Source organism: Acidobacterium sp. S8 (assembly GCF_009765985.1).
GTDB lineage: Bacteria > Acidobacteriota > Terriglobia > Terriglobales > Acidobacteriaceae > Alloacidobacterium.
In genome coordinates, this window is sequence record NZ_LMUM01000005.1 from 1 (window position 1) to 48,007 (window position 48,007).

Annotated in this window: 36 protein-coding genes and 1 tRNA gene; 16 read left to right on the plus strand and 21 right to left on the minus strand. The window is 57.1% G+C overall.

The annotated features are described in order from the left end of the window. The 4 genes from GSQ86_RS01605 to GSQ86_RS01620 form a co-directional block, all read left to right on the plus strand. Window positions 1-1,400 (plus strand): cellulose synthase family protein (locus GSQ86_RS01605; RefSeq protein WP_158748218.1); only part of this gene is annotated, 1,400 nt, incomplete at its 5' end. Window positions 1,401-1,506: 106 nt separating this feature from the next. Further along, window positions 1,507-3,231: a DUF885 domain-containing protein gene (locus GSQ86_RS01610; RefSeq protein ID WP_158748219.1), complete on the plus strand. Its 1,725-nt coding sequence runs from the start codon at window positions 1,507-1,509 to the stop codon at window positions 3,229-3,231. Window positions 3,232-3,270: 39 nt separating this feature from the next. Then, window positions 3,271-4,617 (plus strand): aminopeptidase P N-terminal domain-containing protein, encoded by a 1,347-nt coding sequence (locus GSQ86_RS01615; protein WP_174239930.1) that lies wholly within the window; start codon window positions 3,271-3,273, stop codon window positions 4,615-4,617. A 2-nt stretch (window positions 4,618-4,619) separates the two neighbouring features. After that, window positions 4,620-5,009, plus strand: a complete 390-nt coding sequence (locus GSQ86_RS01620; RefSeq protein WP_158748220.1) for a hypothetical protein — start codon at window positions 4,620-4,622, stop codon at window positions 5,007-5,009. A gap of 53 nt (window positions 5,010-5,062) precedes the next feature. Here the strand turns inward: GSQ86_RS01620 and GSQ86_RS01625 are convergent, their stop codons facing one another. The 8 genes from GSQ86_RS01625 to GSQ86_RS01660 form a co-directional block, all read right to left on the minus strand. Further along, window positions 5,063-5,923, minus strand: a complete 861-nt coding sequence (locus GSQ86_RS01625; RefSeq protein WP_158748221.1) for an outer membrane beta-barrel protein — start codon at window positions 5,921-5,923, stop codon at window positions 5,063-5,065. Window positions 5,924-6,079: 156 nt separating this feature from the next. Then, window positions 6,080-9,112, minus strand: coding sequence for an Rne/Rng family ribonuclease (locus GSQ86_RS01630; RefSeq protein ID WP_158748222.1), 3,033 nt, complete (start codon window positions 9,110-9,112; stop codon window positions 6,080-6,082). A gap of 367 nt (window positions 9,113-9,479) precedes the next feature. Next, a complete protein-coding gene (gene rodA, locus GSQ86_RS01635) occupies window positions 9,480-10,580 on the minus strand; it encodes a rod shape-determining protein RodA (protein WP_158748223.1) in 1,101 nt (366 codons plus the stop codon). A gap of 6 nt (window positions 10,581-10,586) precedes the next feature. Continuing rightward, window positions 10,587-12,599: a penicillin-binding protein 2 gene (gene mrdA / locus GSQ86_RS01640; protein WP_158748224.1), complete on the minus strand. Its 2,013-nt coding sequence runs from the start codon at window positions 12,597-12,599 to the stop codon at window positions 10,587-10,589. A gap of 175 nt (window positions 12,600-12,774) precedes the next feature. Continuing rightward, complete coding sequence (locus GSQ86_RS01645; protein WP_216840966.1) at window positions 12,775-14,055, minus strand: DUF2264 domain-containing protein; 1,281 nt, start codon at window positions 14,053-14,055, stop codon at window positions 12,775-12,777. Window positions 14,056-14,088: 33 nt separating this feature from the next. Next, entirely contained in the window at window positions 14,089-14,613 is a 525-nt protein-coding gene (mreD, locus tag GSQ86_RS01650; protein ID WP_158748225.1) for a rod shape-determining protein MreD, read from the minus strand. After that, window positions 14,613-16,427 (minus strand): rod shape-determining protein MreC, encoded by a 1,815-nt coding sequence (mreC, locus tag GSQ86_RS01655; protein WP_158748226.1) that lies wholly within the window; start codon window positions 16,425-16,427, stop codon window positions 14,613-14,615. Before mreC ends, mreD begins: the two co-directional genes overlap by 1 nt. 132 nt (window positions 16,428-16,559) lie before the next feature. Further along, window positions 16,560-17,624, minus strand: coding sequence for a rod shape-determining protein (locus GSQ86_RS01660; protein WP_158748227.1), 1,065 nt, complete (start codon window positions 17,622-17,624; stop codon window positions 16,560-16,562). A gap of 241 nt (window positions 17,625-17,865) precedes the next feature. On the opposite strand from GSQ86_RS01660, the gene GSQ86_RS01665 reads away from it, so the two are divergent. After that, window positions 17,866-19,350 (plus strand): aldehyde dehydrogenase family protein, encoded by a 1,485-nt coding sequence (locus GSQ86_RS01665; RefSeq protein ID WP_158748228.1) that lies wholly within the window; start codon window positions 17,866-17,868, stop codon window positions 19,348-19,350. An 89-nt stretch (window positions 19,351-19,439) separates the two neighbouring features. Here GSQ86_RS01665 and GSQ86_RS01670 read toward each other — a convergent pair whose 3' ends face one another. From GSQ86_RS01670 to GSQ86_RS01685, 4 genes are all read right to left on the minus strand, one after another. Continuing rightward, window positions 19,440-20,516, minus strand: coding sequence for an alpha/beta hydrolase-fold protein (locus tag GSQ86_RS01670; protein WP_158748229.1), 1,077 nt, complete (start codon window positions 20,514-20,516; stop codon window positions 19,440-19,442). A 176-nt stretch (window positions 20,517-20,692) separates the two neighbouring features. Further along, on the minus strand, window positions 20,693-21,637 hold the full coding sequence (locus tag GSQ86_RS01675) for a nuclease (protein ID WP_158748230.1): 945 nt from the start codon (window positions 21,635-21,637) through the stop codon (window positions 20,693-20,695). A gap of 6 nt (window positions 21,638-21,643) precedes the next feature. Continuing rightward, on the minus strand, window positions 21,644-22,207 hold the full coding sequence (locus tag GSQ86_RS01680) for an aminodeoxychorismate/anthranilate synthase component II (RefSeq protein ID WP_158748231.1): 564 nt from the start codon (window positions 22,205-22,207) through the stop codon (window positions 21,644-21,646). Next, entirely contained in the window at window positions 22,188-22,703 is a 516-nt protein-coding gene (locus GSQ86_RS01685; protein ID WP_158748232.1) for a GNAT family N-acetyltransferase, read from the minus strand. The genes GSQ86_RS01680 and GSQ86_RS01685 overlap by 20 nt, the downstream gene beginning before the upstream one ends. Before the next feature lie 96 nt (window positions 22,704-22,799). Here GSQ86_RS01685 and GSQ86_RS01690 point away from each other — a divergent pair, with 96 nt between their 5' ends. The 3 genes from GSQ86_RS01690 (at window position 22,800) to GSQ86_RS01700 (ending at window position 25,742) form a co-directional block, all read left to right on the plus strand. After that, a complete protein-coding gene (locus GSQ86_RS01690; RefSeq protein ID WP_158748233.1) occupies window positions 22,800-23,294 on the plus strand; it encodes a hypothetical protein in 495 nt (164 codons plus the stop codon). A gap of 131 nt (window positions 23,295-23,425) precedes the next feature. After that, window positions 23,426-24,199 (plus strand): hypothetical protein, encoded by a 774-nt coding sequence (locus GSQ86_RS01695; RefSeq protein WP_158748234.1) that lies wholly within the window; start codon window positions 23,426-23,428, stop codon window positions 24,197-24,199. Window positions 24,200-24,296: 97 nt separating this feature from the next. Beyond that, window positions 24,297-25,742, plus strand: coding sequence for an MFS transporter (locus GSQ86_RS01700; protein WP_158748235.1), 1,446 nt, complete (start codon window positions 24,297-24,299; stop codon window positions 25,740-25,742). A gap of 10 nt (window positions 25,743-25,752) precedes the next feature. Here GSQ86_RS01700 and GSQ86_RS01705 read toward each other — a convergent pair whose 3' ends face one another. Beyond that, window positions 25,753-26,526 carry a VCBS repeat-containing protein gene (locus GSQ86_RS01705; RefSeq protein ID WP_158748236.1) on the minus strand — a complete coding sequence of 258 codons (774 nt, stop codon included), beginning with the start codon at window positions 26,524-26,526 and terminating at the stop codon, window positions 25,753-25,755. A 275-nt stretch (window positions 26,527-26,801) separates the two neighbouring features. On the opposite strand from GSQ86_RS01705, the gene GSQ86_RS01710 reads away from it, so the two are divergent. Continuing rightward, window positions 26,802-28,208: an outer membrane beta-barrel protein gene (locus tag GSQ86_RS01710; RefSeq protein ID WP_371719962.1), complete on the plus strand. Its 1,407-nt coding sequence runs from the start codon at window positions 26,802-26,804 to the stop codon at window positions 28,206-28,208. 16 nt (window positions 28,209-28,224) lie between these two features. Here the strand turns inward: GSQ86_RS01710 and GSQ86_RS01715 are convergent, their stop codons facing one another. After that, window positions 28,225-29,862 carry an L-lactate permease gene (locus GSQ86_RS01715; RefSeq protein WP_158748238.1) on the minus strand — a complete coding sequence of 546 codons (1,638 nt, stop codon included), beginning with the start codon at window positions 29,860-29,862 and terminating at the stop codon, window positions 28,225-28,227. A 205-nt stretch (window positions 29,863-30,067) separates the two neighbouring features. On the opposite strand from GSQ86_RS01715, the gene GSQ86_RS01720 reads away from it, so the two are divergent. Continuing rightward, window positions 30,068-31,771: a CotH kinase family protein gene (locus tag GSQ86_RS01720; protein ID WP_158748239.1), complete on the plus strand. Its 1,704-nt coding sequence runs from the start codon at window positions 30,068-30,070 to the stop codon at window positions 31,769-31,771. Between the two features lie 45 nt (window positions 31,772-31,816). On the opposite strand, the gene GSQ86_RS01725 is transcribed toward GSQ86_RS01720, so the two are convergent. Then, window positions 31,817-32,125, minus strand: a complete 309-nt coding sequence (locus GSQ86_RS01725) for a hypothetical protein (RefSeq protein WP_158748240.1) — start codon at window positions 32,123-32,125, stop codon at window positions 31,817-31,819. A 277-nt stretch (window positions 32,126-32,402) separates the two neighbouring features. Next, the gene (locus GSQ86_RS01730) at window positions 32,403-32,576 is read right to left on the minus strand and encodes a hypothetical protein (protein ID WP_158748241.1); all 174 of its coding nucleotides are present in this window, start codon (window positions 32,574-32,576) and stop codon (window positions 32,403-32,405) included. Between the two features lie 142 nt (window positions 32,577-32,718). Here GSQ86_RS01730 and GSQ86_RS01735 point away from each other — a divergent pair, with 142 nt between their 5' ends. Both GSQ86_RS01735 and GSQ86_RS01740 read left to right on the plus strand, forming a co-directional pair. Further along, on the plus strand, window positions 32,719-33,180 hold the full coding sequence (locus GSQ86_RS01735; RefSeq protein WP_158748242.1) for a nucleoside deaminase: 462 nt from the start codon (window positions 32,719-32,721) through the stop codon (window positions 33,178-33,180). A 105-nt stretch (window positions 33,181-33,285) separates the two neighbouring features. Beyond that, window positions 33,286-34,269 (plus strand): TIR domain-containing protein, encoded by a 984-nt coding sequence (locus GSQ86_RS01740; RefSeq protein WP_158748243.1) that lies wholly within the window; start codon window positions 33,286-33,288, stop codon window positions 34,267-34,269. Window positions 34,270-34,488: 219 nt separating this feature from the next. On the opposite strand, the gene GSQ86_RS01745 is transcribed toward GSQ86_RS01740, so the two are convergent. Next, window positions 34,489-34,565, minus strand: a tRNA-Arg gene (locus GSQ86_RS01745). Window positions 34,566-34,644: 79 nt separating this feature from the next. Beyond that, window positions 34,645-36,321: a hypothetical protein gene (locus GSQ86_RS01750; protein ID WP_158748244.1), complete on the minus strand. Its 1,677-nt coding sequence runs from the start codon at window positions 36,319-36,321 to the stop codon at window positions 34,645-34,647. A 363-nt stretch (window positions 36,322-36,684) separates the two neighbouring features. Between GSQ86_RS01750 and GSQ86_RS01755 the strand changes: the two genes are divergently transcribed. Then, on the plus strand, window positions 36,685-38,724 hold the full coding sequence (locus GSQ86_RS01755; protein ID WP_158748245.1) for a M13 family metallopeptidase: 2,040 nt from the start codon (window positions 36,685-36,687) through the stop codon (window positions 38,722-38,724). 310 nt (window positions 38,725-39,034) lie between these two features. Here the strand turns inward: GSQ86_RS01755 and GSQ86_RS01760 are convergent, their stop codons facing one another. After that, window positions 39,035-40,324: a GRP family sugar transporter gene (locus tag GSQ86_RS01760; protein ID WP_254062072.1), complete on the minus strand. Its 1,290-nt coding sequence runs from the start codon at window positions 40,322-40,324 to the stop codon at window positions 39,035-39,037. A gap of 382 nt (window positions 40,325-40,706) precedes the next feature. Here GSQ86_RS01760 and GSQ86_RS01765 point away from each other — a divergent pair, with 382 nt between their 5' ends. Next, window positions 40,707-41,561, plus strand: a complete 855-nt coding sequence (locus GSQ86_RS01765) for an inositol oxygenase family protein (protein WP_158748246.1) — start codon at window positions 40,707-40,709, stop codon at window positions 41,559-41,561. 233 nt (window positions 41,562-41,794) lie between these two features. Next, window positions 41,795-42,358, plus strand: a complete 564-nt coding sequence (locus GSQ86_RS01770) for a pyridoxamine 5'-phosphate oxidase family protein (RefSeq protein ID WP_158748247.1) — start codon at window positions 41,795-41,797, stop codon at window positions 42,356-42,358. 264 nt (window positions 42,359-42,622) lie between these two features. Here GSQ86_RS01770 and GSQ86_RS01775 read toward each other — a convergent pair whose 3' ends face one another. Then, entirely contained in the window at window positions 42,623-45,442 is a 2,820-nt protein-coding gene (locus GSQ86_RS01775) for a PIG-L family deacetylase (protein WP_158748248.1), read from the minus strand. A gap of 80 nt (window positions 45,443-45,522) precedes the next feature. Here GSQ86_RS01775 and GSQ86_RS01780 point away from each other — a divergent pair, with 80 nt between their 5' ends. Continuing rightward, on the plus strand, window positions 45,523-46,893 hold the full coding sequence (locus GSQ86_RS01780; RefSeq protein WP_254062073.1) for an APC family permease: 1,371 nt from the start codon (window positions 45,523-45,525) through the stop codon (window positions 46,891-46,893). On the opposite strand, the gene GSQ86_RS01785 is transcribed toward GSQ86_RS01780, so the two are convergent. After that, complete coding sequence (locus GSQ86_RS01785) at window positions 46,881-47,687, minus strand: 2-keto-4-pentenoate hydratase (protein ID WP_254062074.1); 807 nt, start codon at window positions 47,685-47,687, stop codon at window positions 46,881-46,883. The two genes, GSQ86_RS01780 and GSQ86_RS01785, sit on opposite strands and share 13 nt — an antisense overlap. Window positions 47,688-48,007: the final 320 nt, after the last annotated feature.

Below are 48,007 nucleotides of genomic sequence, written 5' to 3' on the forward strand. Positions count from 1 at the left end.
AACCGCCACAGCACTTCGAGAACTTGCCTCGCGTCACCGTGCAGCTACCTATTTTCAATGAACAGTTCGTCATCGATCGCCTCATCGAAGCCTGCTGCAATCTCGATTACCCGCGCGAGCTGCTCGAAATTCAGGTCCTCGATGACTCCACCGACGAGACGAAAGAAGTGGCTCGCGGCATCGTCGAACAGTATCGAGAAGCCGGTCACCCCATCGTCTACATTTACCGCACTGATCGCTACGGCTTCAAAGCCGGAGCGCTCGACCACGGTCTGAAGACCGCAACCGGTGAATTCGTCGCCATCTTCGACGCCGACTTTGTGCCACCTCGCGAGTGGATCATGCAGGTCATCCATCACTTTGCCGAACCCGGCATAGGCATGGTTCAGACACGCTGGACGCACCTCAACCGTGACTACAGCTTCCTCACGCAGGTCGAAGCTATCCTGCTCGATGGTCACTTTGTGCTCGAACATGGCGGACGCTCACGCGCCGGGGTTTTCTTCAACTTCAACGGTACTGCGGGAATGTGGCGCAAAGTTGTCATCGGCGAAGCCGGCGGCTGGCAGCACGACACGCTGACCGAAGATACTGACCTCAGCTATCGCGCGCAATTAAAGGGCTGGCGCTTCAAATATCTTCAGGATGTCGAATGCCCCGCTGAAGTGCCCATCGAAATGACGGCCTTCAAAACGCAGCAGGCGCGCTGGGCCAAGGGCCTCATTCAGACCTCGAAAAAAATCCTGCCCCAGGTCTTCAAGAGCGATGCTCCGTTTCACACCAAGCTCGAAGCCTGGTATCACCTCACAGCGAATATCAGCTATCCGCTCATGGTCGTGCTCTCGACGCTGCTCATGCCCGCCATGGTCATCCGCTTCTATCAGGGATGGTTCCAGATGCTGCTCATCGACTTCCCCCTCTTCATGGCGTCAACCTTTTCGATCTCATCTTTCTATCTCGTCTCACAGAAAGAGCTGTATCCAAAGAAGTGGTATCGGACATTCCTATACCTGCCGTTCCTCATGTCGCTCGGCATCGGCCTCACCGTCACTAATACGAAAGCGGTTCTCGAAGCACTCCTCGGCATCCAGAGCTCATTCAAGCGCACTCCAAAATACCGCGTCGAAAAGCGGGGCGAAAAATCGCAGGCCGCGAAATACCGCAAACGTCTCGGCATCATTCCCTGGATTGAATTGCTCATCGGCTGCTACTTCGCGGTCACCATCTGGTACGCCATCACCAACGAGAATTACTTTACCGTGCCCTTCCTGCTTTTGTTCGTCGTTGGTTACTGGTACACGGGATTACTCTCGCTGCTCCAGGGTCGCTTCGAGCGCTGGCGCACCGGCGGCGCGAACCTCGAAGAATCCTCACCCAAGCCATTCCCCGTCGGCGTCTAGCGTACCTGTTTTCATTTTTCGTTTGCAGAATGCTGGAGCGTTGCTACGATGGGCATATTCCCGGCTCGCAGCAATGCTTTCTCCATCTCAATCTGGATAACGAACGATGAATACTCGCGGTGTATCTCTCGCCAAATGTTTTCTTGCGCTTGCTCCCATCTTCCTCAGCCTGATCAGCCTGACGGCAAAAGCGGACAGCCTCTCTGAATTAAGCCAGAGCTTCTGGCAATGGCGCGCCGTCGAGCAGCCCTTCACCAACGACGACATCCCGCGCATCGATCGCCCCGCGGATTTCAGAATCGATTGGACTACCGCAACCATCTCCGCGAGACGCAAAGATCTCACAGCATTCGAAACTCGCTGGAAAACCCTCGCGCCTTCCCCAAGTGCGCCCATCCCGCAACAAGTCGACTATCGCCTTCTCGGCTCCGCCATCGCTCGCGTTGAATGGGAGCTGAACATCAACCGCGAATGGCAACGCAACCCAGTGTTCTATGTCGATCAGACACTCGGCAGCCTCTTCGTGCTTCTCATGCCGCCGCCACCCTTCGACGCGCAGCGCCAGGCGCAGCTCATCTCGCGCCTTCAATCTTTTCCCGCCACACTCGACGCAGCACGCGAAAATCGCACCGATATGCGCAAGCCATTCGCGCAGCTGGCAATTGAAGCACTCGATGACTTGCCCAACCGCTTCAACACCATGTTGACTGCTCTCACGCCGCAGCTTGATCCCGCAACTGCAAAAGCAATAAAGGACAGCGCACCAGCAGCCATCAGCGCGCTTGAATCCTACCGCGACTGGCTCAAGCAGAAGCTGCCCACCATGCGCGAAGAGACCGCCATTGGTTGCGACAACTACATCTACTTCCTGCGCAACGTTGCCCTCATGCCGTATACCCCGGAACAGCTCCTCTCCATAAGCCGCCAGGAATGGGACCGCACCGTCGCCTTCGAATCCTACGAGCAGGCACGCAACACCGGCCTGCCGCCCATGCCCATCTTCCCTAATCAGCAGGCGCAGATCGAACGCGAGGAAAAGAACGAAGCAGAAATCCGTGCCTTCCTTGGAGCGCGCCACATCCTCACCGTGCCTTCGTGGATGAAGCATTATCGCAATCTCCCGCTGCCTGCCTACGTTGCGCCATTCTCCGATCTTGGTGTCACCGACGATCTCACTGGTCCCTCGCGCCTCGATCAAAACGGCACCAGCTACATTCGCGTGCCTAGTCCATCGCTCGGCTACTTCAATCTCTCCACAGCGCGCGACCCGCGCCCCATCATCGTGCATGAAGGCGTACCCGGCCACTACTTCCAGCTCTGTTTAAGCTGGGCGAACTCTGACCCAATCCGCCGCCGCTACTACGATTCCGGCGCGAACGAGGGCATCGGCTTTTACGCAGAAGAAATGATGCTCCAGGCCGGACTCTTCGACGATTCGCCGCGCACCCGCGAAATCATCTACAGCTTCATGCGCCTGCGCGCCCTGCGCGTCGAAGTCGACGTAAAACTGGCCACCGGTGAATTCACGTTAGAGCAAGCTGCCGATTACCTCTCGAAGACAGTTCCCATGGATCACGGCACTGCCATTGAAGAAGCCGCCATGTTTTCGAGCACGCCCGGTCAAGCCATCTCTTACCAGATCGGAAAAATTCAGATCATGCGCCTGCTTGCCGACACGCGGCAACAGAAAGGCGAAAAATTCTCGCTGCAATCCTTCCATGATTTCGTCTGGACGAACGGCAATGTCCCGCTCTCGCTGCAGCGCTGGGAGCTTCTCAACGACCCCGGTGATCTGCCGCCCGCACCGGACTTCGCAGCCTCTCACGATTGACGCCGGTTCGCTTCCAACGCGAATAGTACACTCGTTGGTATGAAATCCTTTTGTCGCGTAATGTTCGCCGTTACGCTTATCTTCGCCTCTGCCGCACTGCCCGCGCTCGACCGCCAGCCAAACGCCGATTACCACGCACGCCGCGTCGCCCTCGCGAATAAGCTGAATGGCGGCGTTGCCATCCTCTTCGCAGCAGAGGAGCCTTTGCTCGACTTCATGCCGTACCGGCAGGACGCAGACTTTTACTACCTCACCGGATGGAATGAACCCGGCGCGGCGCTCCTCATCGAAGCGCCGCAAGCTGCACAAGGCACACACCCCGCACGCCCCTACCGCGAGATTATGTTCCTGCCCACGCGCAACCTGCGCATGGAACTCTATACCGGCAGGAAACTTGACGCAGCCTCGCCTGACGCAACGCAGCTCACAGGCGTCGATGAAGTGAAGATGATGAGCGATCTCGCCGTCACCCTCAACCAGATGGCCGCAGAGAATCGCGCAGCCGCCTATCGCATCTGGTCAGAGCCGGACACCGAGCAGGCAAAAGCCCTCGTCCAATGGACAGCAACCACTCTCGGCATGGAAAGTGCGCCGCCCTTTTCTGATGTGCGTACGCCAGTGCAGCTGCTCCGCGCCACCAAAGACGCCGGCGAGCTCGCGCTGCTGCACAAAGCATCCGATGCCTCCGTGCAGGCGCAGTTCGCCATGATGAAGTCGGTTCACCCCGGACAGAAAGAGCGCACCACAACCGGCATCATCTACGAGAAGCTGCTCGAGAATGGTTGTGAGCGCCCGTCATACGCGCCCATCGTTGGCTCCGGAGAAAAATCCACCGAGCTGCACTATTCCGACAATAGCCAGACCATGCGGGATGGCGACGTCGTCGTCGTTGATGCGGCAGGGGAATACTCTATGTACGCTTCCGACATCACACGCACCATGCCGGTCAATGGACACTTCACCGCACGCCAGCGCGAAGTTTACGGCATCGTTCTCGGCGCGCAAAAAGCCGCCATCGAAGGCCTCGTCGCCGGAAAATCACACATCAACGACCCGCAACACAAATATCCTGACTCGCTCGACACCATCGCCTTTAACTACATGAACGCGCACGGCAAAGATCTGCACGGTGAGCCTCTGGGCAAATATTTCATCCACGGCATCGGCCATTCCGTCGGCATCGACGTACACGATCCGTATGACTACTCGCAGCCCATCCAGAAAGGCATGGTCTTCACCATCGAGCCGGGCATCTACATTCCGGAAGAAAAAATCGGCGTCCGCATCGAAGATGTCTTTTACGTGGATCAGGACGGCAAGCTCGTCGATCTGACTGAAGCGCTGCCTAAAGATGCTGAAGCCGTAGAAAAGGCCATGCGCAAGTAACCATGCAAATCGCACATTCATTCCTGGAGATTCTCGCAGGCTTCATCATCATCGTCGGCCTTATGGGAATCGCCACTGCGCTTCTGAAGCGTTTTGCTCCTGACCTCACACGCGAAGACGCGCCACCCGATCTCTTCATCATGGCTATCAATATAGGCGTTGGTCTCGCTTGTGGCTTGCTCGGCGGATATATAACAGCACGCTATGCAAGAGGCAATCCGCTGGTGCATGCACTTGTGCTGGCCATCGTCGTACTGTTGCTCAGCGCGCTTTCGTCGTTACAGATGAAAGGCAAACAGCCGATCCACTATCTGCTCATTCTCACGACAATTCCCTCGCTCGCCGTCCTCGCAGGAGGCGTAATCCGCCTGCATCAGCTTGGTGTCTATTGATAGACAAAAAAGGGCGGCCGAAGCCACCCTTTTTTTGTTTTCATCTGCACTGTTCAGAAGCGAATACCGAACGTGACTGGGATCAGGCTTGAAGTGCCGGAACCATATGGATCCGAGGAGCTCGCGATCGGCGAATCCACCCACGTATAGCGGGCTTCCGTAAAGAGCTTCGCCTTACTGTCCGGCCCAAAAGCCTTCCAGTAAAAGCCCGCTCCAATATTGAGACCCCCCTGGTTGCTGGATGAGTGCGCGACGGTAGTCGGATAGTACCCCTCATAGCAGTAGTAGTAGCAGCTTATTCCCAACACCGGCGCGGTAAAATTCGTCACCTTGCGATAGAAACCGCCGCCTCCGGTTATATACGCTCCCGTCGTGGGTGTAACAGGCAGGTAGAAGATCGGGTCAAGCGTGATCGACCACGTATTTACGTTGCCTCCAAGAGGCACGTTCGATCCGCTGTCGATCGCGAGCTGCGTGAGCGTGCTTCCTGGAATTTTGTCACGGTTAAACTGATACTCCAACAAGGCGCCAATGTGTTTCGTAAAATTCCACCCCCCACCCAACTTGAGGTTATAGCCATAGGTTTCCCAGCCATGCGAGGTGTTGCCCACCGGCGCTGTAAATCCTCCACCCGCTTCAAATGCTAGCTTGCTCCAACGACTCTCGTAAGATTGATATCCGCCGTTCGTCTGTCCATACTGCGGTTTCGGGGAGGGATTCGGATCTCCGGTCAATGAAGCGCCGTCGATATCCTCGCCGCTGAGATACGACTTGTTGTCATCCGATGAGCTGAAGTGACCAGGGGTATCACTCTGGGCACGAGCCATGATTGGAAACGACGCCAAAGCGATAGCAGTTACGGCAATGGCGAAAGGCCGCGATAATTTACGCGAAAGACTGCAACTTACCACCATAGATTCCTCATTCGCTGCAATTTTCGGGCTTCGTGGGCATGCCCTTTTTTCTCTACAACCCCATTCGGATGCATTTGATTCGGTGGATGATGCATTTACCAGAAAATAACTCCCTGCCTCGCTGGAGACAGGGAGTCAAAAATGCTTAAATGCCGCTTAGTGGATGTCGAACTGCTCGGGATGCAGAGCAGGATCGCTCTTCACAATAATCGTCTTACTCGTCATCTCCTCAATTTCATTCAGCCAGCGTGCGTTGTTCGCCTTCAGCGTTTTTACCACTTCAGGGTGTACGCGCAGCAGCACATCATTGCGTTCCAGATGCTTCTGCATCTTTCGCATCTCGGTATAGATTTCGTTGCAGACCGTCATCGGGCTCTTCACCATGCCGGTACCCTGGCAGATGTTGCAGGGTACGCTCAGCGTTCGTTCCAGCGACTGCTTGACCCGCTTGCGCGTAATCGCAACCAGACCGAAATCATTAAACTGCAGAACCTTCGAAGGCGCGCGATCCGCCTTCAACGCTTCTTCCAGAACCTGCATCACCTTGTGCCGGTTCTTGCGCTCATCCATGTCGATGAAGTCGATCACGATAATGCCACCCAGGTCCCGCAGGCGAATCTGCCGAACTATTTCCGGAATGGCATCAAGGTTCGTCTTAAGGATCGTGTCTTCCAGGCGAGCCGTCTTGCCGACATACTTTCCAGTATTGATATCGATGGCAACCAGAGCTTCTGTCTGGTTGATGACAATCGAACCGCCGGATTTGAGCCACACCTTCGAGCGCAGTGCCTTAGTGATCTCATCCTGAATGCCGAACTGTTCAAAGAGCGGCGTCTCTTTCGTGTAGAGCTTTACGCGCCGCACCAGCGAAGGCTGGAAGCGGTTCAGGAAGCGCACCACGCGCTCGTATTCGGTCTCGCTGTCAACCCAGATTGTCGAGAAATTATCGCTCACCTGGTCACGCAGCACGCGCTCGACAAGGTTGAGATCGTGATAGATCAGTGACGGAGCTTTGCCATCATCCGAACGTTGCTTAATGTCGTTCCACAGGCTGATCAGGAACCGGAGATCTGCGCGAAGCTCATCTTCGCTCGCTCCATCCGCAGCCGTGCGGACGATGAATCCGCCCGAAGCCGTTCCCTTCTCGCTGATCAGAATCCGCTTCAGCCGCTGACGCTCTTCGTCCGATGAAATCTTGCGCGAAACGCCAACATGATTGACCGTCGGCATAAACACCAGGAATCGGCCCGGCAGCGCGATGTGGCTGGTGATGCGCGCGCCCTTCTTGGCGATCGGTTCCTTGGCAATCTGAACCAGGATCTCCTGCCCCGGCTTCAGCAGCTCGGTGATAACAGGCAGATCGGTAACCTGGGCGGATGCGCGACGCGGTCCACCACCTCCGTTACCGCCTTGACGACGGCGTCCATGGCGCCCGCGTCCTCCGCGACGGCGATCACGCTGATCCTGCTTGCGGGGTTCCGTCTCGGCATGGGCATCGGCGGAAACTTCTTCTTCCGCGGTCTCTTCTTCTATCTCTTCCTCATCCTCGTCTTCGTCCACTTCTTCGTAGGGCAGCTCTTCCTGCTCCTGCTCGGCAAGTGCGCCTTCAGGACCGAAGTTCAACCGCTGGTTGATGTGCAGGTCGCGCACCATCGCTCCCAGATCGGCTCCATTCATCTGGTGATCGAGTGTCTCTTCCTCAAGGTCTTCCAGATCGTGCTCATCGGCATGCGCGTGGATCGGCTCAAAGTCATACTCCTCTTCGTCGATGACTTCTTCTTCCAGAAGCCCGGCGCCGGGAGCAAACAGCTTCTCGTCCTCAATCTCCACAGGGGCAGCTTCTATTGCCACCGGCTCGATCGTCTCTTCCTCTTCCTGAAATTCAACCGTGATCTCAGGTTCGGCAACTGCGTTTTCTGTAACTTTTTCAGTTACATAAGGCACGAATGCCGGTGCAGCCTCTGGCGCTTCGATATGTTCTTCAATTTCCTCAACATCGCTGGAGATACGAAATTCACTCGGCGCTGCTACATCCACGTGGTGCGAAGCCGACGCATGCTCCGGATCGTACTCATGCTCTTCCTCGACCGTTTCCACAGCTTCAGAATGTTCTTCTTCGTGAACTAGAGCTACCGGCTCGACGATCGCCTCCGGCTCAGAGCTATGTGCTACTTCTTCGGCATTCTCAGCAGCAGAAGTAGCCTCCCGCATGGGCTCTTCGACAGCGACAGCAGCAGGCTCTTCCGCCACCGGCACGTCAGGAGTTTCCTCCACGACCGTCTCTGCAGCAAACTCCGGAACAACTGCCTCGGGAAATGCCTCGTGCGCTTCAGCCTCATCTACAGCTGGCACCACCGGAACCACAGCCGCGACTTCCCCGGCAGGCACCACTGGCGCTTCGCTCGCGCGGCTGCGACGTGCACGCGACTCACCTGGAAGCAGCGAGTTGCCGTCCCACTGAATCGGCCCTTCAATCAACGTTGATGGCTTCGAAGTATAATTCGTTTTTGCAGGAGCCGGAGCGGCAGCAGCCTTGGCTTCGCTTGCGGCAGGCTGGCCGCCGTACTTCGAAAGCGACTCCCCTGGAAGCAGCGCCGGCGTGTGCGACACGACAGGCGTATCAAAATGCGCGGCTGGAATTCCACCCGGAGCACCATGCTCCGGTAAAGCTACCGGCTCGGCAGAAATGCTTTCTGCGATCGCTTCCGGCGACTCGATATGTCCGTTGTCCTCGCGCTGTTGCTGACGTCCATCCCGGCCCTTGCGGCCACGGCGGCCACGCCAGCGGCGTGTGCCCTGCTGAAAGCGCTCACTGGGTCCCTGTTCACCATCGTTCTGTTCTGCGGGTTGCTCGCCGCTGCTCTCCGTCTCTTCCCGGACAGGCTGTGCTTCCCGGCGCGCCTCTTTTTGCTGCTGCGGTTGCGATCCGCCAATGCGCTCAAAGTCCGCCGAATCTTCCTGCTCTTCGAGAAAATCGGTGACATAAAGAAACGCGTCGCGCTCCAGCCCAAGATCGACAAACGCTGACTGCATTCCGGGCAGAACGCGCGTTACACGGCCTTTGTAAATGGAACCCGCGAGGGTATATTCGTTTTCGCGCTCGTAGTAAATCTCTGCGAGCTGATCATCTTCCAAGATTGCAAGCCGCGTTTCATGCGGCGTGCTTGAAATGCATATTTCCTTTGACATGCTGCCTCTCTTGCCCGGCAGCTCTCAACGAGCCTGGGGCAGCGGACGAGGCAGATCAAACCGGAAAACCGGACGAGACCAGAGATGACAAAGAGATGGCCGGTATCCGCACAAATCCACGGTCGCGCCCGCTCCCGGGCGGAGGTCCATGAAAAGGTTGGGATATTTTCGGGAGGCTATCTGGGCGCAGAGAGTTTGTGACCGCTTCAACCCATTCATTCGGCGGGGTCGTTACCCGTCTCAGCGCGCTCATTCTGATCCTGACCGGCCCGGTGACCCACCACGGCCGGCTAATAATTAACTTTCTTAAACTTCCTAAAATCAGCCTTGCGCCTTGCAAGGCCCCTGCAAAAAAACGGTCCGCCCTTCAGTTCACGAATCGGTTCATCCGGACATTCATCACCATGCCCAGGGCAAGAAACGTGAACAGCACCGAAGATCCACCGTAACTCATTAACGGTAAAGGAATTCCGGTTACCGGCATCAGCCCTATCACCATACCGATGTTGACCGCGATCTGAAAGATCAAAACGGCCACCACGCCCATCACGATGAGCGTTCCGGGTAGGTCAGCAGCTGTTTGAGCGTTCTGAATCAAACGCATCAATATCAAAAAGTATAGCAGCAAGACGATTGAGGCGCCGATAAACCCGTGTTCCTCGCAAAATGCGGCAAAAATGAAGTCGGTATAGGGAATCGGCAGGAAATCTCCCTGCGTCTGCGTTCCCTTGGTTGCGCCACGGCCGAAGACCCCGCCATCGCCCACCGCAATCAGCGACTGTCGGATCTGGTAACCCGACCCTTTCGGGTCATCATCGGGATTCATAAAGCTGGTCAGCCGCGCCTTCTGGTATGGCTTCAGCACCTTACCGCTCTTCCAGATCACCCCAACCGCCAGCAATCCCACCAGAATAATAATTCCGGCCTTCTTCCAGTCGATGCCGCCAAGAAACAGCCCCACCAGCAGAACCGGCGAATACGTCAGCGCTGTCCCCAGATCCGGCTGCTTCAGCACCAGAAGCATCGGAACGCCGACCAGAGCCATGGCCTTGAAGATGTCTTTCCAGGTCAATTCCCTGCCAGAAAGTCCCCAAAAGTAGCGCGCAATGGCCACAATCAGCACCAATTTCACCCATTCTGATGGCTGAAAATGGATACCGCCCGGCAATTTAATCCACCGCCGTGCACCCAGTACCTTGGTCCCCACCGCCAGCACAGCGATCAAAGAAACAATGCAGAACCCATAAATCCAGTGAATAAACTCAAGCAGCCGGTGGTAATCGATGACAGAAAAAACAAACATCGCTCCCAGACCGCCCAGCAGCCAGAGCATCTGCATTTTGTGGAAGCCAACAAATTTGGTATGCATCGTGGCGCTGTAGATCTCAAGAATGCTGATGATCGAAAGAATCAGCACGAATCCCAGCAGGGTCCAGTCAAAATCACGGAACGAGAGAAAACGTCGCATCTACGATTAATTTCCCCCAACCATCGCCGTGGCCAGCGTACTGGTTTTTACCGGAGGCATGGTCAGATAAAAGTGGCCGCCCCACATCTCCGCCTGATCGCCCTGCGGCTTCACCACCTGCTTGCCGCCAAAAATCTTCGGCTGGCTGGGATTATCCCAGATTGCCCCCACATCCACTTTGTTAGGAGTCTTCGCGATCAGATTATTCTCGAGCCGGCGCTGCTTATTCACGTACGCCGCAATCACGCGGGCAGCAAGACGGCCCGCCAGTTTTCCGTGCTCGCCTGCCTCGAAAAGAATGCAAACCACGATGTCCGGATTGCGCCGCGGCGCGAAGCCTACGAACCACGCATTATCTTTTACCGAATGCGCATGGCCCAGTCTTGCAGCCAGCGCATTACTCATCGTCTGCGCGCTGCCCGTCTTGCCTGCAAAATCAATGCCTTCAAGATGAGCGCTGGGATCGGTTCCATAACCGGGCTGCATCACCTGAGCCATCGCGTCGGTGATGGTCTCCCAGCTTGCCGGATCAATCGGCACAACCTTATCGCCGGAGCCGGGAAAAGTGTCATACATCGCCTTGCGGTAATCGGCAGGCAATTCATCGGGGAAGATGACATGCGGACGCTTCAACGCCCCACCGGAAGCAATCCCAGACAGAGCACGCGCCATCTGCACAGGCGTTGCCGTGACAGCGCCCTGTCCAATGCCCACCGACGTCACCTCACCCGGATACCACTTCTGGTGGAAAAGCCTCATCTTCCACTCTGCTGAAGGCATCGTCCCGGAAACTTCATTCGGTAGATCAATACCGGTCTTCGATCCAATGCCAAATGCGTGGGCCCATTTCGCAATCCTTTCAATTCCCAGCTTCGCCGCCAGAGTGTAAAAGAACACATCGCAGGATTGATAAATGCCCTTATCGATATTCACTTCGCCGTGGCCGCCGTGCACCCAGCACTTCTGGTAAGTCCCGAACAGGCTCACTCCACCCGAGCAATGCACCTTCAAATCCTGCGCAACCCCTTCTTCGAGGCCAGCCGCAGCCATGATGATTTTGAACGTGGACCCCGGAGCCAACTGCGCCTGAATCGCCTTATTCAACAGCGGATGCTCCGGATCGGTGACCAGCTTATTCCACTCGTCTCGTCCGATACGCACCGCAAAAGCATTCGGGTCGAAGACTGGCCGGCTCACCATCGCCAGCACTTCGCCCGAATGTGGGTCCATGGCAATGATGGCGCCATTGCGATCGCCCAGCGCATTCTCAGCCGCGCGCTGAATATCGATATCGATCGTCAGCTTCAGGCTCTTGCCCGGCACCGCATGCTCGGTTCCCAGCTTGCCCACTTCCCTGCCGTGGCTGTCGACGATCACGTCCTGCGAGCCGTCTTGCCCTCGCAGCATGGCATCGTAAGACTGCTCCACTCCCGACCTGCCGACCACGTCGCCCGGCTCATAATAGGCGTATTTCGGGTCGTTCAGCATATCTTCGCTGACCTCGCCCACATAGCCGATCAGGTGCGCTGCAAATCCATCTTTCGGATAAAGCCGCCTCTGCTCCTCGACCGTTTCCAGCTCCGGAAACTCGTCGCGATGCGCCTCGATAAATTCATGCTCATCCGGAGTGATGTCCTGCTTCAGCGGCAGAGGCTGATACTTCGGAGCCAACTGATATTTCTTGAGGATCGCCACGATCTGGTCGACCGTCATGTTCAACCCGCGCGCAATCATCGGCAGGTCGGCCATGTAGTCATGCCCCTGCTCGCGCACCAGGTAACAGGAAATAGAGGGGTAATTATCGACCAGCAGCCGTCCCTCGCGGTCAAACAGCTTGCCCCGCGGAGCCAGAATCGGAACCTTGCGAATGCGGTTGGCTTCGGCCAGCGCGTGATAATTCTCCGCGCCCACCACCTGCAGCCGCCACAGGCCAAAGACCAGAATCAGCAGTATTGCGACGATCACATACTGAATGACCGTTAGCTTGAATCCTGGCAATTTTTCTTCCCGGTTGAGCATGCTGGTTACTTCTCTTCGCTCCCGTCGAAGCTATCACTAGAATACCTGTAAATGATGACTAATACGCCTTTCCACCCGTAGCTATCTGGTGTCCCCATATCAATTCGGAATCCCCGGGTGCCCCATCCTTTCGCGTCTTTGGCGAAAGGGTGGGATAGCCACTAGCCCGAACCCGCTAATTCGGAATCGCATGATCCGCCGGAATATCCTCGCCAGCCCAGATGCGCTTCTGTGTCCACGGACGCGCCGGAGCCGTCCAGAACGGATCGCCCGGCGGTAATCCAAGCTGCAAAAGCCCCACCGAGCAGAGATACAGGCTTCCCGTCGAGATATAGCCTTCGCCAATTGACGGCTGATGCCCCACCGCCCCAATCTCGAGCCAGCCATGAGCATCGAACGTGCCCGGCGCTTCCATCGTCTTCCGCACCACCGCCGTCAAAGCCGCACGCACCGCACCCGAGTCGAGCGACGACGGAAGCCGATGCATCCAGGCCATCTCCGACAACACCTGAAACGCACCAAACCGATAGGCGCTCGACCGGCCTATGACAGGAAACGTCCCATCCGGCGCAATCAGCCGTTCCTCAATCGCCGCATATCGCTGCGCCCGCACCAGCTCGCCATCGTACAGCTTGCCCAGCGGATGCTGCTTCTCCGCACAAACCCGCAGAACCTCAAGCAGCAGAGGATGGATCACAAAACTGTTGTAGTAATCCCAGTGAAACCGCTCCCCATCGCCGTAAACCCCGTCGCCCTTGTACCACTCCATATGGCGGTTCACGGCAGTTTCAATCGGCTGCATCTCGCACTCGCCGGTAAACTCCCACAACGCCGCTTCAATCACCGCGCTGAAAAGCAGCCAGTTGCTTTCAAAAGGATGAATTACCCGAGTCGACTTGAGCGCTGCCGCCACATTCGTCCGCTGCTCTGCCGTCAGATTGCCCCAGAGCTGCTTCGGCGCCCTTAACAGCGCCAATGAAAGAAACGCTGCATCCACCAGCGGTTGCGAACCGCGGTTGAAATTCATGAAATCCGGCGACTTCGGATCGGTAGCGTGCGCAATTCCCGTCACCGCCATCCGGATATAGTGCTCTCGCAACTGCCCTTCGTCGCTCTGATCAGGACCCAGCTCCAGCCACGGCGCCATACCCGCCAACAGTCTTCCCAGCGCCTCTAAATGCGTATAGGCCGCCCGATCGGTGGAACCTTCGACAGGCATCGTCTGCTTAAGTTTATTTTGATCGAGCGCAGTCAATACCGGATCAGCCAGCTTCTGCATCACCTGAATGGAATACTCCCGGTCCTGAGCCCCGGTACTCGTCTGTCCGTATGCCGCCAGCGGAAGCAAGCCGCAAATCATCAGAGAGACAAAAGCATACTGCCGCTTAGATTTGTCATCGCGACCGAAGCGGAGAGCCCGCAGCGGAGGGGCCTGCAGTTTTCTTAGCGGCTGCATAGATACAGCTGCCCACCCGTCAACTCGCAAACGCTAGTACTCCTTCTGTTTCGCCAGATCCAGCAGCGCAAACAGGATCACGCCCACAATCGTATTCACCACTGCCCGCACCAGTTCGTGAATCCAACCCCAGGCATACGGCTGCGCCAGAAGCCGCCGTACCAGCAGCCAGTACATACCGCTGTGCAGAAAGAAAAATCCGAAGGTCAGCAGCGCGCGCGTGCCATGATTTTCCGTATCGATCCGCACGCCAAGCGATGCCGCCAGGTAGCCGATGATCGATTTGCAGATGCCGAAGATACCCAGAGGCTGGCGCGTCAACGCGTCCTGCGCAATGCCGATCACCGCTCCTACCACCGTCCCCACAACCGGATTGCGCCGCGAGATAGCGAAATAAATCGTCACCAGCAGCGGCAGGTCCAGCATGTCGAAGCGAGAAAAATGCAGCGAGACAAAGGACTGCAATCCCAGCGCAAGAATCGGCACCAGGATAAACAGAATCAGTGGATAGGACTGTACCTCGATATCGCGCCGGGCCGCGGCGCTCAGCCGGCTCATTATAAGCGGCCTCCCTGAGGCTGTTGAGCGGGTGTGCTCTGCTGCGGTTGCGGCTTTGGTTTTTGCAGCATGGTCGGCGGCGGACGGCTGCCGTCATCGGGGACCAACTCCGGTCCTTTGTGTTGCGCAGGCGCTGTACTCGGCGGCTTCTGCGGCTGAGTAGCCGGAGTATGTTGCGCGGGTGTTCCTGAAGATGGCTGCGTAGTCGAAGGTCGGGGCACCGCGGTCGTAGCGGACGGAGAGGGTGTAGGTTTCTTCGCGGACGAGGGCAGCGGCCCATCGACGACCACTATCGTCTTGGGCGGCGCCGGATTCACGCCGGCATTTGCGGCATTGTTTGTCTTTGGCACTGCCGGACGGGTCACAGGAGTCGTCACGCCAGTAGTGCTGCTTCTCGTCTCGCTGCTTCTTGTCTCACCGTTCCCGCTGCTCACAGTGGATGCGCTCGCTGCCGGTTTCGGAGTGGAGGCCGGCGCATGATTCGCATTCTCACCAGTGCTGTTCGCAACCGCAGGCCGTGTGACTGTCCCTGTGGGAGGCCGGCTGCCGTCATCCGGCACCATTTGCGGTACTTTCTTCTTCGGCGCTACCTCTGCACTATCGGTTCCACCGCTCGCAACTCCGCTACTGCTGCTCGATGGCGTCGCAGGACGCGGCTTCGACACCGTCAGCACTCCCTCCGACTGCGGAGCCAGCCGTGCTCCCGGCGTCAAAGTAGTGGCAGCGGGAGTCGAATTCGGCGTGAACCTGTCAGCATGCACCGCTGCCGGAGGACGCATCGGGCGGCCGATATCTTCTCCTTGCGCATCTGGTGAAGCGTCGTTATCTTCGCTATCCGGCGGAGCATCCGGATCGATTCGGCTCGGCAGCCGTTCTGCCAGAACCTCCGAAGCTCTAAGCTGTTCCGTACTCGCAACCGCTTCGCTCTGGATCATGTCCAGCTTCTGCCGGGGCGTGACCTCCGCCCCCATATTAGTGACAACTAGAACTTCTTCCAGCTGCGAAAGATTCGCTGCTGGCCGGATCACCACATCCACCAGCGGATCACGCTCCGGATCGACAATCACGCGGTCGACATATCCCACTGCCAGCCCACGCGGAAAAATCTGATCGCCGCCACTCGTCACCACCGGCTCGCCCGCTTTGATACGTTCATCCGGCATCACGCTCATCACCTGCGGCTGTCCCAACGCGTTGCCGCGCAAAATGCCACGGATGCGAGTCGTTGCAAGAATCACGCCCGCGCCACTGGTGGGATCGGTAATCTCGAGCACCTGGCTGGTATGGGGGAAGACTTCGCGGATACGTCCTACGACCCCGTCCGTCGTAATCACCGGCATATCGACGGCCACCCCGTCTTTCGCGCCTTTGTCGATGGAAAGAATGCGCGACTGCTCTACGCCCGAAGTGCCGATAATCTGCGCGGGGAGCGTGTGGTAGACATATTTTTCTTTGAAGGCTAGCAGCTGCTGCAACCGTTGTCCCTGGCGGGCGTCTTCGGCAATGCCGCCCTCCTGGATACGCAGCCGTCGCAACTCTAACTCAAGGTCTTTATTTTGTTGTCGAACGTGAATCAGATCGAGATAGTTGTCCCACACGCCAAGAATGCTTGTGCCCAGCCAGTGCACCACCCGTTCCGGCGGCGTTACCAGGCTGATCGCCCAGTAGCGAATCAGGCGCACCCCGCCCGCATCCGGCTGCGCGTGTTCTTTCGGCAGCGGACGGCGGACCTGGATGGCCACTCCGATGACCTGCGCCAGGAGCACCACAATCAGGACCAGGGCGTTCTTGTAACGGCTTAAGAAGGATTCCATGGCCTATTGCCTGATGCTCAGTGCGAGGCAGGCGAGGACTTCGGTCCTCGCAACCATGCCAATACAGTCGATGGGCTTCAGCCCCTGAGGTTTACGGTTCCTCATCCATCCAACAAAAAGCAATGCAGAAACCTAGTCAATCTTGATCTTACGCAGCAAACGGAAGTCGCTGAGCATTTTTCCTGTGCCCAGAACCACGCTGGCCAACGGATCGTCGGCGATCGAAACCGGCAGCCCGGTCTCCTCGCGAATACGCTTGTCTAAATTCTTAATCAGCGCGCCACCGCCAGTCAGCACAATGCCACGGTCGCTGATGTCCGCCGAAAGCTCCGGAGGCGTCCGCTCAAGTGCTACGCGAATCGCATTCATGATGGTCGAGATGCACTCGCCCAGCGACTCGCGGATCTCGCTGTCATCAATGGTGATCGTCTTGGGCACACCCTCGATCAGGTTGCGGCCCTTAATCTCCATCGTCAGCGGCTTATCCAGCGGATACGCCGAGCCAATCTCCTGCTTGATCTGCTCCGCCGTCCGCTCGCCGATCAAAAGATTGTATTTCCGCTTGAGGTAGTTCATCACCGCCTCGTCCATCTGGTTGCCGGCCATGCGCACCGAACGCGAATAGACGATACCGGCCAGCGAAATCACGGCGATATCTGTCGTCCCGCCGCCAATATCGACGACCATGTTACCGCTCGGCTCGGTAATCGGCAGACCTGCGCCGATCGCCGCCACCATCGCCTGCTCCACCAGAAACACTTCGCTCGCCTTGGCGCGATACGCTGAGTCCTCAACCGCCCGCTTTTCTACCTGGGTAATCTCAGACGGCACGCCGATCACAATACGCGGATGCACCAGCATCTTGCGGTTGTGCGCCTTCTGGATGAAGTAGTTCAGCATCTTTTCCGTGACTTTGAAATCGGCGATGACGCCGTCCTTCATCGGCTTGATGGCGACGATGTTGCCCGGCGTGCGGCCCAGCATCTCCTTCGCCTCTTTGCCCACGGCCTCAACTTCGCCGGTATTTTTGTTAATGGCGACAATGGAAGGCTCATTCACGACGATGCCCTTGCCCCGGGCATAGACGAGCGTATTGGCAGTACCTAGATCAATGGCCAGATCGCTGGAAAACATACTGAACAGCGAGCGCAGACCGTGCGACCGCGAAGAGCGCGAAGAGAAACCGTTCGATGACATGAAGAAATGCTTTTCCGTGGACTCAACTTCATTGTAAGGCCAGCAAGCATTTGCTGCACCGCAGCAGCGCGTGGATTTCTTGGCTTTTTCTAGGAAATTACAACGGTACAGAGCCTTTCAGTAATACTCGTCTTAGTCCATAACAATCAACATGCACGCATCCGCGACAAATAATGCGCCAGTCTTCGTCATGCGATATCCTCTTTAGTTTGGCTATCCCGCATTCACGAAAGCAGATTCCATGTCCCACAAGCTCTACAAAAACCTCATCGGCGGCGAATGGGTCGCCGCAAAGACCGGCAAGACTTTCCTCAACATCAATCCCGCAGACAAGAACGATATCGTCGGCGAATTCCAATCCTCCGGCGCCGACGATGTAGACGCAGCCGTCAAAGCCGCAGAAGCGGCCTTCAAGACATGGCGCATCTTCCCCGCGCCCAAGCGCGCTGAAATTCTCTACCGCACCGGACAGCTTCTTGAGCAGCGCAAAGAGCAGTACGCGCAGGAGATGACCCGCGAAATGGGCAAAGTCATCGCCGAAACACGCGGCGACGTGCAGGAAGCCATCGACACCGCCTACTACATGGCAGGTGAAGGCCGCCGACTCTTCGGCCAGACCACGCCTTCCGAGCTGCAGAATAAGTTCGCCATGTCCGTGCGCATGCCTGTCGGCGTCTGCGGCATGATCGCCCCCTGGAACTTCCCCATGGCCATCCCCTCGTGGAAGCTCTTCCCTGCACTGGTCTGCGGCAACACCTGCGTCATTAAGCCTGCTGAAGACACACCGCTCTCGACCTTCAATCTCGTGCAGACGCTCATCGACGCAGGCCTGCCCAAAGGCGTCGTCAACATCGTCACCGGATACGGCCCCGACGCCGGAGCGCCCATCGTCTCGCATCCCGGCGTGCGCGCCGTCTCTTTCACCGGATCTTCCGAAGTTGGCCGCATCGTCGGCCAGACCGCAGCCGCAAACTTCAAGCCCTGCTCACTCGAAATGGGCGGCAAGAACGCCATGATCGTCCTCGACGACGCCAACCTCGACCTCGCGCTCGACGGAGCCGTCTGGGGATCCTTCGGCACCGCGGGCCAGCGCTGCACGGCCACCAGTCGCATCATCCTCCACAAGAAAATTGCCGCTGAGTTCACCGAAAAGCTCGTAACCCGCGCCAAGGCCCTCAAGGTAGGCAACGGCCTCGACGAGTCCATCGAAATGGGCCCGCAAATCAACGAGCAGCAGATCGAGACCTCGACCAAATACAGCAAAATCGCGCAGGAAGAAGGCGCAAAGATTCTCTGTGGCGGCACGCGTCTCGCAGAAGGCCCGCACGCCAACGGAACCTTCTTCGCTCCCACCGTCGTCGCCGGGGTAAAGCCAAAGATGCGCATCGCGCAGGAAGAAGTCTTCGGCCCGGTCGTCAGCCTGATTGAATGCGATAGCTTTGACGACGCCCTCGACATTGCCAACAGCATCCAATACGGCCTCTCGACCGCCCTCTACTCGCGCGATGTCAACCATGCCTTCCGCGCCATGCGCGACCTCGAAGCCGGCATCACTTACATCAACGCGCCCACCATCGGAGCAGAAGTTCACCTGCCCTTCGGCGGCGTCAAACAGACCGGCAATGGCCACCGTGAAGGCGGCACCGGCGCACTCGATTTCTACACAACCTGGAAATCCGTTTACGTCGACTACTCCGACAAACTACAGCGAGCACAGATCGACTAAACAAGACGCAAACCGCCATGCGGCGCTGCGCGGCCCTTCACCGAAATGGAAGTACTCCTTCGGAAGGCAGCGCACAAATAGGGTTGGCTCTATTGCGCCGCAAGCTGTTTCTCACTGAAAACCAGGCACCGCTGAAAAAATGGCAGAGCCTCAGTCGCAACGCGTCCATCGTCGCCCCAGTTTTTCTCTCCCCACGACCCGTTATATTCTTCCGCCTCATTGGGAACGCCGAATTCATTCAGCTTGTGCGCAAACGCCTGGTTCGCGTAAACGTGATCCTGATTCCCATCGCTTCGCCCCCAGTCAAACTTGAAGCCTCGAAGCGATTTCAAATTCTCCGCGTACCGCGGAATCATCGTCTCCAGCAGAAAACCGTTCCGCAGCTTGTCTGTGAGCGCCGAATCAGTCACCAGCTTGTCGCCATCCTTGCGCGCCGGCAGGTCGGCGAAGAGCGGCGGCTTCTCCGGCTCAGGCAGAAACGCCTGATACATGGTCAGAAAAAGTATCGAAAGCCCATCTTTCTTCACGTCATCGATCGATTTCGCGCTCCATAAAATCTCCCAATTAGGCCGCACATGCATAGTCTGTATGCCCGATCCCGTCCCGACCGGATGCAGCGCATACAGCGATCCAAAGACCTCCGGGTGCCGCATCCCTAACCGGATCGCTCCATATCCTCCCATGCGATCTCCCATCAGTCCGCGCGAGTCACGGCTGGCCAGCGTTCGAAAATTGGAGTCCATGTAAGCAACCAGATCCTTCGCAACGAAGTCTTCCCAGTTCCCTGTCGCCGGTGAATTCGCAAACCACGAAGGCCCCAGCGGCGTATTCATATCCACCGAAACAACGATGAATTTCCTAATGACGCCCCGCGCAATGGCCCGATCGAAAACCTCCTGCGCGCCCTGACTATCGAATAACGCACCGTATCCATCAAACGAAAAAGGAAAGTAATAGATCACCGGATACCGCTGCGACGACCCCTCATAACCAGCAGGCAGATAGATCGCCATTTTTCGCACGGGATCAGTCCCGATCCTGCTCTGCGCCAGGCTCGCCGATCTCAGTTCGCGGCGAAGAATCTGACTACCATCCGCAGCAGATACCGGAACAATGCTGACAAGGATGAAAAGAAAAACAGCCGACAGATTTCGCACTACCCTCATCGTGTTGCCCTCTCTTCGTTCGAGATACACGGCCGCCCATCGCGAGCATCAATGCGTTAGGGAAATTTCCTTGTTAGACGTCTGCACAGCGAATTGGAAAGACAAGCCAGGGGAACCCAATCGCTCTGGGTGCCCCATCCCTTCGCGCTCTCTGCGAAAGGGTGGGATAGATCAACTTACCCCTGCCCGAAGAGCTTAGCGAAGAAGTGTCCGATGTGATGGAATAATCCGCCGGATTTCTCTGGCTGTGGCGGCGGCGGAGCTTCGACAGGCGGCGCAGCTGAAGCCACCGGAGCAGGCGGAGTTACAGGAGGCGCGGTCGCAGGCTGATTCGGCGCAGCGCCATTATAGGTAAGCGGAACCTCAACCTGCGCATGCGGCGTTCCTACCGGAACCACCGGCTCTGATGGAGGCGGAGGAGGCTGCTTCAATCCCTCGCTCACTGCCAGCGGAAACGCCGTATCTGCCGGCGTTGAAGAAGGCCCGCCCACAGGCTTCTCGTTATTGCTTGCGACCGCAACCGCCGTATCCGGAGGACAACCGCAGGGCTCAGCCTCGTTATCCACCACCTGCTGCAGGCTTCCATGCTCGAACAGCACGCGCTGGTTCGGCTTCACCCGGTAGATGCCGCCCTCAAACTGACTGGTCACCGTAATGTACGGAGCGTTGTCGCCGTGGTTGTCAATGCAGGTATCGCCCTTCTGGTTCATCCGCATCTTCAAATCCGCCATGCCTGGGCCGGAGACAAGAATCCGGAGGTCAGGCGTCAGCAGCACATCCGAATATGATCCGGTCTTGTAGTTCGCCTCGATCGCTCCGCGATCGAGCGCCAGCATCAGTGCCGTCGAGTTTTCCCCTTGAGCCTGAGCGACTGATTTATCCCGCGTCAGGTGAACGGTCGTCGAAGCGCACAGCCGTAAATTACCTCCGCGCGCCAGCGTCACATTGGCAGTCTTGTCGCCCGCCGTAACGCTGCCGTTGTTGCCGATCGTCGCCTTCCCGTTCACCACTTCGAGCGATCCGGAAACCGTCACACCCTCGGTCGGAACATAGGCAATCGGCTGCTCCTGCGCGTAAGCAGTCAGCGCAAGCCCCAGCAGCGGAAGATACTTCAGCAGCATGAAATGCTACAGCTCCAGAAAATTCTTGATGAGTCGCTTGCCGTCCTGCGTCAGCACGCTTTCAGGGTGGAACTGCACGCCTTCAACCGGAAACTTGCGATGCCGCAGACCCATGATCGTCCCATCGGCAGTCCGCGCCGTGATCTCGAGCTCATCCGGCAATCCCTTTTCCGCAACAATTAGCGAGTGGTAGCGCGTGCAGGTCATCGGATTGGCCAGCCCGCTGAAAATCGTCTTTCCGTCATGTTTCACTTCGCTCGTCTTGCCATGCATCAGTTTCGGCGCGCGCACCACTTCGCCGCCAAACGCGGCTCCAATCGCCTGGTGCCCAAGGCACACTCCTAGAATTGGCACCTTACCGGCAAAGCGCTTGATCACATCAATCGAGATGCCCGCCTCGTGCGGCGTGCACGGTCCCGGCGATAGCAGAATCCGCTCCGGACCGAGCGCCTCTACCTCATCCACCGTAAGCTCGTCATTGCGGCGCACCGTCATCTCTGCGCCCAGCTCGCCCATATACTGCACCAGGTTGTAGGTAAATGAATCGTAGTTATCGAGGACGAAGACCATATGCTGTCTTCAGTGTAACTCCCTGCGGTTCGGCGAGTTGCTTGCACATAAAGACCGTCGCCTGCGGATTGTCGTTGTAGCGCTCGCACGGCAGGTATCCATGCCGACGGTAAAAGCGGATCGCAGGCATCAGGTCTTTCTTCGAATCCAGGTAAAGCCTGGCATAGCCGTGCTCCATCGCATACGCCTCCAACGCCTTGAGCAGCGTCTCCGCGATCCCCTGTCCCCGATGCCCAATGCGCACATATAACCGCTTGATCTCGCCGCTCTTCCGCGGGCGCTGCAAGCGCCGCAATGCAATGCATCCGATCGTCTCGCCTTCAGCCGTCGCCAGCCACACTCCGGCTCCATCGGCGAAGTACTCCCGCTCAAATTCTGCCCGGTCATCCCGCGCCACTACTCCTATCTCCTCGTAGTACGCGCAAACGATTTTGTAGGCAGCTTCCGCTTCTATTGCCGATGCCCGATGAATCTTCACCACAGCAGAGTAAGACATTCGAAGCAACATGGCACTATAATTTGCAGCAGGCAATCCGATCCCCGAGACGAACGAGTATCTGGTTGCTGCCAAATGCTTCTGGAGGTCCTCCAAATGAAGCTCACTTTCCTCGCTCTCGTCACCTTATCTGCCACCGCCCTGGCCCAAAACGCAACTCCCGGCTCTCCCGCCGACTTCCGCCAGAATCCTCCCATTTCGCAGGTTGGCTGTCCCGTCAGCTTCACCACCGTTGCCCTTGAAACGAAGGCGCGCCTGATGCCCGTCCAGGTCGGCCAGCCGCAGGACGGCAGCCTTTCCTTCGAATACAGGAATCAAAGTGGGAAGAAAATTCAGTCCATCGCCGTACGCGTAGAGCTGCTCATGAAAAAGAGCGTCTATGACCTCGACGCGACACCCATCGCCCTGAACATGATGCTGGCCGGAAACGGCGCAGTAGAAACGCTGCCTCTCGCCATTCGCGCCTATGGCCTCACCCGTGTAAACCTCCAGCAGGTGACCTACTCCGACGGCACCATCTGGACTGCTGGCGACAAGCTGCATTGCGGCTATGCGCCTCAAGGCACTGAAAATATCGGCAAGCTCCAATAGCGCGTTTCAGGAAAACCCTGGGTGCCCCATCCTTTCGCGCCTTTTGCGAAAGGATGGGATGAGAATCACTCTTCCGCCCACCGCCGGGCTCCTCCTCTAAAAAGGGGCGCACGATACAATCCCCATAGATCATGCTCAAAAAGGCTGTCCTTCTCGCCGTCATTCTCCTCGCATACAGCACAACACGAGCCGAAGAGCCGCAATCCGCAAAATCCGCCTTCCAGAGCTACATCGCGGCACTTGAAACCCGCTTCGACCAGCAGAACGCCTCAGCACAGAATTTCCTTTCCATCGACCAACAAGCTGCCCGGCAACATCAGATCCCCATTCATCAGATCAAGACCCCTCAAGTCGAGGGCGGCACCATCGAAGACTGGATCGGAGGCGCATTTCTTCCCGGCGCAACTCTCGATCAGGTCCTCAAAATTGACCAGGACTACGCCCGCTACGTCACCTATTACGCCCCGGAAATCGTGCAGGCCCGCGTCCTCTCCCATCAGGGAAACCACTTCCAGGTCTTCTATCGCCTTAAAAAGCACAAGGTCGTCACCGTCGTCCTCGACACCATTCACAACATTGACTTCCTCCCGCTCGCCAGCGATCGCTACGCCGTTCGCTCCCGTTCCGTAAGCGTCCGTGAAGTCCGCGATGCCGGAGAAGCGGACGAAAGAGTCCTACCCGAGGGCGAAGGTCTCGGCTTTCTCTGGGCCATGAATTCCTACTGGCGCGTCCAGCAGCGCGACGGAGGTGTCTACATCGAATGTGAAGTCGTAACCCTCGCCCGCTCCATTCCCATGGGCATGGGAGCGCTGCTCCGCCCGACCATCGAATCCTTCGCCTCCGAATCGCTCACCAACACGCTTAAAGAAAAAGTCGGTGCGGTCCTGCCAGCGGCCAGGCAATAAAAACCCGATTCTTCCGGCATTGCAACCACGGCAATCCCTGGCTTCATCGAACCTCTCAGAGAGCCTGACGGTTGGTAGGCAAACTCGGGGAGCCTGCATGCCAGCTGCGAGGACGATTCAAACCGACATACCGGCGCGCATGGACGCGCTGCCCTGGAGCCGTTGGCACTGGGTCATCGTCACCGCCCTCGGCGTGACGTGGATTCTCGATGGACTCGAAGTCACCTTAGCAGGAGCGGTCGGCGCCGCCCTCAAAGATCCGCAAGCCCTTCACCTGACTGATTCACAGGTGGGCTTCTCCGCAACCTGCTATCTCATGGGTGCCGTCGTTGGAGCGCTCCTTTTCGGATACGCCACCGACCTCTTCGGAAGAAAAAAGCTCTTCTTCATCACCCTCGCGCTTTACGTCTGCGCCACGGCAGCCACCGCATTCTCGTGGAGCGCCACCAGCTACTTCATATTCCGCGCGCTCACCGGCGCCGGTATTGGAGGCGAATACGCCGCCATCAACTCTGCCATCGACGAGCTCATTCCTGCGCGTCTCCGCGGACAGGTCGATCTCGCCATCAACTCTACCTTCTGGCTCGGAGCCGCCCTCGGCTCAGGAGCGACCATCTTCCTGCTCAATCCTTCCCACATCCCCGTGCATCTCGGCTGGCGATTCGCATTCGGCATCGGCGCAGTTCTTGGAATATGTATTCTCTTTCTCCGTACCGCCGTCCCTGAAAGCCCGCGCTGGCTCGTCATCCATGGCCGCGTTGATGAAGCCAATAAGATCGTCGCGGATATTGAGCAGCAGGCGGAGAAAACCGCAGAAGGGCCAGCTGGTGCCTCATCGAAAAATCATGACAAGACCGAAATCCATCCTCGCAAGCGAACCACATTCCGCGAGATCGCTCACACCATGCTCGTCGAGCACCGCCGGCGCTCGATCCTCGGTTTCGTCCTGATGATCGCGCAGGCCTTCTTCTATAACGCCATCTTCTTTACCTACGCTCTCGTTCTCACCCGGTTCTACAACATTCCGGCCGCACGCGTAGGTCTTTACATCTTCCCCTTTGCTCTGGGAAATATTCTCGGCCCCATTCTTCTCGGGCAGCTCTTCGACAGCGTCGGCCGCAAGCCGATGATCATCCTCACCTACTCGCTCTCCGGGATTCTGCTCGCCATCACAGGCTTTCTCTTTGCGCGCGGCATGCTCACCGCCACCACCCAATCCATTGCATGGACCGTCATCTTCTTCATCGCCTCCTGCGCTGCCAGCTCGGCCTACTTAACAGTGAGCGAAATATTCCCTCTCGAGCTGCGCGCCATGGCCATCTCTGTCTTCTATGCTTTCGGCACTTTGGTCGGAGGCGTTTTTGCCCCGACGCTCTTCGGTCATCTCATCGGAACCGGCTTGCGCATGAATCTCTTTTACGGTTATCTCGGCGGAGCTGCGCTGATGATCATCGCCGCCATTTTCGAGGGATTCTTCGGAGTCAAGGCAGAACGGCAGTCGCTCGAATCCATAGCCGCCCCGCTTTCCAGCAAGGCAGCGTGACAAGCCTCAATTAAGTCGCGCAGTGTGAATTCGGATCTCGAACGAGCCCCAGGTTGGGTGCCAGACTAAAGGTAGCGTTGCCGTTGCCCAGCATCACGTCGAAGGTATCGCCATCATCGTCATCGTAGACGACCGCCAGGTCGGCAATCCCGTCTCCATTGAAGTCAGCCGCGGAAAGATGCGGAGAGGTCCCGGGCATGCGCAAAGGAAAAGACCATCCACGTTCGAATGATCCCGCGCCGGCGCCGGTAAATACGGTCACTGAACTCGAGCGCCAGTCCGCCACCGCAAAATCAAGCCTGCCGTCATGGTTGAAGTCGGCTACTGCAATGGACGCAGCCGATTGCAGGTGAGCTATCTCCTCGGCTTGCGCCAGGCTGCCCTTCCCGTCTGCAAGGAACAACACCACCGTCCCATCGTCATCGCCTACGATCACATCGGGTACGCCGTCGCCGTTTACATCTCCCACAGCAATCGATCGCGGCTTGTGCCCCGGAATCGGATAGGACGCATTCTGTTGGAAGCCGCCGTTCGCCCGACCCAGCGACACCGTCAAAATTCCCGTTCCCGTCGGATCCCCACCCGCAGTCGCTTCCGCTATATCGACGACGCCGTCCCGGTTAAAGTCCCCCATCACAACAAGTCTGGAAGCTGCATCGTCTGAGTCGTCGTCTCCAGCTCCAAATCCGGCAGCGTAGGCCCGGAACGGCGTCCACGCTGCGACAGCAAATACAATCATTGCGGCGCAGGTCACTCGTCCCGTTTTGAGGGCAGTTCGAATCATCAAGGTCCCTGTAAAAAGCTTAACTCCCAGCCGGGACCTGTGACACCCTTTTCGCACTTTTTCCGCCTGAAAGAATTCGAATCGCCGGTGAATAAGCTGAACAAGGAGAAGTATTTCTCGCAAAACCATGACGCTCAATTGCCGCTCTTTCCGGTAATTCTTAACGGATTTTATATGCGTTCTCCCATAAAGTGAGTACGTTGCACTGCTTTCAGGAAGTAGTCTTGATTCATTCCTGCACCGGAGTTGGGCTTGCTGGAGGATGCTTGAGGAGTTTGGCGTTAGCAGGAATGATCTGTCTCTCGTCTCTGGGAACGTATTGCGGCAACGCTCAGCAGATTCCGAATGCGCCAGAGCCTGCGACGTCAGCAAAGGCCACTGACACACGGAACTTCTTTACGCGCTGGATCGACTTCTACAGGCAGGACTGGAAGGGGACCGCAACCGCCGGCCCGGCAGCCCCTCGGCGGGGCCTGCCTTCCCCATTGAGTTCACCCCCATTCCCCAGCGCGGACTGGTCTTATGGCGGCTCACCCACCATCGGAGAATCCGACGGAAATGTCTATCCGCTGCAGACCGCGATCGATGAAGCGAAGGGACGCACAAAAGTCTATGGGTGGATCGAGCCCACCGCGAATGTATCGACATCGCGCGACAGAAACTATCCGGAAACGAACGATATTTATTCAAATCGCGTAGAGCTCGGGCAGGCCGTCGTATATGTCGAGCGCCTCCCCGATTCTGTGCAGCGGGACCATATCGACTGGGGATTTCATCTGACCGGCTTCTTCGGAACCGACTACCGCTCAACCACAAACAAGGGATACTTCAGCAGTCAGTTGCTCGACCACAACCGCCAATACGGCTTCGATCCAGTGCTCGAATATGCGGACATCTACTTCCCTCATGTAGCAAAAGGTATGAACCTCCGAGCAGGACGATTCATCTCCATTCCCGGCATCGAAGCCCAGTTGACGCCGAACAATTACATCTTCAGTCACTCTCTGCTCTACGCCGTCGATCCCTTTACCGATACGGGCCTGCTGTCCACCATCCAGCTGAGCGATCAATGGGTGGTGCAGGCTGGAATCTCGGGAAGTCACGATGTCGCGCTATGGACTGAAGACGCCAAGCCATCGTTCATGGGCTGCGTGAGCTATACGACAAAGAGTGTGAATGACAACCTGTACCTGTGCGCAAACGGAATCAACGACGGCAAGTACGCCTTCAACAATCTGCAGATGTATGACGGCACCTGGTATCACAAGTTTGGCAGCACATGGCACATCGCAACCGAGATGTATTCGATGTACCAGAGAGATGTGCCCAGCACCCACGGACCCATTGCGCCTGAAAAGGGAACCAACGGCGCGAATTGCAGACCCGGCCTGCAGGCCTGCCTGGCGCCGGAATGGGCGATGGTCAATTACATCAATAAGCAGCTTTCGCCACACGACTTCGTCTCATTTCGCAGCGATTTCCTGAACGACAAAAAAGGCCAGCGAACCGGATATGCTACGAAATACAGTGAGGCCACGCTGATGCTGAGCCATTGGGTAGGATCGACGGTGCAGATAAGGCCGGAAATACGCTTCGATCACGCCTGGGACCGTAGGTCCTACGACCAGGGAACGCGGACCAATCAATTTACCTTCGCAACGGATGTGATCTTCCACTTCTAGCCAGAGCAGATTTCATTCAACTCCAGCGAAGATGAAAAACATACACATAAAGCAGCGCCAGCATGCCGATGACACTCGCCAGCAGAATACTGTGCTTCAGGGTGAAGCGCAGAAGCTTCGACTGGTCTGTTACCGACAGGCCGGTTGCTGCGGCGGCGACCGCGATTGTCTGCAGGCTGATCATCTTGCCCATCACGCCGCCAGCGGAGTTCGTGGCCGCCATAAGAATCGGGTCCAGGTGCAGGCGCTGTGCAGTGATCACCTGCAAGCCGCCGAATAACGCGTTCGCTGATGTATCCGATCCCGTCAGAAAAACACCCAGCCACCCCAGCAGTGCGCTGAAAAATGGAAACAGTACTCCAGTCGCTGAAAACGCAAGTCCCAGCGTTGCCGTCGCTCCGCAGTAATTCATCAGGAAGGCGATGGCAAGTACTGAGGTGACAGTCACCGTTGGCAGCAGGAGCGTACGCACAACCGACAGCAGGACGCGCATCAACTGCAGCGGGCCTACCCTTAAACAAACAGCTGAAAGCAATGTCGCCACCATGCACGACGTGCCCGATGCGGCAAACCAGTTCAAATTGAAGATCGCAGGATATGGAGCCGCCCGGGCAACAATCGGAGGCATGCGCCGCACTGCGTTATGTAGAAAAGGCCAGTGGATTGCGATGCTCGCCTGATCCAGCAACGCGTGTACCGGCTTATAGCCCCACAGCAGGACACACACCACCAGCAAACCGTATGGCAGCCACGCATAGATCGCCTCGCCCACGCTGTACTCGGGAATCTCCGCTGCCATCACGGCATTTTCAGGCAGGTAGATGCTCGTGTCATGCTTTGCCGGATGCCAGAAGCGCAGCACCGCAATCAGTGTGAGTATGGCGGTCAGCGACGAAAGAATGTCCGTGAGTTGCGGCCCGATAAAATTCGAGACGGAAAACTGCACCGACGCGAAGGCCACACCGGCGGCCACGGCCGGAAACCATATCCCTGCCATCCCTCTCAGGCCCCACATCGCGATGACCAGATATGCGGGAAGAATGAGAGAAACAGGAGCACAAAGACTGCCCACTGCGGCGCTCAGCTTATCGAGCGGCAGCCCAGTGGTTCCAGCCAGCGTTACCAGCGGAATCGCGATAGAGCCGAATGCCACCGGCGCCGTATTCGCGAGCAGGCAGATGCCCGAAGCGCCGAATGCAGGGAAGCCCAGCCCTGTAAGCATCGTCGCCGCAATAGCTACGGGCGTGCCGAACCCCGCAGCGCCTTCAAGGAACGCACCAAATGCGAAAGCGATCAACAGGGCCTGCAGCCGGGGATCGGGCGTCAATCGGCTGATCGAGTGACGAATGATCTCGAACTTGCCTGTCACCTCGGTAACACGAAAGAGTGCGATGGCCCAGAAAACAATCCATGAAATGGGAAACAGCCCGAAAGCAGCCCCGTGAAAAGCTGCGCTCACCGCGGTTATAACGGGCATGTGATACGCCCCGATGGCGAGAACAAATGTCGCGCCGAGTCCGAAGAGCCCCGCGGCCCACGCCGGCTTGCGAAAAACTCCCAGCAGGATCAGCAACGTGAAGATAGGAACCGCAGCCAGCGCCGCAGAGAAGGCCAGACCTTGCCCGAAGAGAAGATACGTTTGAGGCCACGCCATGCTTGATATTGTTCAGTGAGTCGGAGTGACTGCTTTGACGGTAGGCCAATGGTATGGTGCCCTCAAAAAGCTGTCAACGAAGAGCCTGTGCATCAAAATGACGTCCGCGTAGACTTTTTCTCCCCAGCGACGTCTATTCTGAAAATTTCACTACATTTTTAAACGGGGTTGCTGTGAAAGCTACTCTAAGACGGAGTTCGTAAGAATGATTGTTGCCCGTCGTCGAGAAATTCTGGGATCGATTGCACTGGTTTTTACAGCATTGATATGCGGTTGCGGCGTCCACACCAACCAACTTGATTTGAGTCCATCCGTAGGCTCAGTTACGCTTACTCCCGGTTCCTCTGCGAATGTCGATGTTACGGCGGCCGCCGACGTATCCGGAACCATATCAATTACTGTCAGCGGCTTGCCTCCAGGCGTCACTGTATCGCCATCGCCTTTGCAGGTTGCGGCGGGATCCACGGGAACACTCACCTTCAAAGCCGCCATGAATGCGGCTGCTGATGCTTTTCCGGCAACCGGCCCAGCCAATACGGATTATGCAACTTATACAGTTACGATTTCAGGGGCGCTTCAGGCAGTCAGGAACAGCTCGAACCTTCAACTTACGGTTTCGCTGGAAAATCCCTCGTTCGTGCCGACGACAATGAACCTGCCTGTGGTCCGGATAACGACGCAGGACAATGCCCCCATCTTGAATAAGACGGACTATGTACAGGGCAACGTTACGATCACGCCCGGAACGGCCGATCCTGCCGATTCGCCCTACACCGGTCCAATGGAGGCGCACCTGCATGGCAACAGCACGATTGAAATGCCTAAAAAGCCTTATAAAGTAAAACTGAATTCAAAAGCGCCTCTATTAGGAATGCCCTCGAATAAGAATTGGATTCTGCTGGCTAATTACGATGACAAGGCTCTCATGAGAAATTATGTAGCTCTGGAGCTGAGCCAGCGGCTTAGCATGCCGTGGACGCCAAGTTCAGTATTTGTTGAGCTGTTCGTGAACGATCAGTACGAAGGTAATTACCAGTTGACGCAAGAGGTAGACATCGGCAAGACCCAGGTGAATATCACCGAAATGGATGACACAGACAATTCCGGAAAAGCGCTAACGGGAGGCTACCTTCTCGAAATTGATCAACATCAGGATGAAGACTTCGTCTTTACAACGCCCCATGGAGTGGAGTTTGGCCTGCAGGATCCCGACCCTGCGACCTCGGAACAATCTTCCTACATTCAAAGCTATGTGCAGGAGGCGGAAGATTCACTTTATTCTGGCAATTTCACTGACTCAACAACAGGCTGGCGCTCCTATTTCGATCAGAACACGCTAATTAACTGGTATCTGACAAATGAGATTATGGGGAACGTCGATGCTGACTTTTACAGCAGCGATTATGTCTACAAAGACAAAAACAATCCTCTTTTATACATGGGACCCGTATGGGACTTTGATATCAGTTCGGGAAACGTGAACTATGCGCCGATCGTAAGCCCCGACATATGGTGGGTGGGCACCGATGCCGCGTGGTATTCCCGGCTGTTCCAGGATCCAAAATTTACCGATGCCGTCATAGCCCGCTGGAAGCAGGTCAAAGCGTCGCAATTGGACACACTGCCAGCCTTCATCGACCAGACCGCTGCAAACCTGAATCAATCGCAGCAGAATAATTTCCAACGATGGCCGATTCTTGGAGTGGCTGTATGGCCGAATTCCGAGGTCGCAGGTTCCTATCAAGGAGAGGTGGACTTCCTGAAAAGCTGGCTGACACAGCGCATCGCCTGGATGGATTCGCAATTTAGCCAGGGCATCGGACCGACCGGTTCTGGTTCAGGCCCGGGAAGCGATTCCGGCTCGGGAAGCGGACTGGGTTCAACATCCAGCACCGCCGTAAAGCATTAGCCATTTGCGATTAGACAACGCACGTGTCGCTCAAGATTGACACGTTCACGCCAACACTTCTCTCTTGTTCAAAGGGGAAAAATGATTGGCAACCCGCTGTCGCCCCGCGCCATCCTTTACAAACGTAGACGTTTCACTGAAGTAAGAAAGGTGCGAACTCTCATGCAGTTTTTCCTTACTCATCCATGGCTCCTGTTTATCGCGGGCGCATGGCTCGGCGTTTTCGTAGGCTGCGGCGTGGCTCTGGTGCTCGCGGGTTCTCGCGTGCAAGATCTTGAAGCAAAAAAAGCCTTCCTGCAGATGAAGCTCGATAACCGAAGCAAAGCCAGAATGAAACTTCGTCAGCATCAGCATGCAGCTTAAAATGCAGCCCGGACAATTCGTTTCGCCGCTGAAGTCCCCAATGGTAACCAGTTTGTGGTTACAACAAATTGTTTCTTGGAACTAAAGAGTGACTAGGCAAGACCACCCAACGCAGCTAAAGTTGAATTATTGAGTAGCACTTGGGGGAGGGCTACTGAATTGTGACGCCGATGGACATACTGTCCATCGGCGTTTTACATTTTCAGTTCAACTCGTCACCCGTTATCGCGAAGCGTAGAAAAAATCATAGCCTCAGCCCTGTCCCGGCTCAAGCCTTCGCCGGCCTGCCCATCAGCCATTCCGTGCAATGATGAACGGCTTCCATCGCATCCAGATCGGATTCGTCATAGGCCGTTCCCACCGTCGCGTAGCACTTCAGGCAAATGGAATCGAACGATCCATCCTTATTCGCCCGATGAGCGAAACCCTTTTCCGTTTTCATAAACGAATCTTGCAGAATTATCGAGGCGGAACATTAATCATTCCTTAATGTAGTAGCCCGACCATTCTCCGACTTCCGTTCTTGAGTGTCGCGGAGTCGGACGCGTGCGGCTTGTACCGCGCATGATATGCTCTTTCCCGATATGAGCGACCATTTTTTGAAAGCGGCAATTGAAGAGGCGAGAATTGGACTAGCTCAAAATGGTATCCCGATTGGCTCCGTTCTCGTAATAGATGGCGAGATCATTAGCCGCGGCCATAACAAGCGCGTTCAAGAAGGAAACCCTATCCTTCATGCCGAGATTGATTGCCTGGCGAATGCTGGTCGGTTAGGTTTTAGTCAATACAGCCGCGCAGTGTTATATACAACGCTATCGCCTTGCGATATGTGCTCTGGAGCGATTCTGCTTTATAAGATACCCAAGGTCGTTATCGGCGAAAACCGCACGTTCCGCGGCCCCGAGGAATATCTTCGTTCCCGCAATATAACATTAGAGGTTGTTGACGACGAGGACTGTTATCACCTCATGCAAGATTTCATTGCACGTAACATCGAACTCTGGAACGAAGATATCGGCCTACCCTCCGAGCAAAAAAAACTCTAGCGAACTTCGCTTCTTAGTCGCTATGCTGATTATCTTCTCGATTTGACGGTCGAAGCCTATTTGTCATTTTTTGATTCTAATAGCTTCACAGCATGGATAAACGTTATGGCTGATAGGTTACCTCGGCTGTTTATTGGGTCATCGACTGAAGGCAGACTCGTTGCAGAAGCAGTACGAGAAAGCCTAACAAATGATGCCGATGTCATTCTCTGGTCAGAGGCGTTCGACCTGGGAAGTTCCTTCATCGAATCACTACGCAAACAAACATATGGTGCTGATTTTGCAGTACTCATAATGACGCCCGATGACATTGTCGAGAGCCGAGGCAAGGAAAGCTTTTCACCTCGAGATAATCTCGTATTCGAACTCGGCTTATTCTCCGGCAGGATTGGACTTGAGCGCTGCTATTGCATCCACCCCGAAAAGAATGCGCCTAAGATTCCGACCGATCTCTTGGGGGTGACGACTGGATCCTATCGGGCCGATCATCCTCAAGGCCTCGTCTCAGCGGTTGGCGCAGTGTGTAACAAAATTCGCAGGAAAATCGCCGAGCTAGGCGTTTACGTGCAGGTGAATCCGACGATTGAATTCTGTTCTCGGATCGCGGGCTTTTGGTGGGAATACATTACACCCGTCCGTTTTTCCGCTCTCGGGCTTCTTGAAATCACATTCGATCACAACGCCTGGGGCATACACATCCAAGGCTTGGCACACGCTCCTGATGGCTCCCGGGTAGCCGATTGGTGGACAGAGGGTTGTGGAATCAACTGCGCAGACAGAAAGCTGAGCTATGTATGGAAAGGACGATACTTGAACCGCCCCGAGGGAAACTTTGAAGGATTTGGTGATTTCTCGTTCAATGAATCGAACGGCTCGTTTGTGCGTGGTCATGGGATTTTCCTGGAGGTCGATGCGACGGATTTGCCACACGCGAGAAAAAAGGCTGGCAAGCTCACCCGGTGTTCGGCTGCGGATATCGAAATTATGCGTTCAGGAGACAAAGCGCAAATATCAACACTTATCCAGGAAAAGCTTGATCTTACAAACATTGCGAAATCACTGAAGACGCCACCCCGTTCGTTCCCATAGGCCGGATGATCCAGCATTACGTTCTGCTATGTGCTGAGATGGTTAGCAGGCGATGAGCCTTTATAGGGCCAGAGATTTCGGGAGAGAGCCGATACCGCGAAATAAGAAGTTGCCGAGCGCATCCAGCGTGAACGTCGCAGTAAACATGAACGCTAACCAAAAATTCCCCACAGCGAGCGGCACAGCGACTACCGAAATCACATAAGTAATTGATTTCAATGGTGGGCGAGGCGGGAATCGAACCCACAACCCCCGGCTTAGAAGGCCGGTGCTCTATCCAATTGAGCTACTCGCCCGCGCTTGATTGCTTCTACTTAATTGTAATGGCTCTCGACCCGATTGTTGCACCTGCATCGCGTCTCAACAAAGAACTCATCACACCGAAAACGGCCACGCGCCTTCATCACCGCACCACTCAAATCTCTGTGCACCCCAACGCTCCGGAACAGTGCTCTCAAACCAATCCGCAGCTGTCTTAAACGGAGCCGCCTTCGCCGCCACCTGAAACGCCTCCTTAAGCGCCTGCCTCTGTTCCGCACCCATGGCCTGCTTTTCCACTGAAACAAACAGCGCCGTCCCGCTCGCCGCTACATAGCGCAGCCACTGCTCTGTCTCGCGCCACGGAACCGCCTGCGTCACGGCAACACAATCGCCATCCACCGCAAAAAAACTTCCCTGCTGCGCCAGCCGGAAGGCAATCGTATTCACACCCATGCGCCGCGTACGCTCCCAGATCTTCCCGCTCGTGTCATCACCGGTTCGAGACAAATCAAAAATCCCAGCGCCCAGCTGTCCCACCGTATTGCAGCCAAGGATCAGCGTCTTCTCACCGAGTGTCGCGCGAATCTCCCGATATAAATCCGCGATAATCTCCGCATTCGTGCGGCTGCGATCGTGAAAATGCCAGCCCGAAAGCGCAGGCTGCGCGCCCATCTCAAATCCCCACTGCCCCAGCAGGTCATAGGTCGAGAAGTCGTGCTTTACCATCTCGTAGCCCCACTCTGCCAGTTGGCGCAGCTTCGTCCGAACCGCTTCCAGAGCATCCGGAATCGTCGGATCATACGCCAGCTCTGCCGTGCGCTCCGTGCGTCGACCGAAGCGAGCCTCCGGCATCAGCAACTCCCGATTCGTCCCTTCAGGAGCAATCAACGGACGAATCCATATCCCCGGTCGCACCCCGCGCTCGCGAATCTCTCCAGCCAGCTGCGCCATATCCGGAAATTTATCCTTATGCGTCCACCCATCGTCGATCACGGTAAATGGCTTCGGACCACCCGCAGGCCGCAACGCCGCCGCCATATCCGCATCTTCCAGAATCAGCTCCCGGCTGCTCTTGCCATACGCGTAGTACCAGTCATTCGTGCCATACACAACTCCCTGCGAAGGCCGCGGCTTCCGGCACATCACCTCGCAAAACTGATGCAGCGCCGCAATCGCATCCTCTCCGGCCTCGCCCCTGCGCGTGACAATCGTAGCCGCATGCAGTTGCCGCTCACCCAGCTCTACGCCCGATCCGCCATTCGAAACATCCAGCCACAGCGACACTCCCTCCGCATCCACTTGCCAGAAGCACATTGCGCCCGCGCCCGTCTCTACTCCGTATCCATGCAACGCCGCGCCGTCAAACGCCGCAAAATACCACGGCATCACTCGCTCCGGCATCATCGCTCGCCATGCCAGATCGCCATAGCTGCGCTCCCAGTGATCGCCAAGAAAGCGAAGCCGCGAATCAACCGCCGCAGACCACCGCAAGTGAACATGCGTCAAAGCCGTGCCCGCAGCCGACACATGCACCGCCAGCGTCGCGACCTCCGCAGCAGTTTCTACCTCAACGCCGTGCCCCTGCCATCTCGAACCAGACCGCGTCAGAACGATGCGATTCTCAAGCCCCGCATAAGCCGTCGCAGAATACGGCAAGCGCAGCAGCTCAAAATAACTCGAGGTCTTCGCCGCAGCCGAAGCAAAAGCCGGCACTCCACTCACCGCACCCAGAGCAGAAGAAGCCACCACACCACCAAGAAAGGATCGTCGCGTCAGAAAATCATCAGGCATCTTGCGATCATAAAACGACCGAAGCCCTACCGCCGGGATGCGCAAGCCACCGCAAAGCATCCACTGTCCATCGCACACGACCCAGACCCCCGCCGGGTGCCTCAGAGCCTGCCCTGAGCGAAGCCGAAGGATTCACGTAGCTAACCTGGGTTCTTTCAACCCACGTCATCATAAAAGGATGATTCAGCCGGGTGCCCCAGGTTCGCGTAGCTAACCTGGGTATTTTTTAACCCACGTCATCATAAAAAAAGCGATTCAGCAAGCCACCTCAAAAGCAGCCTCCATTCATCGCACGCCACCCCGACGACCGCCTCAGCATGCTACCCTCAATCTTTGCCTTTTAGAGCATTTTCGGAGCCAGCAATGAAGCCAATTTTTGCCCTCGCCGCCCTCAGCCTCCTGCCCTTCATCCCCGCTCACGCGCAGGAGACCCACGGCATCTCCATCGCCAACATGGACACCTCCGTCAAACCGGGCGACGACTTCTACCTCTACGCCAATGGCAATTGGATCAAGCGCACTGAAATCCCCGCCGACCGCGCCGGCATCGGCGTCTTCACCACCCTTGCCGATCTCAGCAACAAGCGCACCGCCGACCTCATCGAAGAAGCCGCGAAATCCGCCGCACCCGCAGGCTCCGGCCAGCGCAAAATCGCCGACCTCTACAACTCCTATATGAACGAGGCCGCCATCGAATCCAGGGGATCGGCACCGCTCCGCCCGCACCTCGAAGCCATCCTCGCCATCAAAAACAAAACGGACCTCTCCCGCGCATTAGGCGAAACCCTCCGCGCCGACGTCGATGCCCTCAACAACACCAATTTCCACACGCCGAATCTATTCGGCCTCTGGGTCGCGCCGGGCTTCAATGATTCCGACCATTACACCGCCTACCTGCTCCAGGGCGGCCTCGAACTCCCCGACCGCGAATACTACACCAGCGATACCCCACACATGCACGATCTGATGACCAAGTACCAGACCCACGTCGCCGCCATGCTCCGGCTCGCCGGATTTGACAACGCTGAATCGCGCGCCGCAAACGTCGTCTCACTCGAGCACGCCATCGCCGAAAAGCACATCCCGCTTGAAGAAAACGAAGACATCCACAAAGCCAACAACACCTGGCAGCCCTCTGACTTCACAACCAAGGCCCCCGGCATCGACTGGCCGGAATTCTTCCGCGCTGCAGGTCTCGACAAGCAATCCAGCTTCATCGTCTGGCAGCCCACCGCCTTCACCGGCGAATCCGCGCTCGTCGCCTCTACACCGCTCGATACATGGAAGGACTGGCTCGCCTACCACCTCATCGAAAACTACGCCGGCATCCTGCCCAAAGCCTTTGCCGACGAGCGCTTCGCCTTCTTCGGCAAAACTCTTACCGGAACTCCGCAGCAGCGTCCGCGCTGGCAACGCGGCGTCTTCGTCGTCAACGGCCTCCTCGGAGATGAAGTAGGCAAGCTCTATGCCCAGCGCTACTTCCCGCCCGAAGCCAAGGCGCAGGCGCAGGCCATGGTCGCCAATCTCATCGCTGCCTTCCACAAGCGCATCGATGCCCTCACTTGGATGGCCCCTGCCACCAAGGCCGAGGCACAAGCCAAACTCGATACCCTGTACGTAGGCATCGGCTACCCCGAAACATGGGAAGACTATTCCAATCTCGAAATCAAGCCCGATGATGTCTTCGGCAACTTCTGGCGCGGCAGTCTCGCCGCTTACCATCGCGAAATCGGCCGCCTCGGCACGCCTGTCGATCGGCACCGCTGGTGCATGACCCCGCAGACCGTCAACGCCGTCAACCTGCCGCTGCAAAACGGCCTCAACTTCCCCGCCGCCATCCTGCAGCCGCCATTCTTCGATCCGCAGGCTCCCGCCGCTTCCAACTACGGAGCGATCGGCTCCGTCATCGGTCACGAAATCAGCCACACCTTTGACTCGGAAGGAGCCGCCTTCGACTCCAAAGGCCGCGTCCGTAACTGGTGGACACCCGAAGACCTCGCCCACTTCAACGCCGCTACAGCAAAGCTCGCCGCGCAGTATGACACTTACATGCCCTTCCCTGATCTGCATGTCCATGGCAAGCAGACATTAGGTGAAAATATCGCCGACGTCGCCGGAATCGCCGCCGCCTACGACGGTTATCACGCCTCTCTCAACGGCAGCCCCGCACCCGAGCAGCATGGATTCTCCGGCGATCAGCAGTTCTTCATCGCCTTCGCTCAGAACTGGGGATCAAAGGCCCGCGAAGCCGCCCTCCGCCAGCAGGTCGTCGGCGACCCGCATGCACCCGCCGAATACCGCGCCGCCACCGTCCGCAACATCGACGCATGGTACGATGCCTTCACCGTAAAACCCGGCGACAAACTCTACCTCGCCCCACCCGACCGAGTCCGCATCTGGTAACAGTAATTTGTTGAATTGCCTTCTCAGGTTTGAACGCGACCATCTGAGCGAAGCACCGTACGTTCAACTCGTCATCCCGAGTGAAGCGATGTGTTTTTCAACTTGTCATCCTGAGCGAAGCGACCGCAGGGAGTGCAGCCGAAGGACCTGCAGTTTGCATCGTCCGGCAGAAAACTGGGTGCCCCATTCTGAGCGTAGCGAAGGGTGGGGGAAAGAAGGGTGGAAACCTGGGTGCCCCAGGTTCGCGTAGCTAACCTGGGTCTTCTTTCAACCCACATCCATCACAAAAAAGGGTGAAATACAGACAAGCTCAACTGAACCGCGTCCGCTTCCAAAGCAGCCAACCACACCCAATCGCGGCAAAAACCAGCACCACACACAGCACGCTGACCCAGGCAAAATTCATCTCCAGCGGAGGCGCCTTTACCTGCAATCCCAGCCAGAGAAAAACCGCTACAGCGCAAGCGACAATCGCATAATCCCACCATGGCCGCCGCCGCTTTTCCTCATCCCCATGGATCGATCCCAGCTGTGCCGCCACGCAATCCTCAAAGCGCAGACCATACTTCTCGCACTCTCGTGAAATCGCATCGCGCCCCGATTGCTGCTCTCGCGCCGGAGCCGCCGCCGTGCTGATAAACACAGCCCCCACAATCATCAGCAGAGAGCCCGTCAAAATCATTCCGCGGCTCGCATCGCTCACATGCGCCAGCTCACCAAACACCAGCGCACCCCACGCCAGTCCCCATAACTGGTTCGTATTCGACAGCGGAATGCCGCGTCCGATGCCGACATACTTCGTCGCATACTGCTGGAACAGATCGCCGATCACCCAGCAGAAGCCGCCAAGAAAAATCCAGAACACAACATGCCGCGCTGCCATCAATTCCGCATGCAACGGAGCCACACCGCCGCCAAACATCACCGCCAGCAATCCCATCGAACCCAGCTCGCCGATCGTAAACACAGTCACAAACGACAGCGGATTCATCCCGCTCAAATACGCCTTCCGATAAGGCACATACATCGTGCCCCACAGCAGGCTCGCCCCCAGCGCCGCCAGAATTCCATGCACCGCGCGAGCATGCTGCATATCTGTATGCTGCACAGTTACAAATGCCAGCAGAATAGCGCCCGCCACGATTGCCAGCGCTCCGCCCAGTACTCTCGACCCGATGCGGAAGCCCGCTCCGCGCATTTCCTGGAAGAGCAGCCAGCCCCAGAAAATCCCAATCAGGCTATTGGTATTCCAAAGCGGAAATGCAATCGCCAGCCCCACATCCCGGATCGCAAACACCGTCAGCGTATTCGCCACCGCCCACAGCGACCCCGCCAGCACAGCCCACACAATCAAATGCGGCTTGGCAAACAAGTCGCGGAACACATAATCCGTCCCCTTCAGCAGAGTCGGCAGCGTCCACCGCGCCACAAACACGCCCAGCACCATCGCCAGCGAAATGGCAAACGGAGAAAGCCCGGCATTCACCAGCTTCGTCGGAGCCTCCGCACCGCCCAGCCAGACCCCGGCCGCCAGTCCGCAAGCCACGCCCAACCCATGCATCGAGGTAGCTTGTGTGTGACGGCTAACAGTATTCGCCAATCAAAATCTCCTTAAACTATGCCGGTGCCGATACGAAGCTACGCCGTCATCCTGAGCGAAGCGTGGCGGAGTCGAAGGACCCGCAAGCTTGAAATGCGTGCGCCTTCTGCCTTGCGCAGCAAGGCTAACGAAACCCCCAAGCTCAATGCAGCCACGCCAGCAGTACCACCCCGACCGCGAGCACGCCCACCGGAATCCAGAACTGCACATCCGTCAAAATCGCTTTCAGCATTTGGATAAACCTAACGGCATCATTCCCATGCTGTCAAAGATCAAATCTCGGACTATATGGAATCGCTACCAATCCCCCAAAATCAGCAAATTCAGGTGACGACCGTCCGTCCGCACTCCTATAATGGATCGTCAACGGAGGAATCTTCTCATGCACACCATCACGCCCGAAAAACCCATGGAACACCTCGACGACTGGGACGATTTCGTCGCCAGCCGCTACAAAGAGGGCAAAGCAGAAGAAGAGTTCCGCAACTACGACGCCGAAGCCAACCCCGGCGTAGCCGAGTTCTACCGGCTCAACCATCAGCACCAGACCGTCGACTTCGTCCTCGAAAAAGAAAAGGAATTCCTCGGCCTCAATCGCGGCAAAAAAAGCATTTGGGAAGCAGCCGACTACCTCAATACCCTCGTCGACGACAGCGACCCCGACACCGATCTCACCCAGATCGAGCACCTTCTGCAAACGTCAGAAGCCATCCGCCGCGACGGCCATCCGCGCTGGATGGTGCTCACCGGCCTCATCCACGATCTCGGAAAAGTCCTCTGCCTCTACGGCGAGCCGCAATGGGCCGTCGTCGGCGACACTTTCCCGGTAGGCTGCGCCTGGTCCGACCAGATCGTTTTTCCCGAATACTTCGCCGCCAACCCGGACAGCGACGTTCCCGAGTACCAGACCAAATACGGCATCTACGAGCCCAACTGCGGCCTCGACAAGGTCCATCTCTCCTGGGGACACGACGAGTACATCTATAACGTCGCCAAGCCCTACATGCCTGAGCCCGCGCTCTACATGCTGCGCTATCACTCGTTTTACCCGGCGCACAAGCACGGAGCCTACAAGCACCTCATGACCTCGCACGACGAGGAGATGTTCGACTGGGTCCACAAGTTCAATCCCTACGACCTCTACTCCAAAGGCGCGGCCAAGCCCGACTTCAAAGAGCTAAAACCTTACTATGACGATCTCATCGCCGAGTACTTCCCGGAGAAGATCGCCTGGTAAAAGGACGCACACTTCAGAATAGAGAGCGCGTCTTCGAGACGCGCTCTCTTCTTTCCCCGTAGGAAAATTACCGGGTGCCCCAGGTTCGCGCAGCTAACCTGGGTGTTTTTTAACCCACATCACACAAAAGGGTGGGAGCAGAAATCTCATCCAAAGACATTTGTCATCCGGAGCGAAGCTAAGCATCCCTACCACCGATCTGAAATCTCTGATAATAGAAAACAGGAGAACCGATGGCCAAGCTCTTCCAATCGATCGAGCCCGCGCTCCGCGAATTCATTGAGAAGCAGCACATCTTCTTCAACGCCTCCGCCGCGTCCGACGGCCGCGTCAACCTCTCGCCCCGCGATGCTGCCTCTCTGCGAGTCCTCGACACCCGCACCGTTATCTACCTCGACCGCACCGGAAGCGGCAATGAAACCGCAGCCCATGTGCGGATCAAAAACCGCCTCACCCTCATGTTCTGCGCCTTTGAAGGCGCGCCCACCATCCTCCGCCTCTACGGCAAGGCCCGCATCCTCCGCCGTGGCACCCTCGAATACCTCACATTCCTTGCCTCTGCCTTCGATAACGCCGAGCCGCCGGGAGCCCGCCAGATGGTCATGCTCGACGTCGATTCAGTCCAGACCTCCTGCGGCTATGGCGTGCCCTTATTCGACTACGTCGGCGAGCGCACCACCCTCACCCGCTGGGCAGAAGCCAAAGGTGAAGCCGGGCTCGACGAATACCGCCGCCTGAAAAACGCCCAAAGCATAGACGGCTTCGCCACCGGCCTCCTCGAAAACGAAACAATCTAAGAATGGATACAGGGTCATCTTGACGAAGCCGACCAGCCAAGCCGCCCCAACCGCGGGTGCCCCAGAGCCTGCCCTGAGCGAAGCCGAAGGGTTCGCGTAGCTAACCTGGGTATTCTTCAACCCAAGTCACAAACATGGGTGCCCTATCCTTTCGCGCCTTTGCGAAAGGGCGGGAGAGCAGCAATTCGATCATGAATTCTGCAAATGAACTCCAAACTGGAGAACCTTGCCAGCAAGGCCCGGTAGAAGCACCGGCTATCGAGGTTAGCGCGAAGCGCCCGCGTGCCCGGCACTTACCAGATTCGCAAATATCCGGTACGCGCCCGGAACCGCTTCATCCGTCTGCCGATACAGTGCATAAGCCACGTAGATATAAGCGCCCTTCCCGTATCGCGCATATAACAGGCCACCCTTCTGCGGGTCCTGCCCCGGGTCGTGCGTTTCTGTCAGCGCCGCGTAGTGCGAATCCCACGACTCCATGAACGAGTGCCCGCGCTCTTCTATCCAGCCGTTGAAGTCGCCCTCGGTGATCTTGTTTGGCCAGTTCAGCAGCGGATTGTTCGGCTCCAGAATCGTGACCTTCGATTTCTCGTCGACCACCTTCTCCAAGCGTCCCAGCGAGTAAGGATAAGGCCCGAAATTATGGTCGTACTCTGGCGAGTTGTACTGCACCACAACAGTGCCGCCATTCTGCGCAAAATCCAGCAGCCGCTGGTTGGCCTGCATCAGCACAGGCCGCGCCGCGTAGGTGCGGATGCCGAGCACAATTGCGTCATACTGGCTCAGGTCGCCATGCAGAATCTCATCGTCCGTCAGCAGATGTGATTGAATGCCGATCTGCTCCAGCGCCTGCGGTACTTCGTCGCCCGTTCCCATGATGTAGCCGACTTTAAGATTGGGAGCGACCTTCACATCAACGCCGCGTGCAAGGTACGTGGCCGGATGATAGTAGTAATACGGCCGCACGCCCGGATATCCGACCTGCTGCACGCCTTCGGTGAATTCGTAATTGCCGCTGCGTGCCACAGCTTTGATTGTGTAACTTGCATCCGTCAAGAAAGACGGATGCACCGTAAACGGAATGGTCAGCGGATCATTCGCAGGCAGATGAAACTTTGCCGTCGCCGGCTCCGCCGTCCAGCCCGCAGGAAGTTCGAGATGCAGCTCGCCGTCGGCAGTTGACTGCTGTTCATTGTCGAGCGTCACCGCCAGCGGAAACGACTTCTCGCCAAGCGGCATCACGCCAGCACCCGTGCCGATCTTGACCGAAATCCGCGGCAGCACAACCAGCGGTTGATAGACAGCGCCCGGCCCGTGCACCCAGTGCACCGTCTGCACTACTTGGCCGATGCGAATGGGCACGCCATCGTAATTGAACTCCGCCCAGCCCTCCACCGGATAGGGCGCAAACGGACGGTTCAACCATCGCTTGTCGTCGATGTTGTAATAAGGCTGCTCAATCGAAGGACGGCTGAAGTAAGGCCGGGTTGGAGTGGCGCGGCTCGGCACCTCTACCTTGAAAGGAATATCGGTCTCGACGCCGCTCGATGTATTGACGCCGCCCTGCCGCTCCACCGGCCAGTGCTCGCTCTCCGGAGTCACAAGCCACGTGCGCGTCAGCCGCAGCTTGCCGCCTGTCGTCCACGGCTCCGCGCTGGTCACGTGCAGGCGCACGTTGAAATCCATGCCCGGGGTCGCGTGCAAGAAGGTCATCGCTGCCGCCGAGCCGGAAAATGGATTGCGTTCCGTCCGCTGACCCGGAGCCACCAGCGCATTTACCTGCAGTCCAAGCGCCTCGGCCAATGCGGTGTTGAACTGCGCCAGCTTGATTTGCAATTCGCGACTCACATTGGATTTGTCATCCGCGCTCAGTCCACTCGCATTCACCGCGTCGATCAGCTGCTGGGTTTTTTGATAGCCGTCATGCAGGTCGGGAACAATCTTCGACGGATCGGAAGGAATATACGCATACAGCGCTTTGGTGACATGACGATCGATCTCGCGCAATCCATCTTTCAGGAACTGGTTATCGCCATGCGCAAGCGAGGCAATCCCCGCGAGCGATACATCGATGCCGTCGAAGAAGGACGATTCCTGATCCTTCGTCCCCACCCGCGAGCCGTAGCGGTGGTAATCCACATCGAACGGCCCCGGCAGCGGAGGATTGCCGCCGCCATTCTGCGACTTCTGCTCGCTCCAGCCCTCGCGCGACATCTGCACATACGAGCGGCCAAGCACCGGATCGAACGATCCTTCCGGAATCACCACATTCGTTGCCGGAACATCGTCCATCCAGGTCTGGTTAACATAGTCGCGCAGATGCAGCGGCGACGACTTGCCCGTCGCGTAATCGAACATCGTCTTGTGCGCGCCATCGCCGCCAATAGAAAAACCCGGCACGCGCGCATACACCTTCAACGGCGACCACGGTCTCAACCCCTCGGCAATCTGGTCGGGAAAGACATTCGGATCGCCCGCAGCCTTGAAGGCCTCCTGCGCCATCTCGCCGGAAACCTGGTGGTGCCCATGACCATCCGTGATGTTGCCGGTAAACACCGAAGTAAGTACGAGAGGACGGTTCAATCGGACAGCCCGCACCACATCATAAAGAACTCGATCATGCCCCCACTGCTCAAAAGCCTCATCGATCGTCTTCGAGAAACCATAGTCGGCAACCCGCGACCAGTACTGCTCCGTGCCGCTGAACTCATCCGCGCGCAGCAGCTCATTCGTGCGGATCAGGCCGAGCGCATCATAGGTTTCGCTCGACATCGCATTCTGTCCGCCTTCGCCGCGCGTCAGCGTCAGCATCGCGACGCGAGCTCCGGCGCCACGCGATTCAAGCGTCAGCATGCCGCCGTCTTCATCATCCGGGTGCGCGACTATCATCATCACGCTCGCCCAGGTGTGCAGCTTGCGTAGAGTCTGCCACAGTCCATCGGCGCCGCGATCTTCGGGCAGTGTATGCGCGTTGGGTGTGGCGGCAATCTGCGTGGCCCACGGCACAGTCTGGGCTTGTGTCATCGTGGCCGTAGCGAGCGCGAGTGTGGCAATCAGCTTGAGTCGTCGGCTGGCAGGCTGCATCTGGTTATTTGATCTCCAGGAAAGTGTTCTAGCTCAGTGTACAATCCACGAACTGCGTCTCTTGTTTGATGATGGTCGAATTGAAACGACAAGTCGGTCTGGGCAATGCCATCTCGCTGAACATGATGAACATGATCGGCGTCGGCCCCTTCATCACGCTGCCGCTGGTGGTAGCGGCGATGGGTGGCCCGCAGGCGATACTGGGATGGATTCTCGGCGCCTTGATCGCAGTATGCGACGGATTGGTATGGGCTGAGCTTGGCGCTGCCATGCCCGAGGCTGGTGGCTCCTATGCCTTCCTCCGCGAAATCTACGGACGCAACGGTGCAGGCTGCTGGGCATCGTTTCTCTACATCTGGCAGCTCGGCTTCAGTGCCCCGCTTTCCATCGCCTCGGGCTGCATCGGTCTGGCGCAATATGCAGCGTATCTGTGGCCGTCGCTCAGCAGGAATGTTTTCGGCATCGCACACCTGCATTACACAGGTGTCCTGGCAGCCGTTATTTGCCTGCTGATTCTCGCGATGCTCTATCGCAATCTCAGCACCATCACGCGACTCGCTTGGATTCTGTGGTCCGGGGTGCTGCTCACCATCGGGTCCGTGATCCTCGCAGGATTGACGCACTTCCATCCTGCGCTGCTCGCAATGCCGCCTGGAGCATTTCATCTGACGCCGGCGTTCTTTCAGGGGCTGGGTGCTGCGACGCTGATTGCAACATACGACTACTGGGGCTATTACACCGTCACCTTTCTCGGTGGAGAAGTACGCAACCCGGAACGCGCCATACCTCGCACGATCCTGTTCTCGATTGCAATCGTCGCCATCCTGTATCTGCTGATGAATATCAGCGTGCTCGGCGTGATTCCGTGGCAGGACGTCGTCAAAGGTGGAAACGAACGGAATGCGATCGTCGCGGTGCTGATGCAACGGACGTTTGGTCCGGCGGCCGGTCGCATCATCGCAGCTCTTGTCATGTGGACAGCATTTGCTTCGGTTTTCTCACTGCTGCTTGCATATTCACGAGCACCTTACGCCGCTGCGCTCGACGGCAACTACTTCCGCGTCTTCGCGCGTCTGCATCCGAAACATGGCTTTCCCTACGTCTCGCTGCTCGCACTCGGAATTGTCGCCGCATGCTTCTGCTTCTTCGATCTGTCGCATGTGATTTCTGCATTGGTCGCCATCCGCATCATCCTGCAATATGTGCTGCAGCAGATCGGCGTCATTCTTCTGCGCATAAAAAAGCCGGACATGCCGCGGCCCTTTCGACTATGGTTGTATCCGCTTCCGCCGCTGCTTGCGCTGGCAGGATTTATTTTTATTTTGTTCTCGCGGCCAGATGCTTCGCGGGAATTCGTCTATGCCGGCGTGATTGCCATCACCGGCAGTGCGCTCTACTTCATTCGTGCGCGGAAGCGGCGAGAGTGGCCGTTCGCGCCTCATGCGAAATAAATCTGCACCATGCCAAACGTCGAGAATCGCACCTGCACTTCAGACCCGGCATTGGCAGTGAATTTCCCGCACCAGCTGCCGGTCGTGATCCAGTCGCCGGCTTTCAGTCCGGCAGTACGATGTTGGGCCTCATCCGCGAGCCATACCACCAGGCGAAGCAGGTCGGTCCCGGCAGTGTTTGACGCATTTCCCTCAAAGCGAACGACGCCGTCCATGGTCACGATAACGGATTCTTTGGCTAGGTCTGCACTCTGCCATCCGGCAAATGCAGGGCCATAGGCGAAGCCTCCGTTCATCTGCAGATCGCCAATCGCCGAAAAGCGCTCGACCTTATCCGGATCGACGAATGCAGGCTCCAGCAGCTCGATGGCAGGATGCGCCGAGGCAATCGCATCGATGACCTCTTCGCGCGTGTATGGCTGCTCACGCGGAGGCAGGTCTTTGCCCAGATGGAAAGCAATCTCAGCCTCTACGCCACGATAGCGCCGGTGAGATTCAGAGAGGGTCTGGCCGCTCGAAGCGAAGCCTCCCAGCAGTGGCATGGGAGAAAAGAGTGGTGTCGTTTCCGGCGACGGCGCTCCAACCTTCCAACCACCCACCGGTCCCATCGCTTGCGCGATGATGTCCTGCAATGCGTAGGCTTCATCAAGGGTGTGAGGGCGCAGAGCGTCGGGAAGTTCGTCGATTGGCTGAGTATCGCGCCGGGCTGCAAGCAGCAGTTCAGCGGCCTGCCGCATGCGATCATTTTCGAGCGAAGAGAGTCTTTGCCAGTGCTGCGATATGGGTGTAACCATTGCCTGCTCCTGCGAGTCTGATGTGTAGATTGGATGCGTTTGGCATTCGGGTGAGGGTATTGATTTCTCTCGTGTACATGCTGTTTGTTGCGTCGTCAAATCGCGCCGAGCTTCGTGCGATCAAGCGTAGTCTAATTAATAAGTAGAAAGCCAGGAATTCCATCCATGTTGATTCGCAAGCCCAGCGATATTCCGTCCTCTGAAATCACATCGCAGTCTGCCTACCTCAATCGCAGAAAGTTTATTACTGCGGCTGGTACCGCGGGCATCGCGGCATTGGCGGGAGAACGCATCCGGCGCATTCTTAAGCCGACTGCCGG

Excerpts from the sequence above, each read along its gene's own strand:
- GSQ86_RS01610 (WP_158748219.1), top strand. The coding sequence starts at position 1,507 with ATGAATACTCGCGGTGTATCTCTCGCCAAATGTTTTCTTGCGCTTGCT.
- GSQ86_RS01615 (WP_174239930.1), top strand. The coding sequence starts at position 3,271 with ATGAAATCCTTTTGTCGCGTAATGTTCGCCGTTACGCTTATCTTCGCC.
- GSQ86_RS01620 (WP_158748220.1), top strand. The coding sequence starts at position 4,620 with ATGCAAATCGCACATTCATTCCTGGAGATTCTCGCAGGCTTCATCATC.
- GSQ86_RS01625 (WP_158748221.1), bottom strand. The coding sequence starts at position 5,923 with ATGGTGGTAAGTTGCAGTCTTTCGCGTAAATTATCGCGGCCTTTCGCC.
- GSQ86_RS01630 (WP_158748222.1), bottom strand. The coding sequence starts at position 9,112 with ATGTCAAAGGAAATATGCATTTCAAGCACGCCGCATGAAACGCGGCTT.
- rodA (WP_158748223.1), bottom strand. The coding sequence starts at position 10,580 with ATGCGACGTTTTCTCTCGTTCCGTGATTTTGACTGGACCCTGCTGGGA.
- mrdA (WP_158748224.1), bottom strand. The coding sequence starts at position 12,599 with ATGCTCAACCGGGAAGAAAAATTGCCAGGATTCAAGCTAACGGTCATT.
- GSQ86_RS01645 (WP_216840966.1), bottom strand. The coding sequence starts at position 14,055 with ATGCAGCCGCTAAGAAAACTGCAGGCCCCTCCGCTGCGGGCTCTCCGC.
- mreD (WP_158748225.1), bottom strand. The coding sequence starts at position 14,613 with ATGAGCCGGCTGAGCGCCGCGGCCCGGCGCGATATCGAGGTACAGTCC.
- mreC (WP_158748226.1), bottom strand. The coding sequence starts at position 16,427 with ATGGAATCCTTCTTAAGCCGTTACAAGAACGCCCTGGTCCTGATTGTG.
- GSQ86_RS01660 (WP_158748227.1), bottom strand. The coding sequence starts at position 17,624 with ATGTCATCGAACGGTTTCTCTTCGCGCTCTTCGCGGTCGCACGGTCTG.
- GSQ86_RS01665 (WP_158748228.1), top strand. The coding sequence starts at position 17,866 with ATGTCCCACAAGCTCTACAAAAACCTCATCGGCGGCGAATGGGTCGCC.
- GSQ86_RS01670 (WP_158748229.1), bottom strand. The coding sequence starts at position 20,516 with ATGAGGGTAGTGCGAAATCTGTCGGCTGTTTTTCTTTTCATCCTTGTC.
- GSQ86_RS01675 (WP_158748230.1), bottom strand. The coding sequence starts at position 21,637 with ATGCTGCTGAAGTATCTTCCGCTGCTGGGGCTTGCGCTGACTGCTTAC.
- GSQ86_RS01680 (WP_158748231.1), bottom strand. The coding sequence starts at position 22,207 with ATGGTCTTCGTCCTCGATAACTACGATTCATTTACCTACAACCTGGTG.
- GSQ86_RS01685 (WP_158748232.1), bottom strand. The coding sequence starts at position 22,703 with ATGTCTTACTCTGCTGTGGTGAAGATTCATCGGGCATCGGCAATAGAA.
- GSQ86_RS01690 (WP_158748233.1), top strand. The coding sequence starts at position 22,800 with ATGAAGCTCACTTTCCTCGCTCTCGTCACCTTATCTGCCACCGCCCTG.
- GSQ86_RS01695 (WP_158748234.1), top strand. The coding sequence starts at position 23,426 with ATGCTCAAAAAGGCTGTCCTTCTCGCCGTCATTCTCCTCGCATACAGC.
- GSQ86_RS01700 (WP_158748235.1), top strand. The coding sequence starts at position 24,297 with ATGCCAGCTGCGAGGACGATTCAAACCGACATACCGGCGCGCATGGAC.
- GSQ86_RS01705 (WP_158748236.1), bottom strand. The coding sequence starts at position 26,526 with ATGATTCGAACTGCCCTCAAAACGGGACGAGTGACCTGCGCCGCAATG.
- GSQ86_RS01715 (WP_158748238.1), bottom strand. The coding sequence starts at position 29,862 with ATGGCGTGGCCTCAAACGTATCTTCTCTTCGGGCAAGGTCTGGCCTTC.
- GSQ86_RS01720 (WP_158748239.1), top strand. The coding sequence starts at position 30,068 with ATGATTGTTGCCCGTCGTCGAGAAATTCTGGGATCGATTGCACTGGTT.
- GSQ86_RS01725 (WP_158748240.1), bottom strand. The coding sequence starts at position 32,125 with ATGCTGATGCTGACGAAGTTTCATTCTGGCTTTGCTTCGGTTATCGAG.
- GSQ86_RS01730 (WP_158748241.1), bottom strand. The coding sequence starts at position 32,576 with ATGAAAACGGAAAAGGGTTTCGCTCATCGGGCGAATAAGGATGGATCG.
- GSQ86_RS01735 (WP_158748242.1), top strand. The coding sequence starts at position 32,719 with ATGAGCGACCATTTTTTGAAAGCGGCAATTGAAGAGGCGAGAATTGGA.
- GSQ86_RS01740 (WP_158748243.1), top strand. The coding sequence starts at position 33,286 with ATGGCTGATAGGTTACCTCGGCTGTTTATTGGGTCATCGACTGAAGGC.
- GSQ86_RS01750 (WP_158748244.1), bottom strand. The coding sequence starts at position 36,321 with ATGCCTGATGATTTTCTGACGCGACGATCCTTTCTTGGTGGTGTGGTG.
- GSQ86_RS01755 (WP_158748245.1), top strand. The coding sequence starts at position 36,685 with ATGAAGCCAATTTTTGCCCTCGCCGCCCTCAGCCTCCTGCCCTTCATC.
- GSQ86_RS01765 (WP_158748246.1), top strand. The coding sequence starts at position 40,707 with ATGCACACCATCACGCCCGAAAAACCCATGGAACACCTCGACGACTGG.
- GSQ86_RS01770 (WP_158748247.1), top strand. The coding sequence starts at position 41,795 with ATGGCCAAGCTCTTCCAATCGATCGAGCCCGCGCTCCGCGAATTCATT.
- GSQ86_RS01775 (WP_158748248.1), bottom strand. The coding sequence starts at position 45,442 with ATGCAGCCTGCCAGCCGACGACTCAAGCTGATTGCCACACTCGCGCTC.
- GSQ86_RS01785 (WP_254062074.1), bottom strand. The coding sequence starts at position 47,687 with ATGGTTACACCCATATCGCAGCACTGGCAAAGACTCTCTTCGCTCGAA.